Origin of the sequence: Rothia sp. HMSC065C12 (assembly GCF_001812085.1) — a bacterium.
GTDB classification, from domain to species: domain Bacteria; phylum Actinomycetota; class Actinomycetes; order Actinomycetales; family Micrococcaceae; genus Rothia; species Rothia mucilaginosa.
The window spans coordinates 1-48,987 of record NZ_KV807679.1 but is presented as its reverse complement, the minus strand read 5'-3'; the positions used below and the strand labels follow the sequence as shown (position 1 = coordinate 48,987).

The window sequence follows — 48,987 nt, the reverse complement described above, 5'->3', positions numbered from 1 at the left end:
GGGGTTGGAGTGATGGGAATTTCCATTACGATGCCCCCGCGAATGAAACGACGACAGTAATCATGGCATACCGCCTAGCTGGTAGTCCGGCGGTCAAGCTACCCGATATGAATCCTCCGAATGAGGAAGAGCCCTGGACCAAGCGGAACCCCAACCTTCCTTACGGCTCAGAGTTGCATCGGGCCTATGTTTGGTTGAAATACACTGGAGCTGGCTCTGATAAGAAGTACACTGGCTTCCACGAATCGGTTAGGTACCATGACGTCGCGAGCATGGACTCTGAAGGTCGACGAGTGAGTCAATGGACTTTCCAAGCAACATATGAACAGGCTTTTGAAGTATTGCGCATGGCGGATACTCGAGGCGTATTTTAAAAGATTATAAAAATAGTTTGGTCCCCTGCTCTTCTATGCAGGGGACCAAACTATTTTCTAGTTTTCTGTGGACTCATTCTCAGCTTTAGGGATTCTCGGCGCTACAAGCTTTCCCTCAAATTTAAAATTATTAATTTCGATCCTTAATAGCTCATAAAGCTCAGAGTTAATTTTAAGAACCCATTTATCCCCCATAATTTTCTTTTGGGCCGCAGTTCTGGTCTTATCACTCATCTGACAAGCATCGAAAGCATTTGCGCCAATAATACTAAGACGCTTTGCACCACCTTCAAGATAGAACCCCCATCGTGCTGCGAGAGCCGTATCAAGTGAAAATTTATCCTCTGGCTTGTCACTATCTTCGTAAGGATTATCAGAGCGCACTCCTGTAAAGGTGCAGTCACTAGCCCACTTGCTGATATACCAGTTTGCTGCCTCGTGGTTATGTGCTTTATCTGAGACTGCGTCATGCCAGCTGGAGGATTCACCGATACAGCCTACATAGTTATTCCGTGGCATTAGGGCGAACCATCCGTGGCCGCCGTTCTCTTGAGCCGTGCATCCTTGAAAGAGGTTACGTGTTCCGGCGACATACCATCCAGCACCGGTCTTGGCAGTATATTGATCGTCGGACTGGTCCTTTTTCCGCGTTACGTAGATAGAATTTTGTAGCACGGATCGGCGGTTGTACCAGCTGGTTGACCCAAAGAATTTACATTGGGAGGCGTAGATTTCAATTCCGGCGTAGTTTTTCCCTGAAAGGTTGGCATCAGAGATATCTACTGTAAGGAACTTATTATCTGCGCCACCAGGATTATTGCCATCTTTGCGGCGTAACGGATGACCGACAGGTTTGCCAACCAGCAAGCCTTGGCGCAAAGACTTGCGGACACGGATTTTATCGACTTTCATACCTCGGTCATGAAGCCCCAAAATCGCAACGCCCATATCTACATCCCAAATTTCTAGGTTAGAGAGGGAAGGGACAGCTTCAGGGTCATTAGGCTTACCCGTAAACTCAGTATGCAGAATAACCCCTGCAACATGAGCTAGTGGCGCCCCAGCATGCATATTATCCCTAAGCTGATCTACGTTGATATCCCCTTTCTTGGTACTTGTGCGAATCCACATGTCACGTACTCCGAAGCGCATCGGACGATTATTTGTCGCATTAGATATCGGATTTTGATAAGTTCCCGTATGAAAAACGCCGAAACATTCATCAGAGGTACCCGCTGCCTTGGTAAGCGCATCTGTGGACGTCGCAATAATTCGGGTAGACATTCCATGGCCGAAAAACTCCACCTTATCGAGCAAGTGAATGAAGGGGTGCGACACCTTGTAAATACCGGCAGACAGCTCAATTGATCCTCCACCGAGCCAATACAGGCGCTCTGCCAGCTTATTCAGCTGATCGGTGCAGTCCACTACACCCGTGGGGTCTACGCAGTAATCCAGAACATTAACGTGAAGGCCGTTCTTTGCAAGATTGTGGACTGTGCGCGGCCTCGCTTTGGTATTGTACTCGAAGTATTGTAGGCGCGTACGGAACTCGTCTAGCCGCTTCTGGGGATTCTCTACCCATTCTGGGGCAGGAGTCATAAACTCCTCAGGCTTATTTGCTTGCTCAGCATGGGCTGGGGAGAAAGCTGAGACTCCTGCAGTGGTTGCGGCAAGAGCTCCTCCTGCCAAAAGGGCACGCCGTGATGGCGCATGATATTCAGACATCGATGTCTCCTAGAGGTGAGTGAATTATTTGCCCTTCATCACGACGAAGTGACGTTAGTGGGCGGATACTTTCTGCACGTAGCACAGTGCTGCGCTGCAGAAGGTATCTCTAGTGTGTATCGCTTTTTCTTCTCTTTGCAAGAAAATTTATGATTTTTACATAAATTCGTTTCAAGTTTCATGTAAATATTTTAATTTTCTTCAACATATTAATGAGGCGTATGAAATTTATTACTTTAAAGATTTTTTAACATTGCACTGAAGCTGAAGGAGAGAATGAAACTGTGTCGGTTTGCTCTGTATCTTGGCGACAGAAAGGGGTGTGCGGTTCAAGAGAACGGCGGCCACGGATGGTTCGCCCTAATGCCACGGAATAACTATGTAGGCTGTATCGGTGAATCCTCCAGCTGGCATGACGCAGTCTCAGGTACAGCGGGTAATCATGAGGCAGCGAACTGGTATATCAGCTCATGGGCTAGCGACTGCACCTTTACAGGAGTACGCTCTGATAATCCCTACGGACCAAGCCAAGAAGTACCCCTAGAAAGAATCCTTGCTTCACTGTGGGGCTTCTATTTTGAAGGTAGTGTTAGGCGTTTGAATATTATTGGAGCAAACGCATACGACCAATGCCACATGGACTACGAAGACAATAACAAACCTAAACCCAAGGCGCTGGAAGGTGCATGGAAGTTCTCTATTGAGAATCCCCTGAAACAAGCCTGCAAGATTGAAATTATTCAGTATGCCTATACATCTAATGAAACTGCAGAGAAGAAATTAAATCCAGAAGATTATCCACTCAAGAAATAAAAATTACTGAAGAATACCCCTCACCTGTCAACGGGTGAGGGGTAAATCCTATTTAAAATTAAAAGATTTATCTGCCAAACGAATCACTTCGATAGCCTGCTCATACGTAGCGTAAGTCAACCATTCAAATTTATCATTAGGTGATACGATACCGTACTGTCGATACGATACGTTCTCAATAGAATCTTTATTATTTGGATTCTGAAGACCATAGTATAGCCAGGTGTATGCTTTATGAAGCTCCGAATTATATGGCATATTCGGCCATTTTTCTTTCCAAGGAGTATATAGAAAATAGGCATTAGGATCGTCTACTTCTACCGTTACGTTTGGACTACCCGCCAATCGATACACCATCAAGGCAGTAGCAGCCTCACTAGCAGGGGTATCGTAATGGAAATTCCCATCACTCCAACCCCAGGTAATGCCCCGCTGACGAGCCCACATCACCACAGGAAAACGCGGATCATCAGTCTTGATATCACCATACGGAGACTGAGCCGGAAGATTCTTCACCTCAGGAGAACCTGACAGACGGTATAGATACTCCACAAACTGGCCGCGAGAAATAACACTATCTTTCTTGACCATTTGGTACTTCTGGCGCTCAGAAATCAGACCAACACATTGTGCCCAACTAAAGATAACGCGACGCCCCAACTCACCATCTTGCCGATAATACTCATACTCTGCGCGGTCGTTACAGGTCACTGCCGGCTCATCAGGCTGCACAATAGGGGTCACCTCGTGAGGCTTCAAATGCCCGGTGGCATACGCCGGAACACTGCCGCACACCATGGCACCAGCCAGCAGTACCGTGCCGCCAGCCTGGATAGCCCGCTTCGTAGGACGGGCGAATAATTGTCGAAGCATCATAGCTCCTTCATGACCAGAGGGACACAACCTTTGTGCACCCCAATGAGTAGAACGTTCTCAGCGTATCAAAAATCCTAACCTTCAGGTAGAGATTTAAAGAATATGCAATGAGATGAAAACAAAAGAACGGGGCGGGTTCCTCATCAAGGAACCCGCCCCACACTCTTAACACGTGCTCTCACGAATACGTGGAAAAGACCGCCTAGACGCTCTCACGCGACGCATGATGCTGCAACACCGCACCCGCAGCCGCCGCATCCATCTGAGCAGCCGCACGCGCCGCACGAGCCTTAGCCCGCGCCTGATGCTGACGCTGACGACGCAACTCATCACGCCCATCAATACGCATCTTCTTATCCACCGCATCCATTGACCGGTGACGCACAAACCGGCAGGACGCGCCCTCAACCGGCTGCGTAGTCTCCGTGAGCGTATCCAACACAGCCTTCAATGCATGACGGCTCGCTGCCGTCAACGCATCACGACTCGTACCGCCACGAACACCCACCGTACGCTTCGGCGTGAACAACACACTCGCCCCACGCGGAACACCGCGATACTCAGCGAACGACACCGGATCCACGCCCAGACGCTTAGCCATCACCTCAATAGCCGGCGGATTCTGATCCACGCACACGAACTTACGACCCAGCTGAGCTGCCGCCGCACCCGTAGAACCAGAACCAGCGAAGAAATCCAACACCCAATCACCCGGGCGGGAACTCGCCGCAATCATACGACGCAACAAACCCGTAGGCTTCTGCGTAGGATACCCCGTCTTCTCCTTACCCGTCGGCGACACAATAGTATGCCACCACACATCAGTAGGGAGCTTACCGCGAGAAGCCTTCTCCTCAGTCACCAAACCGGGAGCCATATACGGTTCACGATCAACCTCCGCAGTATTGAAGTAATAGCTACGGTGATCCTTCGCGTACACCAAAATATTGTCGTGCTTCGTCGGCCAGCGGCGCGTAGACTTCGCACCGTAGTCATAAGCCCAAATCAGCTCATTAATGAAGTTCTCACGACCAAAAATCATGTCGCACATAATCTTCACATAATGAACCTCACGCCAATCCAGGTGCAGGTACAGGGTGCCGTCCTGCGCGAGCAGACGATGCGCCTGCTCAATACGCGGCGCTAGGAACGCCCAATAATCCTCGAACGAGTCGTTATAGCTCGCCAGAGTCTGCAGGGTGCTCGAATAGCTCTTGCCCTTAAAACCGGTGCGGTCACCCTTCTCAGAAGCTTCCGCGCTCAACGTGCGGCGCGTCTGCTTCTTACCCGTATTGAACGGCGGGTCAATGTAAATCACGGTGAACGCACCATCGGGCAGCTCACGCAGATACTCCAGGTTATCTGCCTGTACCAGCAGCGAGGGGCCCTGCGGATCGAAAACCGTCGAATCCGTGCGGGGCGACTCAGCGGCAGGGGAGGGCGCGGCGGGCGCCGGGGATGCTGAAATACCCAACCCCGGCCCTAGCCTTCAGAACCAGCACGGTCAGCGCCACGGCCCTTACCGCGAGAACCCTCAGCACGAGAACCCCCATCACGAGAACCTTCAGGGCGGCGGCGGGTACGGCGGCGACCCTCACCCTCCACGGGCTGACCCTCAACACGGCGGGTACGGCGACGCTGACGAGGCGCACGCTCAGAACGCTCCGAAGAACGTTCGGATGCGCCCTGCTCGTTACGCTCCGCACGCTCAGAAGAACGCTCAGCGCGCTTGCGGCCCTCGGAGCGGCTACGGCGCTCGCCGCGGCCCTCACCGGAACGACCCTCACGGCCACCGTCACGGCCACCGTCACGACCGCCGCGAGAACGGCGCGAACCCTTCTCACCGTCACGACCTCCAGAACGGCCACCCTCACGGGAACCGTCGCGGCCACCGCGAGAACGAGCCGGGCGGCCATCACGCGAGTCACGGGCGCTCTCAAAGAACTCATCGCCCATGCCCTCAGCCACACGCTCCTCGCGCGGCAGGCGGCCCTTAGTGCCAGCCGGAATGTTCAGGTCATGGAACAGGTGCTCAGAGGAAGAGTAGGTCTCAACCGGCTCAGGAACACCCAGCTCCAGGGCATCGTTAATGACCTTCCAGCGCGGCAGGTCATCCCAGTCAACCAGGGTCACGGCGGTACCCTCATTGCCGGCACGACCGGTACGGCCGGTACGGTGCAGGTAGGTCTTCTCATCCTCGGGCACGCGGTGGTTAATCACGTGGGTCACGTCTTCAACGTCAATACCGCGAGCCGCCACGTCGGTCGCAACCAGAATGTCGACCTTGCCGGTGCGGAACGCCTTCAGCGCCTGCTCACGCGCAACCTGGTTCAGGTCACCGTGCAGGGGAGCGGCAGCGAAGCCACGGTTCACCAGCTCCTCCGCCACGCGGGCAGCGTCACGCTTGGTCTTGGTGAAGATGACGGTGCGGCCGCGGCCGGTAGCGCGCAGAATGCGGCCAATCATCTCGTCCTTGTCCAGGTGGTGCGCACGGTAGACGACCTGGCGGATCGACGCCTTAGTCTTCGAGGCGTCCTCGGGGTCAGCGGCGCTAATGCGCATGGGCTTGGTCATGTACTGGCGTGCCATCGCAATGACCGGGCCGGGCATGGTTGCGGAGAACAGCATGCTCTGGCGGTCCTCCGGTAGGTAGCTGAGGATCTTCTCAACCGACGGCTGGAAACCCAAATCCAGCATCTCGTCAGCCTCATCGAGGACCACAATCTTAACCTGCTTCAGGTTCAGGAAGCCCTGCTGGTACAGGTCGATAATGCGGCCCGGGGTGCCCACCGCAACCTCCAGGCCGCGGCGCAGTAGCTCAGCCTGAGGCTCAATCGGCACACCACCGTACAGGGTTGCGACGCGGGCGTTGCGCAGCTTCGCAGCAATCGCCAGGTCCTCGCCCACCTGAATAGCAAGCTCACGGGTCGGAACCAGAATCAGCGCCTGAGGTGCGCCGGGGTGCTCCAAATCAGCCCAACCCTCATCGTCGCGGCCGACCACACGCTGAATGGTGGGCAGACCGAAGCCGAGGGTCTTACCGGTACCGGTCTCCGCCTGACCAATGATGTCCTGGCCAGACAGAGCTACGGGAAGAGTCAGCTCCTGGATGGGGAAGGGGGAGGTAATGCCAACCGCCGCGAGGGCGTCGCTAATATCCTGGCGAACGCCGAAGTCGGCGAAGGACTTTGCAGTCTGAGTGGTTTCCTGCGTGTTCGTTTCAGTCACTGGACCGTATCTTTCTACCCCTGCTCGGGGTGTGTTTCTCCCCGTAACGGGGTGTACCAGCCAGCGCCTCAAAGGTGGAGGCGGTGACGGGCGGGCGTCGAAAGCCGGCCGCGGGAAATTCTTACACGGGAAATTCTTACCGAGACGCCGCCTGCACGCATGGTTAGTACTCAAGGTTCATTCATGATGAGAAGGCGGTGCAGCCTCGGGGTCTTGAAAGGGGTACGACCGGTCATTCACTTAACCCCTCAATATTAACCTGGATTTGCTTTCGGCGCACCCCCGACCGGTTGTGGTGTGCGCCCTGATGGGCGATATACCGCCTCAAAACCGGGTACTGCGAGGTTTTTGTGCGGGCGGTTTAAAACGCAAAACCCCGCATTCGGCACGGCGTAACCACGTGGCACATAAAGCGCACGCACACAGCGCATAAAGCGCGGTTACGCATCGTGACGGATGCGGGGAAAGCTCAAGCTAAAGGGTAAACAGCTACCGAACTATTTAGGCGCCGATACCGAAACCAACGTGACGCTTAGCGTCGGAACCCAGCTCGACGTAGCCAATCTGAGCGCCAGAAATCAGGGTGGTGTTGCCCTTATCATCCATAATCTGCAGCAGCGAGCCATCCTCAATAGCCTTCGAGACCTTCTCCATGAGGATTTCCTTAGCCTCACTGGTCTCAACAATAATTTCACGAGCAATGTGGCGAATGCCAATCTTGATTTCCATGAGTCTCCTCGCAGAATAGTCCGGCGCAGCCAAACGTGCGCCGGGTATGGGAACTATCTTATCTAGCATCTACTCTAGCGTGAATACGCCCATCGGCACCGTGAACAGGCGGTACTTCGCCGGGGGCTAATAAAATACTCGCCGCCGGATGCGTGAAAATGCGCGTGAAAAATGCCGGGAAGAGGGGAGGGGAGACTCCTAAGACTCCTCCACCTGAATGCCGTAGAGGGTCTCCAGCGCCTGCACGTAATCCTCTGCGCGGCCCTCCGACGCCAGCTTCTTGGCGCGCACCGTCGGGGTGTGCAGCAGGGACTTCACCATGCGGCGCATCGCCAGCTCGAACTGCTCCGTCGCCGCACCGCAACCAAACTGGTTACGTACCTTCTCCAGCTCAGAATCCAGCACATCCATAGTGTGCGAACGCAGCGCAACAATCGCGGAGTCAATCGTGCGGGAACGCTGACGAGACACAAACGCCGCCAGCTCAGACTCCACAATGCGCGTAGCCGTCGCCACGGATTCCTCGGTCTCCTCGGGGGCGGCAAGGCGCACCGACTCGAGGGTAATCAGCTCAACATTCGGCAGGTCAGCGACCGAGGGGTCAAAGTCACGCGAAAGCGCCAGGTCGAGGATCGTGTGGTGGCCGCCCGGAATCTGCTCGGGAAGCAGCGGGTCGGATCCGCCGGAGCAGCCAATAATGACATCGGCAGAAGCCATGGCCTGCTCCATGCCGTCCACCGGCACCGCAGAAACCTCGCGCTTTGCCGCGAACTCGGCGGCACGACCCGAACGGGAATTGACCCAAATATCGGTGCAACCGCGCTCGCGCAGCGCCGCAATGGTTGCACCCGCGTAAGCGCCCGTACCAAAAATCAGGGCGCGTCGGGTCGACCAGTCCTTCTCGGCAACCTCATCCGCAAGATCCAGGGCAACAGACACAATCGAGCGGCCCTGGGCGCCAAGCGCCGTGTGCTGACCTACCTGACGAGCCGTATGCGCCGCATGCTCAAACAGCTGCACCAGCTCACCGGGAAGAGCCACGCCCTCCTCCTGAGCCTTCGCCTGCGCGGCAGCCAGGGCGCGGCGTACCTGACCGGCGATTTCACGCTCGCCAACCACGGCAGACTCCAGGCCGGAGGCGACCGTCAGCAGGTGGCGCGCCGCCTCCTCGTCTGCGTACACATCGAAGCTGGAATTGACCAGTTCCTTGTCCAGGCCGGAGGTTTGCGCAATCGAATTAACAATCAGCTCACGAACCATGTGCACATGCGCAGAGACGTGCAGCTGAACATACATTTCAAGACGGTTACAGGTGGCAAGAACTACTGCACCCTTAACACCGAGTTGACGTGCGATATCCGCCGCCAGAACATCGGGTACGCCAGAGGCACCGGCGCTCAACGCAGCGACGGTGGTCAAATCAACGGTGTGGTGCGATGCCACAAATGCATAAGTACTCACTAGAGACTAATCATAACCACGCCGACTAAGCCCCTGTAAAGCTCATAGAACCTAAGTTCCATCATCGTAGGGGGCAAGAAAATCTGCGCGGTGGGGGATGCGGGCACGAAGAGTAGGCACGAACTAAGGCGTCCCTCACTGCTAAGAAAGCCATCATTAGGTAAGAGTCACCATGACATAGTGTCGCAAAAACGCCCACATAAACCTGTCACACTAGAGACTATGAGCGAAAACCAGCACACCACCCCCGCGTCGGCACAGGGCACCGCACAGGCACCCGCCCTGCCCGCACACCCCACCGACGCCCAGCGACCCCTGCTCACCGACGAACAGCTCGCACACCTACCCGCCAACCACCCCCTGCGCGCAGGCGCCGCCGCCGACTCGCCCATGCTCCGCGCCCTCACCGGCCGCCCCTCCAGCCACCGACCCGTCTGGTTCATGCGCCAGGCAGGCCGCTCCCTGCCCGAATACCGCCAGGTACGCGAAGGCATCCCCATGCTGGACGCATGCCTCACCCCCGACCTCGCCGCAGAAATCACCGTGCAGCCCGTCCGTCGCCACAAGGTCGACGCCGGCATCTTCTTCTCCGACATCGTCATCCCCATGAAGCTCGCGGGCGTCAACGTCGACATCGTGCCCGGTAAGGGCCCCGTACTCGACCAGCCCGTACGCACCCTCGACGAGGTGCGCGCCCTGCCCGAACTCAAAGACAGCGACCTCGACCCCATCCGCGAAGCCGTCGCCGCCACCGTAGAAATGCTCGGCGACACCCCGCTCATCGGCTTCGCCGGTGCCCCCTTCACCGTTGCCGCCTACATGGTCGAAGGCGGCCCCTCCCGCGACCACCTGCGCCCGCGCACCATGATGCACGCCGACCCCGACGCCTGGCACGAACTCGCCGAATGGGCAGCCCGCACCGCAGGCCAGTTCCTGCGCGCACAGATCGAGGCGGGCGCATCCGCCGTGCAGCTCTTTGACTCCTGGGCAGGATCCCTCGGCGAAAGCGACTACCGCCGCTACGTGCAGGCACACTCCGCAACCGCTCTCGATATGGTGCGCGAATACGGTGTGCCGCGCATCCACTTCGGCACCGGCACCACCGCCCTGCTGCCCGCCATGCACGAAGCCGGCGCAGACGTCATCGGCGTGGACTACCGCCTGCCGCTCTCGGCAGCGAACACCCTGCTCAACGGCGCCGTACCCCTGCAGGGCAACATCGACCCGGCACTGCTCGCCGCAGGCACCGAAAACCTCTACGCACACGTAGACGAGGTCCTCGCAGAAGGCAACGCCGCCCCCTCGCACGTGGTCAACCTCGGCCACGGCGTACCCCCGACCACCGACCCGCAGGTGCTCACCGACCTCGTGGCATATATCCACGAACGCACCGCGCAGGCATAGGATAAATAACGATAAATAGACAGCGCAGATGCTGGACACCCTCCGGCATCTGCACCGAACATCTGCACCCCGAACCAACCACCACACCCGTTACCGCAATGGGCAACTCCACTGCACGCAGACCAAAGGAGAACCACCATGGGCCACACCAACCAGGCACCGCACCGCACCGCACAGGTCAGTTCCTCCGCCGCGCCCCAGAACGCACGAGCTTTCACCCGCAACGAGAAGGCACCCACCGCCATCGTCATCGGCGGCGGCCCCTCCGGCCTGATCTCCGCACGCCGCCTCGCCGCAGCCGGTATGCGCGTCACCCTGCTCGAACAGCGCCACCACCTTGGCGGTGCCGTTGGTGCCCACGAAGTTGGCGGCCTTCTGCTGGACTCCGGCGCAGAATCCTTCGCAACCCGCAGCCCCATTGTCAGCGACCTCGTCAAGGAACTCGGCCTGGGCGACCAGATCGTCACCCCCAACTCCTACGGCTCCTGGCTGTACCTGCCGCAGGGCGCCCGTCGCACCCCCAGCACCGGCATCATGGGCATCCCCGGCAATGTGAACGATAAGTCGCTGATCCCCGTCATCGGTAAGAACGGTCTGCGCCGCGCCCAGGTGGACAAGTTCCTCCCCGTCTCCGCAGGCGAGAACGCGAAGACCCTCGGTGAGCTCGTGCGCATCCGCATGGGCCAGAAAGTGCTCGACAACCTCGTCGCACCCGTAGTCTCCGGCGTGTACTCCACCCACCCCGACAAGCTCGACGTCGATGCGACCATCCCCGGTCTGCGCGAAGCCTTCCGCAAGCACCGCTCCCTCGCCGCCGCAGCGCACGCTTTCCGCTCGGCAGCCCCCGCAGGCTCACAGGTCGCCGGCATCGTGGGCGGCATGAACCAGCTGTCCGAACGTCTCGTCGAAGACCTGTACGCCTCCGGTGTTCGCATCGTCACCGGATTCGACGTCATCGCCGTTGACCGCGACGAATCCACCGGCCAGTGGTTCATCATCCAGCGCCACACCACCGACGGCGAAAACACCCCCCTCTACGCCGACTACCTGGTGCTCGCCACCGACGGCCCGACCGTGGCACGACTCATCGGCCCGCACGTCTCCACCGCACTACCCGCCCTGGAACCCGGCCCCGAAGTCGCCCTCGTCACGCTCGTCGTCGACGCCCCTGCCCTGGACAAGCACCCCCGCGGCACCGGCCTGCTTGTCTCCGAAGAAGCCACCGCCGTACGCGCCAAGGCACTCACCCACGCCACCGCCAAATGGCAGTGGGTCGCCGAGGCCGCAGGCCCCGGACGCCACGTGGTACGCCTGTCCTACGGCCGAGGCGGCGAAGACTCCCGCTTCTCCGAAGTCGCCCTCGCAGACGAGCAGCTCATCACCCTCGCCCTGCGCGACGCAAGCCGCATGATGGACGTAGCCCTCACCCACAACAACCTCGTCGACGCGGACGTCGTACGCTGGCGCGGTGTACTACCCGCCTCCACCCCCGGCCACCGCGACCGAGTCAAGGAATTCCGTGAACGCGCCAGCGAACTCGGAACCCTCAGCACCGTTGGCTCCTGGGCGGCAGGCTCCGGCCTGGTCTTAACCGTCAAAGACACCTACGAGCAGATGGACCGCCTCATCTACCACGCGGCACAGGACTGGGAGGGCGTCACCGCATCCAAGGCCGCAACCGCCAAGTAGACGGCGCAGCGGCGGCAGAAGCTCAGCCAATAACTCAGCTCAGCCAGTAACTAGACCAAAAAATTGAGAAAACGCGCAGCTACGGAAGCCGCGCCTCCAGCACAGCGAACCCTCGCTGAAGAAAGGAACACACAATGTCTCACGATCACGCAGCACACGGCCACGGCGGCGCACACGGCGCAGGTCAGGGCGGCTACACCCACGCAGGCCACGGCTACGGCGGCGCACCCAAGGGCTACGCAGTCCAGCACTCCGCAGCTGACGAGAACCGCCGCGGCCGCGAAGAAGGCGAAACCCTGCACTACGCCCTCTACACCGTGTTCGCACGCTCCGGCGCACGCCCGGCAGAGGCTAACACCGACGAGGCTCGTGCCGAATTCGAGAAGGTTGTTGAGCAGCTGGCCGCCGAGGGTGTGACCCTGCGCGGCATCTACGACGTCTCCGCAATGCGCGACAACGCAGACGTCATGATTTGGACCCACGGCCAGAACCCCGAAAAGCTGCAGGCAGCAGTCCGCAAGATTCGCCGCACCGCACTGTTCGCAGGCACCACCATCGTCTGGTCCACCATGGGCGTACACCGCGAAGCAGAGTTCACCCGCAACCACGCCCCCGCCTACGCACGCGGCAAGGCACCTGAAACCTGGGTCTGCGTCTACCCCTTCGTACGCTCCTACGACTGGTACTACATGAACCCCGAACGACGTGCAGAAATGCTCAAGAACCACGGTATGAAGGCCATCGACTTCCCGCAGGTTCTGGCAAACACCGTCGCATCGTTCGGCCTGAACGACTACGAATGGGTCCTCGCCCTCGAAGCACCCGAACTCGTGGACCTCGTCGACCTGATGCGTCACTTCCGCAACACTGAAGCACGCCTGCACGTTCGCGAAGACACCCCCTTCTACACCGGCCGCCGCATCGGCGCAGACGAAGTAGCAGAGGTTCTGGCGTGAGCCATCAGCCGAACAACGGCGTAACCCTCAACGGCACGCTCCTGCCGGACGACGTGGTACCCAACCGCACCGACCCGGCGAACACCGCCTCCAACGGCCCCGCCGCGCTCAACGAGCAGACCCTCGGCGACTACCGAAGCGAACGCAGCATCACCCGTGAACGTGCCGAAGAGGCGCGCCCCTACGATCTGGTGATCCTCTCCTCCTTCGGTGGCCCCGAGGGGCAGGAGGACGTCATCCCGTTCTTGCGCAACGTGACCGCTGGCCGCGGCATCCCGGATGAGCGCCTCGAAGAGGTCGCCACCCACTACCGCGCCAACGGCGGCGTCTCGCCCATTAACGAGCAGAACCGTGCCCTGCTCGCCGCACTGCAGCAGGCGCTCGCCGAACGCGGCCCGCACATCCCGATCACCTGGGCGAACCGCAACTGGAAGCCCTACGTGAAGGACGTGCTCGCCGAAGCCTACGAGAACGGCCACCGCAACGTGCTCGTGCTGGCGACCAGCGCCTACCCCGGCTACTCGAGCTGCCGCCAGTACCGTGAAGACTACGGCATGGCGATCGAGCAGCTCGGCCTGGAAGGTCGCGTGCACGTGGGTAAGATTCGTCAGTTCTTTGACGTGCCCGGCTTCTCCCGCGCTTTCGCTGACGGGCTGAAGGACGGCCTCGCCACGGTGCGTGAGCAGCTTGCCGCACGCGATAACGGTTCGCTGAACCCGCGCCTGCGCATCATGTTCTGCACCCACTCGGTGCCGACCTCCGCGGCGAACGAGGCAGGCCCGCGCGGTGTGAACTACGAGGGCGGCTCCGCCTACGTGGAGAAGCACCTGCAGGTCGCTCGCGCCGTGCTTTCGCTGGTGCGTGATGAGGCCCCGCAGCTTCTGCAGAACGTCGAATGGGAGCTGGTGTACCAGTCCCGTTCCGGCCCGCCGTCCATGCCGTGGCTGGAACCGGACGTCAACGACGCCCTGGAGGCGCTACCCACCCCCGCCAACCCGGCGGAGGACGGCGAAGCCCCCGTGGAAGGCGTCGTGCTGGTGCCCCTCGGCTTCGTCTCCGACCACATGGAGGTGAAGTGGGACCTGGATACCGAGGCGCTGGACACCTGCGAACGCCTGGGTGTGGTCGCCGTGCGCACCCCCACCCCCGGCACGCATCCGGCGTACGTGGAGTCCCTGCGCCGCCTCATCGAGGAGCGCGTGGAGAACGGTGTTTCAGCCGACCTGCGCCCCGAACGTGAGAGCGTCCTCGCCCCGAGCGCGAGCGGTCAGTACGGCTGGTTCGACGAGTGCGAACCGGGCTGTTGCAAGCCCGGTCGTGGCGCGCCGAAGCCGGTCATCGCAGAGTACGCAGCCGCTGCTGACGGCGCTGAGGACAGCACTTCTGAGAACGCACCCGCTAGCCGCTCCGGCGGGTGCGGCTCCGGCGGATGCTGCTCCCACTAACACCACCCCTGTAGCTCCGGCTCGCCCCAGCACCCCCTGACCGGGGTGTGCGGGCGGGTCGGAGCGCACGTGCCTACGGGCTATCCCCCCCCAGAAGTTAGACACACACAGCGTCGCAAACACACAGCCTCTGGGGAAAACACACACGCCTACGGGCTATCACACACATCACCGAAAAGGAGAGATATGAGCCATCACGAGTACATCTTGGGCACCCGCGGATCTGCTCTCGCCCTGACCCAAAGCCGTATTGCCGCTGAAACCGTCACCTCCCTCTACACCGAACACCAGGCACACCACGGCGCCGCAGATGCCGAGGTCGTGGACTTCACCCTGCGCACCGTCAAAACTGAAGGTGACGTGCTCACCGGACCCCTGGCAACCCTCGGCGGTACCGGCGTATTCGCCGCGGCACTGCGCCAGCGCCTGCTCGACGGCGAGAACGCCTCCGAAGAAAACCGCGTGGACATGGCAGTACACTCCCTCAAGGACCTGCCCTCCGCGCCCTGCCCCGGCCTGGTGGTCGCCGCAACCCTCAAGCGTGGAGACCCCCGCGACGCCCTTGTGGCACGCGACGGCTTGACCGTGGACACCCTGCCCGAAGGCTCCCGCGTGGGCACCGGCTCACCCCGCCGCGCCGCCCAGCTGCGTGCACTGCGCCCCGACCTTGAAATCGTGGACATTCGCGGTAACGTGGGCACCCGCATCGGCCGCGTGAAGGGCCTTGAAGAGCACGCCGGTAAGCAGGTCGTACTCCGCCAGAACACCGAAACTTCCGAACGCGCCGACCACGGTGTAGGCACCGAACGCAGCGGCGACTGCGACGCCGTGGTGCTCGCCGTCTCCGGCCTCAAGCGCTTGGGCAAGGAAGAACTCATCACCGAGTACCTTGACCCCACCCGCATGCTGCCCGCCCCCGGTCAGGGCGCGCTCGCCCTGGAAGTGCGCGAAAGCGAATTCGAGAACCCGGACCCCGCCGTGCTCGCCGACCCCGAGGTGGCGCGCCCGGTGCGTGCCCTCGGCCGTGCCCTGCTCGCCGCAAACCACCACGAAACCCGCCTCGCCGTCAGCGCCGAACGTGCCCTGCTACGCCGCCTCGAAGCCGGATGCGCCGCGCCCATCGGCGCGTACGCGCACGTGGTTGAAGGCGACCTGGTGCTTAACGTTGTGGTGGCGTCCCCGGACGGCACCGACATGCTGCGCCACACCTCGGCAACCGCCGAACTGGATGTGCCCGGCGCCGAACGCCTGGGCGTGCGCGTGGCAGAAGACCTGCTGCAGATGGGTGCCGCCGCCCTTGCCGGTTTGGACCTGAAGTAGGGGTCATGTCTGCCTCGTGTTCTGAATCCCGGCAGGCTGATGCCCCGCAGGCTGATGTCCCGCGCACGGTTCTGCTGACCCGCTCCGCCACCCAGGGCGCCGCCTTTGCACGAGCCCTCGCCGAAGAAAGCGCACAGAACGGATTGGGGGAGTGCCGGGTCCTCTTCGCACCCCTGCAACAGACACGCACCGTCGAGCCGGGCGAAGACCACGCCGCCGCGCTGGAGGCGCTCGCCTCCGGCCACTATGCGTGGGTGAGCTTCACGAGCGCCAACACGGTTCGCGCCTGCGCCGAGCTGTGGGGTGACAAGTTCGCCCGCGCCTGCGCGAGCGGTGGAGTGTGTATCGCTTGCGTGGGTACGGCAACCGCCCGTGCCGTACACGCCCAGCTCGGGCTGGATGCAGATTTTCAGCCGCAGGTGCAGAGCGCCGCGGGAATGCTCGCGGAGTTCGAGCAGCCCGTAGCTGAAGCCCCCGCTGTGCTGGTTTTGGAGGGCTCCAACGCCCGCCCGACCCTGCGGGAAGGCCTCAAGGACCTGGGCTGGGACAGCCGCCGCTGCGTGCTCTACGACATGGTGCCCGCCGAGCAGGTGGCGCCCGGCGAGCTGAGCCTCAGCACCGCCCGCGCGCTCGTACAGGGGAATGCCGTAGATGCCGCCGCCCCGGAAACCCCCTCGCCGGATGTGCTGGTGGTGACCGCCCCCTCCCGCCTGCACGCCCTACTCGACGGCGCACCCGCGCTACCGCCCGAATCCGTGCCGCCGGTGGTGGCAATTGGGGCGAGTACCGCCTCCGCATGCTGTGCCCTGAACCTGCGCTACGTGCAGGCTGATTCGCCGTCACCGCAGGATTTGGCGCGCGCCGCTGCATCCCTCATCTACTAAGACCACATATTTTTATCGAGTTTTCAGGAGAGATCATGAACCTCACCCGCCGCCCGCGCCGCCTGCGCACCACCGCAGCCATGCGCTCCCTCGTCGCCGAGACCACCCTGCGCCCCGCGCAGCTGATTCAGGTGTTCTTCGTTCGCGACGGCATCGACGAGCCGCAGCCGATTCGTTCGATGCCCGGTCAGTACCAGCACACCCTGGAGAGCATCATCCCCGCCGTGCGTGAGGCGTACGAGGCGGGCATCCGTTGCATTGACCTGTTCGGCATTCCTCGCGATGAGGATAAGGACGAGGTCGGCTCGACCGCCTGGGATCCGCAGGGCATCCTGAACCGTGCCATTGCGGTGTGCCGTGAGGAGTTCGGCGATGACCTGGTGGTTATGGCTGATACCTGCCTGGATGAGTTCACGAGCCACGGCCACTGCGGCGTGCTGGTCGATGACGGCCACGGCACGCTCGTGGTGGATAATGACGAGACCGTGGAGCTGTACTGCAAGATGGCGGTTTCGCAGGCTCGTGCGGGTGCCCACACGGTGTCCCCGTCGGGCATGATGGACGGCCAGATCGCGGCGATGCGCGCTGCCCTGGACGAGGCCGGTTTTGAGGATGTGTCGATTCTGGCGTATTCGGCGAAGTACGCTTCTGCGTTCTTCGGCCCGTTCCGTGACGCGGTAGAGTCGACCTTCAAGGGCGACCGTAAGACCTACCAGCAGGATCCGGCGAACCGCCGCGAGTCGCTGCTGGAGGTGCGTGCTGACCTGGAGGAGGGCGCGGATATGGTGATGGTGAAGCCTGCCGGCAGCTACCTGGATATTGTGCGTGAGGTGGCGGAGTTCTCGCCGGTGCCGGTGGCGGCGTATCAGGTGTCGGGTGAGTACGCGATGATTGAGGCGGCTGCGGCGAACGGCTGGATTGACCGTAAGGCTGTGGTGTTGGAGTCGCTGCGTTCGATTCACCGTGCCGGTGCGGACGTTATTCTGACCTATTACGGTACGGAGGCGGCAGGCTGGCTCCGCGAGCTGGACGCCTAACCCCTTCCCTCTTTGGATGCCGAGAAGCCACATGCTGTTCGTACAGCATGTGGCTTCTTGCCGTATTGCTATTTTTCAGGTTCCTCGTTGACTGGCTTGTACCCGAGGGAGGTACACACAATGTTGCCGTTGGTGAAGTATTCCGCGAGCTTCTCCCGGTCGGCGGGGGAGCGCAGGTCCGCCCAGCGTTCCTGCTCAAGGTAGAACGCAACCTGGGAGGTCAGGCAGACGACCCGCTCATCGTGCACCGCCACAATGTGCCTGCGCAGCCACGGCATACGCTTGGCAAGGTTCGGCGGGATTCTGGACGGCACCTTGATTTCTATCTGCCATTGCGACGGTTCGTAGAAGGTCGTCTTGATCTGTTCGGGGTTCTTCGGGAAGACGCAGAACTCCTCAATATCGGGGTAACTGTACTTCTTCGCGGGCAGGAAAAGCCGCCCGACGTAGAACGAATCGGGGTTGAACAGCAAGTACCGCCTCATATGAACCCACCGAGTTACTGCAGTTACGGTGGTAACAATTGCCAGCGTTATGGAAGCTCCTCCAATGGGCATTGGCTGGACACCTAGAACTGTCCAACCGACAAGCGAATAGAAGAAGACGATGAGAGCCAAAACCAGCACAAAGTGGGTTTCAATGTAGAAATCATTCTTTGCCCGAACCGGTTTAGCTTGGGGATGAGCTTCCTTGGGTGCCGCAAAAAGGTTGAGACGCATCAATGCTGCGCTATAGATTTGAGGCAACCCGGCTGTCATGTCATCCGTATCGATGCTTCGGGCTTTGCGCCAGGTGCGGCGACCTGAACGTGCACCCACGAACACCATGTAGAACGGCAACAACAGAGCCGGTAGCAGAATGCCATTATGGGCAATATCTGTGTACAGACGAAAGATGGACCGTGCGACAAGGCATGCCCACACATACATGAGCACGTGGAACCAAGCCTCAATCGAGGAGATACCGTATACGCTATCGATTTCTTTGCGGGCACGGGTGAGGTTAGAGCGCAGTTTATGTTTTGGTAGCGGGTTACCCTCCAGGGAACGACGTTCGGCATACCTCATTGCATTGTTGATGGGGGAGCCGTAACGGGCGATGTAGAGCTCCTTCGCCTTTTCCCTGCTGATAGTTGCCGGATGGGTGATAGCGGGTACTATGCATAACCCTATGTAAACGATAAAGGCGATGAGCCATATGTAGCGCAACGGCTCTAGGGGTATCCCCAAAGCGCTCAGCTCCATGAGTTGTCCTCTCTACGGGGGTATCGGTGATGATGTGTGGCTTCGTACCGGGCGCTAGTTCACTGCACGGAAGGACGCGATACGCGCCGCCTTCTTCGTCAGCTCATTCACCGGCTTGTAACCCAGCGTCAGGCAGATAGCGCGCCCCTCCACAAAATACAGGGGCAGCTTCTCGCGGTCCGCCGGGGAATCCACATCTGCCCAGCGTTCCTGCTCCAGCTTGAACGCAATATGCGCCACCAAACAATCGATACGGTAATCCCCGAAGCCAAAAGTCTCTAGAGAACCGTTAGAGAAAGTGACGGCAAGACGCCAATCACTGGGCATCTGCTGATCAGGGTCTATATCCTCGGGATCGCCTGTGTACCACGGGTAAACCTTGAACCGCTCAATATCGGAGTACTGGTAGACCTTAGGCGAACGGAAAAACCGCCCACGCTTCACCACGGTCGGCGTGAACTGGTAGTACGAACGCACCGTACACCACAGGTACGGAATGGCTAGCGCGTAGACAACAAGAAACGCTATTGAGGTCTTACCGATGTAGGTGGGTACATACTCGAGCAGCTCGGTGTTCGCGAGCGAATGAAGGTAGCAGAGCAGGAAGAAACCACCGACAGGAAGAGCCACAAAGAGGAAGATTCCCTGCCCCTTCCAATCAACTTGAATGGGTTCACTACTGGGCATGGCGACCGTGCCGCGGAACGGGGCACTGAGCCGACCCAGCGTCCTGGTGTAAATAGTGGGCATGCCCAGATGACGTTCATTGGGGCTGAAACCACGTGCGACGCGCCAGCCGCGGCGACCCCAGCGCACCGCCCAATACACCATGAGGAACGGCAGAAGCAGTCCCGGAATCAGGATCCCGTCGTACGCCATATCCCAGTACAGAACGAACGTCGAATAGACGATGACACACGCCCAGCCGTACACGAGGATATGCCCGAAATCCATAATGATATTCGAGCCCTTAATGCTTTCCAGTTGGGCTTCAGCCCTGCGGAATGCCGATTCTTCCTGCTCGGGCGTGAGGTGAGTGCCAGCATCCGCGAGCTCTGTAATTGCCTCCTTCACATCCTTGACGGGGGAACCCATCACCGAGGTGTAGACCTCGCGCGCTCGCGAGGCGCCAATGAGCGTCGGGTAGGCGACTTCCACCAGCAGGCAGCACGCCAGGTAGATGAAGAACGCCACCAGCCATACGTTGCGCACCTGCTCTAGGGGCAGGCCGAGGGCGGCAAGGTCCATGATTGTCCTCTCTACGGTGTCTCTCTACGGGGTATCGGTGATGGTGTGTCTGTGATGCTCAGAAGCCACATGTGTTTCGAAAAGCCACGTTGTATGTGGCTTCTCGAAACACATGTGGCTTCTCGCGGTATAAGAGCGGTTAAGAGCAGTCCGCCTACTTGTACTGCGCCTTCTGGAAGGACGCGCGGCGTGCCGCCTCCTCCGCATGCTTACCGGCAGGCTTGTACCCCATGGTCGTGCAGATGACGCGGCCGTCCACGAAGTACTTCGCCAACATTTCACGGTCCGCCGGCGAGTCCAGCTGCGCCCAGCGTCCCTGCTCAATGTTGAACGCAATCTGCGCCACCAAACAATCAATCTGGTGATCATTCAGCGAATAGTTGTGCTTGCGGCCGCCCGGAAGCAGAATCTCCAGCCTCCACTGGCTCGCATCCTTCGGGTTCAGATTAATCGCGTCCGGGTTCTTCGGGTACACGCGGAACGCGCGAACATCCGAGTAGGGGCGGGACTTCGCCGGAAGGAGCAGACGCCCAGCCTGGAACGAATCCGGGTTGAACAGCACGTAATCGCGGTTATACATCAGCAACATAATCATCAGCGGAATGTACGCCGCCGCCAAGAACCAAGAAGCATGACCGATATAAATCGCTTCCCAATCCTCGTCGATGCTCCAGCCCGCCAGCGAAGTCAGGAAGACCGCGGCGAGCAGGAACGCAATGCCGTTGAGTACCCAGTAGACGGTGCGGTCGTCACGAATCGGCTCCACACCCGGCACGGTGCTACGCACACGGAACGGGGCGCTCAGCTTACCCAGCGTCGCCGAGTAGATGCGCGGCATGCCCAGCGCACGGTCGTTTTCACTGTAGCCGCGCGCGGTACGCCAGTGACGGCGACCAAAGCGCGCACCCAGGTACACCATGAGGAACGGCAGAAGCAGCGCCGGCAGCACAACGCCGTCGTACACGATATCCCAGTACAGGGTGAAAATTGAGACCGCCACAATCCAGCCCCACAGGTACATGACCGTGTGGAACCAGCCGCTAAACACGCCGGCGCCCTCAATAGAATCCAGCTTCTTCTTCGCCTTCTTCGTGGCGCTACCCTTGCGGGAGGAGCTCAGCGGTGCACCCATCGCGGTGCGTTCCGCGGTGGCGCGGCGCGCCTCATCAACGGGCGAGCCGGATACCTCAAGGTACAGTTCGGCTGCCTTCTCCTTCTTGATCGGCACCGGGTAGGCGATATCCACCAGCAGGCACAAGCCCAGGTACACCATGAAGGCGATCAGCCACACGTCGCGTAGCTGCTCCATAGGCAGTCCCAGAGCGCTCAGATCCATGAGCGGCTCACCTCCTTACGTCTCTCGAACCCCTAAGCGGATGCAACAGCAGCTGCGGCAGCCGGAAGAGCCGAGATGATACGGTCCATCACCTCATCGTCGTGGGCGGCAGAAACGAACCACGCCTCGAACGCGCTCGGCGGCAGGTACACGCCGGATTCGAGCATGGAGTGGAAGAACGCGTTGTAGCGGCTGGTTGCCGACGCCTTGATGTCGGCGTAGTTGTGCACGCCCGCCTCGGAGGTGCCGAACGCGACCGAGAAGAGGTTGCCGGCGCTCTGGATGGAGTGGTCCACACCGGCGGCGTTGAACGCCTCGGTCAGCGCCTGCTGCAGCTGGGCGCTACGCGAATCCAGGTGCGCGTAGACGGCGGCATCAGCCAGGGTCAGGGTCGTAATGCCCGCCGCAACCGACAGCGGGTTACCGGAGAGGGTACCCGCCTGATAGACCGGGCCGACCGGCGCCAGGTGCTCCATGACCTCACGCTTACCGGCCAGCGCCGCGATGGGCATACCGCCACCAATGACCTTGCCGAACGTGAAAATATCGGGAACCCAACCGCCATCCTCGGGAGCAGCGTAACCCCAGTAACCAGCCGAAGACACACGGAAACCGGTCAGCACCTCATCAAAAATGACGAGCGCACCGTTCGCGTGAGCAATCTCGTGCAGGCCACGGTTGAAACCGGGCTCGGGGGTCACCACACCCATGTTGCAGGGCGCCGCCTCAGTAATAATTGCGGCAATCTGACCCTCGTGGTTCGCGAACGCCTCACGTACAGCGTCCAGGTCGTTATAGGGCAGAACGATGGTCTCCGCGGCGGTTGCGGCAGTCACGCCAGCAGAACCCGGCAGCGCCAGGGTCGCCACACCCGAACCAGCCTCGGAAAGCAGCGCATCCACGTGACCGTGGTAGCAGCCCGCAAACTTAATAATCTTGTCGCGACCGGTCACACCACGCGCCAGACGAATCGCAGTCATGGTCGCCTCAGTACCGGTGGACACCATACGCACCTGATCAATAGCGCCAGGAATCACCGCGTTAATACGGTTGACCACCAGCTCAGCCAGCTCAGCCTCCGGTGCGCTCGCCGCACCAAAGGACAGGCCGCGCTCAGCCGCCTGCTGAACCGCCTCAACAACCTGAGGATGCGCATGACCCAGAATCGACGGGCCCCACGAGCAGACCAGGTCAACGTACTCGTTGCCGTCCGCATCGTACAGGTACGCGCCCTTAGCCTTCGCCGCAAACGCGGGAGTGCCGCCCACAGAATTGAAGGCGCGCACCGGGGAATTCACACCACCGGGAATCACCGCGCGAGAACGCTCAAAAAGCTTCTCACTGGTTTCATGATGCAGCGGGTGAGTAGAGGAAGGAGTCATCGTATCGGTGCCTTTCAAACGAGACGGCGAACTAAAGAATTACAAGGGACGACGTGCAACGGGCAACGGAGCCCGCACGCTATTAGCATCCCGTACCTAACCATCATAGGCGCTACAGATGAACCGCAGGTGACAAGCACCTGAACGTACCGAAAGGTGACGATAAAACACAACAAACAAGTTAGGGAACAGAGGGGATGCGCAACGCGCTAACGCAGGTGCCGGTCAGTGTCCAGACGGTTGAGCACCTGAGTGTCCTGATCGAACAGCCAGTTCTTATCAAAGAGCAGACGCACAAACGCCAGGCCCATACCCAACGCCATGAAAATCAGCAGGGACTGAACGAAACCGCTCGCCGCCGAGTACATGTCACCGCTAGCAAAATGCGACATCGAACGGTAGAACGGAACACCCGGAACCATCGTCACCACCGCCGGAACCGACAGGGAAATACGGGTGTACTTACGCTGATGCAGCGGCGCCACAATCTCAGCCAAAATACCCACACCAAACACGGCAATCGTCGCTGCCATATGCGCGGGCATACCAGCCTCAACCATGTGAATACGGATGGGGTTCGCCACCGCAGCAATCACGCCACCCCACACGCACGCCACCGGGGATGCGGCGAAGAGCATCGCGAAGCCGGCCGCCGCAACACCCGAAGAAAGCACCTGCAGAAGCAAATACAGGGTCGGGTCAAGGTTAAGAGGCGCCGGGGCAGCCAGCGGCAAATGGAACAGCGAACCCAAAACCCACACCGCAAACGACGCACTCAGCAACAACAAACCCACATAGGTTAGACGCGAAATACCCGCCAAAAAGTCCATGCGGGAAATATCGAGCATGCCCGTCACCATGGGGAAACCGGGCACCAAGAACAGTACCGACGAAATAAAACCAATCATATGGTTCGGGCTAATCCAACCCGCCGCGACCAGCACATTAACAAGCGCAATGTACAGGCCCGCCGCCAGGAAGCCGCACGCCATCCACGTTGCCAAATGGCTCACCCCGCGCTTGAGCAGAGTCGAACGCAAAAACTGGCCGGCACCCGCCGCGAAGAACACCACCGTGCACTCCACCAGACCGCCACGGTTCAAGAACGCGAACCCGGCACACGCCACCGCCGACGCCAGCGCCAACATCCAGCGGGTGTACAGAGGCTTCGCCGAATCGATACGGTCCAGCTCGGCGTTCGCCTCCGCCGGAGTAATCTTTTCAGGAAGCTCAGAAATGAACTTACCCAACTGATCCAGCTTATGAGCGTTAATGCCCATCGTGCGCTGCTCAGCCACCTCAGTACGGAAATTACCGTCAGTGTACGAAGAAGTCGAAATTTCGGTGAAGGTCACCTGCGCGTGATGCTCCTTCAACCCCACAGCCTTCGCCAAACGCGCCATCGACGCCTTAATACGGTATGCGCTCGCACCCGACTTCATCAGGATGCGGCCCAGGCGGAGCACCACCTGCGACTGCGCCACCAGGTGCTCATGAGCCAGACGGGTAGACCCCAGATAAATACTGCGCGTATTAGTGTCAGGGTACGGCTCGGTAGTGCGGGGCTGATCATCCATGAGAGGCCTTCCGGGTCGTGCTATTCACGTGCTATTCGTGTAGGTATGGTTCCATATCTAGCATAGGGGAGAAGCCCAAACGGGGATAGTGTCAGCCCGTCAGTAAAAGAGAGGTGTTTGGGGATGCTGCCTAGGTTTTTAGCGGCGCAGGTTTAGCGGTGCAGTTTTATCGGCGCACAGGCCAGCGGCCGTCAATGACTTCAGATTCTTTACCCGGCTGCGTACGCAACCACGCCTGGAAGCTCGCCGCCTGCTCCGCCGCCCACTGAATTTGCTGCTCGTGCAGCTGGCGCGCATCCACGTTGAGAACCTCGGGGAACTGCTCGGTCAGCTTCACCAGCAGACGCTCCGCCGCCAGGGCATCATCAGCGGAGGTGTGGGCGTTCTCCAGGGAGACACCGTACTCGGCGGCAAGAACCTCAAGGGTGCGCTTGCCGCGCTTACGCGGAATCACGTGCTTATGCAGAACGTACGGGTCGAGCACCACACCCGGCGGCAGCTCACCATTGGCAATATTGTGGCGCAGCATCTCGTGGTGCAGCACCGAGAAATCGTAGGCGGCATTGAACGCAATAATCGGCACACCGTCAAGGTTCAGCGCACCAATCGCGCCGGCTAGCTCCCACACGACCTCGCGGGCGGGACGGCCGTGCTCACGCGCGTACTCGGTGGTGATGCCGTGCACGGCGGCGGCACCGGCGGGGATCTCAACGCCGGGGTCGGCCAGCCACTCGCCACGGCGCACCACATTACCCTGAGGGTCCAGCAGGATCAGGGAAGCAGTCACGATGCGGGCGGTGGTGACGTCCACACCGGTGGTTTCAAGGTCAAAAGTGGCGCGCAGGCCGTTCATCCAGGTCATGCTATAAGACTAACCCAGCAGAGAAGGAGGCGCGCGCCCGGTGGTCACGCGGCTGTGGATAAGCGAGAAACGGTTCTTTCTCCTGCTATATAACCTGTTCGGAAGCAACGCTAATATCCGTACGTAAGTCATGGACGATGGCCATCAATTAGCTCAGGTGACCCCTAGCTGGGCTATGGAATCTCTGTCTAGGCTCTGGCACCGCTATTTATTCATCGTGGGACGCTAGATTCGGCCTGACTAGTATCGAAGAGCACTCCAAGAGCTTATAATTATCAAGGATGACCATCTCAACGAGGAAGTCGTTCAAAATGTACGAGGATTCCTGAAATATTCTCGTGAACAGCGTTGTTACTTTGAAGATATTGGATAGGATTTAAGATGTCTTTTAAAGAAGATCTCAAAAATGCTTTTGAAGGGCAAAACCCTCCGTACCTTTTCGTGGGTTCTGGTTTTTCAAAACGATATCTAGCTTCCCCTTCCTGGGGTGAGCTGTTAGAGAAGATTCGGGCAACTTTAGGGGATTCATATCCGCAAGAGAAATATATTGACCCCAAGGTAACTCCACCAGATTTGCCGGGTTACGCTGAAAAAATGGCAGATGATATTAAAAATTTATGGTGGAATTCTGATAGGTATTCGTATATCTACGGGGATAATGAAAACCGAAAAATTGCAGCTGGAGACTATGGCCCATTAAAACAAGTTGCATGTCATGTCCTTAGTCAGGATTTGTCCTTTCCTGATATTTTGAATGGAGATTTTCCTGAAACTGCCTTAGGGTATGAGACGCAAAAAGTTTTGTCTGATGAGCTTGAATTATTCCAGAAAATTAATTCTCCGTGCCTAATTACAACTAACTATGATTCTTTGATTGAAAAACTTCTGGAATATGATGTTTTTGTGGGGCAGGATGACCTTATTCTGTCCCACACTCAGGGTGTCGGTGAAATTTATAAAATTCATGGAGATATAAATGTTCCGAATTCAATTGTTTTGACTAAAAGTGACTACGATAGATTTAAAGCGCATGATAAATACTTGCATGCAAAAATTCTTACAATTTTTGCTGAAAACCCGATTGTATTCCTAGGGTACAGCCTTAGTGATAAAAATATTCAAGAGATTATCCGAGGCATTGTTGATTGCATTGGGGGAAATCAAGAAAAGTATAATTCATTTTCTAGCCGTATGTATATTGTTGATAGGCCTCGGGGTGACTCGTATCCAAGGATTGAACCGTGTGAAATCTCTCTTGATGGAATTATATTTAAAGCACAGAAGGTTTATCTAAATAATTATCTTGATCTATTTGATGTTTTGGCAAATGATGTGAAATTGCAGGTTCCAGCTAAAACTATGAAATTCTTTGTGGAACATCTGTACGACACTTTTAGTGATCCTCAAAAAATAAGTAGTATTCTTTTGAGGCCTATAGATGAAATTGTGGAGGAAGTTAATAAAGGAAACGGCGAAAAGCTTATTGCTGGGTTGACTTTTAGTGATCCACAGAATATAGGCTTGGGGCCTGGCTTCCAGACAATGCGTGCGGATGTTGTCCGAGATAAATTTATGTTGGGTCAGGACTCTAGCTGGAATGTCTATGGATATATAAGGCATTTTTTAACACCGAACAGTGGTAAGTGGTTGCCGATACATCGTTATCTTAAAAAGATTTCGTTGCAGGATTTTAAATCTAATATATCGACCGAAGAGGCTAACATGCTGTCTGTGGAAGTTAAAAAGGTAACAGTAGAGAAGATTAAATCTTCGCATATTCACGTTCCTGCTCTGTTGAATGGAGAATATCAGAGTATCAATCAAGTTGTAAATCTTGGCGCTCATAAATATAAAGATAATTCTGGCAAAGAGAAGAGCGTGACGGTTGGGCATATGGGAAGTATAATTCTCAAGATGGATGAATCAAAGATTTCCGAAGCTGATTTATTTAAATTTATATCAGAAAATAAGGATAAATTGGAGAAGTATGGGTCGGTCTATTCGAAAATTATTTGCTTATATGATTATATTAAATATGCAGACAATCCTGTGTCTCAACATGTATTGAAACTGTAAAGTATTTAATTAGGTTTTATTGCGCTCCCTTAAATTTTGTTCACAGTTATATCATGCGGCGCATGATTGTGGATAAAGTTGTTATATTTCAAATGGGTGTTCTTTTTGGGGGGGTGTTGAAATTAGATACATTTATTCTTTGATATTTGTAGATATTATTGAAATATTTTATGACGGGCGGCGGGGCGTACCCGCCGCCCACCCGATAGACTGAAACCATGACAACCCAACTTCTCACCGGCATCCCCGGAACCGGTAAAACCCACCACCTCACCCAACGCGCCCTGCGCTACCTCGCCGACGGGAACGACCCCGCCCGACTACTCATCCTCGCACCCACCCGCACCGCCGCAACCCGCATGCGAGACACCATCGCCGCATCCAGCGACCGAAGCCTCTCCGTAGCACCCACCCGCGCCTGGGCAGCATACGCCTTCGACCTGCTCAAACGAGCCCAAACCCGCGGGCTGCTCAGCGGCGTAGAAGGCAACCTCAAACTCCTCTCCGGCCCCGAGCAGGACGTCATCATCGGCGAACTGCTCGCCAACCACGCCCAAGGCATCGCACCCGGCCCCACCTGGCCCGACGTACTCCGCGACGCCCTGCCCACCCGCGGATTCCGCCACGAAATCCGCGACTTCTTCGACCGCATGGCAGAATACGACCTCACCGCCGAAGACGTACACGCCCTCGCCACCGAACACAACCAGCCCGCCTGGCACGCCCTCGCCCAACTGCACACCGAATACCGTGCCGTGCGAGCCCTCCGCGCCAAAAACGCCTACGACCCGGCAGTACTCATCAACGACGCCTGCCGGCTACTGCTGCGCGCCCCCGAATTCCTCGCTGAAGAACGCCGCCGCTACGACCTGATCCTCATCGACGACGTGCAGGAACTCAGCCCCTCCATCTACCGGCTGTTGCGCCTCATCGCCGCAGAAATTGCCCCCGCAGACGCCGCGCACCTGACCGAAACCCACCCCGACCTCTTCGCTGAAGGCCCCCAAGTTGTCATGACCTACAGCGACGAAGCCGTCGTCCAGGGCTTCCGAGGCGCCCGCCCCGACCTCGTCACCACCCTGCAGGCAAGCTTCCCGAGCATGCGCACCCGCACGCTCACCACCTCGTACCGCCTGCCCGCACTCATGATGCCGCTTGTGGCGGACATTCGCCGCCGCCTGCCGCGCTACACCCGATTCGTGCCGCTCACCGCTGAGCAGGAGGGGGCGAAGGACAGCACAAAGAACAGTGCGCCTGCAACCTTTGGACGCATCAACACCACCCCCGCCGACGAAGCCCTCACCTGGGGCGCCGCCGACGAACCGCTGCTGCACCTGGGCGCCGACGGCAAAATCCTCGACCCCGCGCACTACCGCACCGCACCCGCAGGCGTGTATAAGTATGCGCTCTCCAGCTCTCAGGACGAGGCGAACCTCATCGCCCAAATGCTGCTCGAAGAACGCATCTACGGCAACCACCCCTACCGCGAGTCCGCCATCATCGTGCGTAACGGCGCGGACGTGGCGCGCATCCGCCGCGTGCTCTCCTCGAACGGTATTCCCTCGCGTACCTCCGCGGCGCTCGTGCCGGTGCGCGACGAGCCCGCCGTACGCCCCTTCCTCGACGCGCTCAGCCTGCTCGTCTACGCCCGTAAGCGCGGCGAGAAGGCGCTCAACCCCGCCGTGCACATGCCCGCCGCAGAAGGTGCAGAAGGTGCGGAGGCGGCGGAGCGTGGCGGCTACGAAACCCTCAGCGCCACCGAAGCTGAAGAGCTCATGCGCCGAAGCCTCGACGACGTCATCGCCGAAGAAAGCCGCGCCAATCCCCTCGGTGGCGCGCAGAGCGCCATCACCCTGCTCACCTCCCGGCTCGGTGGCGCATCCAGCATGGACGTGCGACGACTCCGCCAGCAGTTGCGATCCATCGAACTGCAAAGCGGCGGCCACCGCCCCAGCGACGACCTGCTCCTCGGCGCCCTGCTACACCCCGAAACCCTCCCCGAAGAGGGCGTAGGACGCGCCGTGCACCGCATCGCAGCCGTGCTCTCCGCCGGACGTAAAGCACTCGCGCGGCCCGAATCCACCAGCACCGAAGTGCTCTGGGCACTCTGGGAAGCCAGCGGCCTCGAAAAAACCTGGGTCGCCCAGTCGCGCGGCGCAGGCCCCGACGCCGACGCAGCCCACCGAAACCTCGACGCCATGATCGGCCTCTTCGAAGCCGCCGACCGATTTGACGAGCAGATGCGCGGCGCCGGTGCCGAGCAGTTCCTCGACTTCATCGACGCGCAGGACCTACCCATGGACACCCTCGCCGCCCGCGGCGTACGCCAAGACGCGGTCGAGATTCTCACCCCCGCACTCGCCGCAGGCCAGTCCTGGCGCACCGTATATGTATGCGGTCTGCAGGAAGGCACCTGGCCCAACACCACCGTGCGCGGCTCCCTGCTGAGCACCGGCGACCTTACGGACCTGTGCGATGCGCGCCTCCGCCAGCGCGCACAGCAGGCAGAACAACAGGCGGGGGAGAGCGAGCAGCCGGTGCCGCCCGCCCGCATCCGTAGCTATCCCGAACGCGTGCGCGACACCCGCCACGACGAGCTGCGCATGTTCGCAGTCGCCGCCACCCGAGCCAGCACCCGCCTCGTGCTCACCGCCGTGCGCAACGACGATCAGGCACCCGGTGAGTTCTTCGACTTCGTGCTACCCACCGACGCGGTCGGCGACTCCACGGACGTGCCCATCACCCGCGTGCGCCGCCCCGCCACTCTGCGTTCCCTTGTGGCGGAGCTTCGCCGCACCCTCGTTGAGGAATCGATGAACGCGATGCGTGCCGAAGACGCTCAGGACGGCGCGCAGATGCACAACGCACCGGAGGAAGAAGCACTCCCCCCGGAGGCTTCCGCGTACCGACTCGATGCCGCCTCCCGCACTCTGGCGCGCCTGGCGAATGCGCAGGCGCCCGGTGCCGCACCCGACGAGTGGTGGGGCCTGCTGCCGCTTTCTAGCACGGAGCTGCTCTTTGCGCACCGCCTGACAGACCACGCTGAGCTGGACGAAAACCACGGTGAAGACGGCGAAGAGCAGACTGAAACCCCCGGTCGCCGCACGATTACGCTTTCGCCCTCGCGCCTGGAAACCATTCACAGCTCCCCGCTGGACTGGCTGGTTTCCGCCGCCCGCGCGGAAGCCCAAACCGACCTGTCCCGCTCGCTCGGAACGCTCGTTCACGCCATCGCCGAAGAGTACCCGACCGGCACCCTCGAAGAGCTCCAAACCGCCCTCGACGAGCGCATTAGCTCCCTCGGCGTGCCCGCCCGCAAGGAGGACGAAACCGACGAAGAGTACCGCGAGCGCGTGCCCTGGGAATCCTACGCCCTCTACGAGCGCGCCAAGCGCATGATTCTGCGCCTGAGCTACTACTACCGTCAGCACATGGGCGACACCGGCTGGCAGAACCTCGGCGTTGAAGGCTCCTTCGCGGTGCGTGTGCCCGTGCCCTTCGACCCCGCCGGTGAAGTCGGCGAGCTGGATGCGCTGCTCACCGGTCGTGTGGACCGCCTCGAAGGTACCGCCCCGGCGGAGGACGGCACCCGCCGCTACGCCATTGTCGACCTGAAAACCGGCAAGTCTAAGCCGAGCGGGTCGGAGATGGAGACGCATCCGCAGCTTGCCGCCTATCAGATTGCGGTGGAGGCTGGCGCGGGTGAGCAGCTGGAGGAGCGTTACCGCGCCGAAGCCGCCGCCCTGGAGATGGGCGAACCGCTACCGGATGCCCGCCCCCAGGAGCTGGAGTACACCGGCTACACGGGTCATTCCGCAGGCGCGGCGCTCGTGCAGTTGGGCGCCTCGGGTGTGAACGATGAGAGCAAGACTCGCCTGCAGGTTCAGCCGGCTCTGACGGAGCACGATTCGTGGGCGGCTGAGCTGGTGCAGCACGCCGCGGAGCTGATTGCTGGCTCGCAGGTGCAGGCTCGTCACCGTGAGGGCGGCTATGGGTGCCGTCTGCCGGAGATCTGCCCGATTTGTACGCGCGGCCGTCAGGTGACGCAGCCCTAGTAGCCGCGTACCCTACGTTTACTTTTGATATCACTCACCCCGAACCTCCCATGAGAATGATCCATGAGGAAGAGGAATCATGACTGACTCTGGCGCATACGGCGCTGATATGCACGGCGCTACTACCCCCGGCGCTCACCCCGGTTCTGGCACCGGCGCGGCTTCCGGCATGCTCACCCCCGCCCAGTGGTGCGAGCACAATAGCTGGCAGCTGCCCAACGGCGTGCTCTTCTCGGCAGAAGCCGCCGCGAATGACCCCGCGCTGAAGCCAGCCGACTACCGCAGCGCCCTCGACATTGCCGAGATGCTCAACGGCGCTGACGGTAAGAAGCCGACCCCCGAGCAGGTCCGCATGATTGAGGCGGGCCCCGCCCCGACCCTCGTCATTGCCGGTGCCGGTTCGGGTAAGACCGCGACCATGGTTGACCGTGTGATTTGGCTGGTCGATAACGGTTTTGTGCGCCCTGAAGAGGTGCTTGGCGTAACCTTTACCCGCAAGGCGGCAACCGAGTTGCGAAGCCGTATGCGTGCGGGTTTGAACACGCTGCGCCGTAGCCGCCGCGTCGCCCCGAGCGATGAGGAGCTGCGCGAGGGCATCGCTGACCCGACCGTGCTCACTTACCACTCTTACGCGAATAACCTCGTCAAGGAGTACGGTCTGCGCCTGGGCGTGGAGCAGGACGCGCAGATGCTTGGCGATGCGCAGAAGTGGCAGCTTGCCGCGCAGATTGTGCAGTACTGGGAGGGGGAGCTTCCCCTCGATAAGGACGGCGTGCCGGTGTCTGCGGCGACCATGATTAACCAGATGCTGCAGCTTTCTGACGAGTGCGCGGAGCACCTGGTGGAGCCGCAACAGGTTATTGACTTCTGCACCGAGCAGTTGGCGGCGTATGCGGCAGTGCCCGAGCCTCGCCGTGCGACGAAGACTGAGAGGGACATCCTGAAGGTTCAGCGTCTGCTGCGTAACCGCCGAGTGTACGCGCGCATGGCGATGAGCTACGCCCGCGTGAAGGCGCGCATGCAGGTGCTGGATTTTGGTGACCTGATGCGTTTTGCCGCCCGCATTGCGGAGGCTGACCCGGCGATCCGCGAGGGTGAGCGTGCCCGCTTCAAGGTGGTTCTGCTGGACGAGTTCCAGGACACTTCGCACGCGCAGATGAGCTTGTTCTCCTCGATTTACGGTGCCGATGAGGCAGCGGGTATTCCGGCGCATCCGGTGATGGCTGTGGGTGACCCGAAGCAGTCGATTTACGGTTTCCGTGGTGCTTCGGACGGCCAGATGTTCAGCTTCTACCGTCATTTCCCGACCAAGCATGTGCGGCCGCTGTTCCTGTCCATCGCGTGGCGTAACGACATTTCGGTGCTGAACGCGGCGAACCATGTGGCGGAGAAGCTGAAGGAGGTTCCCGAGTGGGTGCGTGCCGCCGACGGCGATATTACCGCCGCTCAGGTTCCTGACCTGCGCCCGCGCTGCGCCCTGGTGGGGGAGCCTGGTTCACCCGCTTTTGAGCAGGCTGCCGCAGGCATGGTGGGGCGCGTTGATTTGACGTACCACGACTCTGACCGCGAGGAGGCTGTGGCTATTGCCGAGCGTATCGCGGCGATGCGTACGCAGGCGGTACGCGAGTATGAGCGCGCCTACGCGGCGCATCGTTCCGGTGATGGTTCGGTGCGTCCGCGCTTGAAGATGCCTGAGATTGCGGTGTTGGCGCGTGTGCACGGTCAGCTGGACCCGATTCGTGTGGAGTGCGAGCGTCTGGGTATTCCGGTGCAGCAGGTGGGTTTGGGCGGTTTGCTCTCCCAGCCGGAGGTTGTGGATTTGGTGTCGGCGCTACGTGTGCTGGCTGATCCGAACCGTTCGGATGCCCTGGCGCGCCTGCTGACGGGTGCGCGTTGGCGTTTGGGCGCGGCGGATATGTTGGCGCTGGGCGATTGGGCGCAGTCGCTGGTGCGCGAGCGTGAGCGTGCCCTGCGTGAGCAGCTGGCGTTGCGTATGCTCGCCGAGGCTGAAGACGCCGACGACGCTGCTGCTATCAACCTGCAGGCGGAGCACCTGCGTGCCGCCCAGGAACGCCTGGACGAAACCCTCAAGGGTGCGGTGGAGGATTCTTCCGGCTACGCCTCCCTGATTGAGGCGGTGGAGAACCTGCCGCAGGACGGCGCGGACGGCGAACCTCTCTACGGTGAGCAGTACCGCGGCCGCCGTTTCTCCCCGGCTGCGCTGGAGCGTCTGCGTGCTTTTGCTGAGCAGATGCGCGTGTTGCGTGCCGGTTTGAGCGAGGACTTGGGCACGCTGCTGTACGAGATTGAGCGGACCATGCTGCTGGATATTGAGCTGGCGGTCCGCCCGGGTACCGACCCGCTGGGTTCACGCGCGAACCTGGACGCTTTCCACGAGGTGGCCGCCGCCTACGGCATGTCGGCGCCGCGTATTAACGCGATGATTTACGCCGGTTCTGACGGCGTGAGCGCGGAGGAGGGCGACCCGGGTGCGCGCCGCTTCCTGCTGTCTTCGGGCGGCGTGAGCTACGTGATGGGCTTCCTCGCGTGGCTTGAGCGTGCCGATGATGAGGAGAAGGGCCTGGCGCTGGGCACTGTGGAACCTGACCCGAATGCGGTGCAGCTGATGACCATGCACGCCGCGAAGGGCCTGGAGTGGGATCATGTGCTTCTGCCGGGCCTGTGCGGTAGCGCGACCGGCGGGCAGACCCCGAACCTGTGGCAGATGTCGGCTAATACGGCTCTGCCCTGGCCGCTGCGTGGCGACCGCGAGTACCTTCCCTCGATCCTTGAGACCCCGGAGGAGATTACCGCCTTCGAGAAGGCGAAGGACCTGGAAGACTACCTGGGCGAGCACAAGGATGATGCCGCCGAGCATGCCGGCATGGAGGACCGCCGCCTCATGTACGTGGCGATGACCCGTGCCCGTAACCTGCTGGCATTGAGCGCCTACCGCTGGAAGAGCGCCGCTATGCTCCCTCTGCCGGTGCAGCCCTTCTGGGAGGAGCTGATGGAGATGCTTTTCAAGTCGCTCTTCGGCATGGGCACCCCCACGGTAGATGCGCCCTCTGTGCGCTTCGAAGAGACGATGGATACCCCCTGGGCGGCGCCGCAGCTGGTGGGTATGGGCCTGTCGTACACGATGCCGAACCCCGCCGATAAGCGCAAAAAGGTGCACCTGAACCATGTGCGCCGCTGGGCTGAGCAGCTGGCTGAGTCGAAGTACCGCCTGACTGAGCCGGTAACCCTGGTACACGGTACGGTCGTGGACCCCTCGAACCTGCCGCCCGCCCCCGATGAAGCGGCGCTGCTGGAGGCTCTGGAACTCTACCCCGTAGACGCTGACGAGCTCACCCCCGTACAGGCGGAGGCGAGCGCGAACGCTCAGGCACAATACGCCGAGCAGGTGCAACGCTACGCGTGGGCGCTGGTTGAGGCCATGGCTCCCGCCCTCGCGCAGGATTGGCAGCTGGCGGCTCCTTCCGTACGAGCACGCACGGTGGCGGAGAACTGTACCCGCCTGAACCTGCCGGTTCCCGAATGGATTATCGAAGCCACCGAGCGGGAGAAATGGCGTGGGGCGCAACCGCCTCAGCCCGGTTTCTCGCCGACGGTGGCGGCGGCGCTGCCGATTGAGGTGCGCGGCCAGTTCGCCCAGAAGAACTACGAGGACAGGAACCCGAACCTGGGTGCGGTGCTGACCGCCATGTGGCCTTTCGACCCGCTGGAGCGCCCCGTGATTTGGCGTTGGGCTTCTGACGATGCTCTCAACCGGGGCACGGAGGCGATGCTTCGCCGCGGCCAGCATGAGCAGCTGGAACGTGAGATTGCGATTAACTCCTCGAGCCGTCGCGAGGCGGTGGAGCGTGCCGCCCTGGCGGTGGAGCGTGCCGTCGGCGCGGGTGAGGATGACCTGCACCAGAGCGGGGATGTAGCGGGGGAGAGCACAAGCCATCCTGCACCCGCCGTACCCGCTGTACACGGCGAGCCCGCCATTCCCGAATCCCTGCGCCAGCAGGCGGTGGACTGGGAACGCGAAGCCGACCTGCTGCTACTCATGATGGGGCAGACCGACCCGGTGCTGAGCGATCAGCTGCCGGGGCACCTGTCCGCATCCGCGTTCATTCGCCTGAGCGAGGACCCGCAGGGCACGGTGCATCAGCTGATGCGCCCGGTGCCTCAGCGTCCCTCACGCGCGGCAACGATTGGTACGGCGGTGCACGCGCTAATTGAGGAGCACTTCGGAGTGGCGCCGACCGCCGACCCGCTGGAGGCGCCCGACGCGGAGGACACGGAGGGCGTTGACCTGCCTGGTTCCGCTGCCGCCTCTACCTCGCCCGCTGAGCCTGCAGATTCCTCTGAGCTTGCAAATCCCGCTGATTCTGCAGATCCGGCTGATCTACAGGGACAAGACGAGTTCACCTTCGAGGACAACTTCGAGGAGTCCGAGAGCGAACTGGATGCCTCCGTTCAGCGCCTCTGGGAGCGCTTCGCCACCAGCGAGTGGGGTAGCGACGAGTGGAAGGACCGCATCTGGGCGGTCGAATACCCGGTCGAAACCCATATTGAGGGCGTAAGCCTGCGCGGCCGTATCGACGCGGTGTTCCGCACCGAGGATGAAGACGGCGAACGCTGGGTTCTGGTGGATTGGAAGAGCGGTTCCCGCCCGAAGATGGCGACCATGCAGTCTCGACGCTTCCAGCTGGGCCTGTACCGCATCGCGTTCTCCCGCATTATTGGCGTAGACCCGGAGCGTATCAGCACCGTGTTCGTGTACCTGGGCGGCAAGGGCGTTGCGGAGGTGTGGGACCACCAGATCCGCGGCGGCCTGCCCACGGAGGCGCAGCTGGCGAAGGTGATTCGTGAGGCGCGCAAGGGCTAAGCAACAAGGCTAAGCGGCAAGGCTAGGCGGCGGAGACATGCGCTCGCGCGTTAGCTTGAGCCAATAACCGAATACAGAAAAGCAGCTCACGGAGGCATTGCGCCTCGTGAGCTGCTTTTCTGTATGGACTTCTGCGGTTAATGGCAGAGAACGCCTCTTCACCCCACTGCATTAGGGTGATGAGGCGTCCTCAGCCGCTGAAGAACTATAGAGGTACTTCGTGCCCTCGCACGCTCCGGGAAAGAATCGCGCCGAACGACTGCCGCTCTCGCGGCCTCACTCGCGCCGCCGGCGCCCCGTGGGGTTTGCGTGCGTCTTTACTCTCAAACACAACCTCGAAAGTAACTCTATAGATTTCTGCCATCGGTGATTGGTTGCGCGGTGCATGAATCCGGCTCGGGTCTGACATGACCGGTCAGGGTCCCGTCCAATCTGTCTCCCCAATTTATCGCTGCCACGATATCAGCGCTGGTCAGTGCGCTATGGGGAGTGTGTCCGCTGGTTTTCTCGCGGCACAGCAAAAGTATTCCAGGAGTTTTTGAAAAAATCTACAGGGTAAGTTTTTACCCTAAAATGCACTATTTTGAGCATGGTTCAAGGTGAAGTTGATGCTCTGTGGACTCTTGAAATCAAAAGTTGGTTTATGTGAGTTTATGGCGTATTTGCGTCCGGGAAATATTGTGAATGACACCTTTAGCGCACCTTCAAGTCTCAGCCTTAATCTGAGTCATTCATGCACAAAAATGCAAAACTAGTGCTCAAAAGGTGAGGGGAAACACTTAAAGAAATTTTGTCAAAAAGGCCACTAAAGCCCTTCCACTAACCCTTATAGGCATCATCCCGTCGGTTTGGCAGACAGTCAGTGACAGACAGTCAGGAGAGCAGGTTTTACCGGGCGCGAGTCAGCGGATATACAGCCCAGTAGATACAGTTCAGCCCCGCAGTACAAGTACTGCGGGGCTGAACTGAAAAACCTATGCGGTAACCTGGCGGGCAACACCCTGGCGACTACTTACCTTATGAGCTACTCGGCGGGACCGACCAATATCTATTCGGCGGGGCCGACCAGCGGGCCGACCTCCTCCTGTCCGAGCAGTTCGCCGGAGGCACGCAGGTCGTCCTGAATGTCCAGGAGCATGGACACCGCGTGGGTTGCGCCGTCGCGGTCGCCAACCTCCACGGTGTGGGTGAGCCACTGGGCGATCGCGAACTCTGCGTAGAAGTTCGCGCGTTGCGCCAGGTAGGCGTCGGGCAACTGAGGCATCTGCTGGCGGTACACCTCGATGGCCTCGTCGGTGAAGTCGATGTCCTGGCAGGAGTACAGCCACGCGAAGTCCTGCGCGGGGTCGCCCACGTGCACATCGGACCAACCGGTGACCTCCACGATGCGCGCCTCCGTAGGAGTCACGTGCAGTACGAGGTTCTCTGCGCCCATGTCGCCGTGGACCACACGCGGGCGGAACTGCCACATTGGTCCGGGGGAGAGCACAGCACGCCAGTGCGCGAGCAGGTCGGCGGGCACCTTACCGGTTGCGGCGGCACGCTCCAGCTCGGCGTTCTTGCGCAGACGAATCTGCTCCGAAGAGTAGGAGGGCAGATCGGCTTCGTAAATAATGTCTTCGGGCATCACGTGCAGGGTCGCGATGTCCTTGGCGATGATGGATGCCAGGGAGGGGCGGTTCGCCGCAACTTCGCGGCGGCTCAGCTCGGCGAGCTGGTCTACGTCGTAGATGGTGCCGGGGATGTGCGTGTACACGAACACGTTGCCGCCCGCGTAGGGTACGGTGCCGGCGACGGTGGGTACGGCGAAGGGCAGTCGTGCGCGCAGGCCGGGGCTGAACGACTGCAGGATGAGGTGTTCAGCTTCCAGGCGCATGCTGGCGTCGGGGCGGCGCGGGGCGCAGACTCGCCAGCGGCGACCGGTGGAGTCGGCGATGATTGCCGAGTCGAAGTCGTCGCTGTCTTCGCGGACCGGTTCGGCGCCGACGGGGTAAATCCCGGGCACTCCGGCGGAGACGATGGCTGCTAGCTGAAGGGGAGATAAAGTCACGGGTTAAGGTTACCAAACCAATGTGTGCCGTTTAGTAGTTTTTGGGATCTTTATGCCAAGTGGTGAAGATACTTGTGGACAAGCCTAAACGTGCTCGCCTGCGCTGCCTGTTGAGCTTCTACATGCCCACTCCACAAGAGGCGGGTTCCTCACGCTCTGAATGAAAGCAACAGCTAAGAAGCCGCGGCAGGTCTGGAGAACACAGTCTGGGAGAATACAATGGAAGACCGGCTATCACCGCCTCGCGCACCCGCATACACGTATGCCCGTGCGAGCGCATGCCGTCTGCCCGTACCGCCCGCCTTACTGATGGAGCATTATGACCGCCACACCTCAGCAGCCTCAGCATATGATCTCCGCAGACGATATCCTCGCCGGGCTTGACCCGGATCAGCGTGCGGTCGCCACCGAGCTGGACGGCCCCATGCGCGTGCTGGCGGGTGCCGGTACCGGTAAGACCCGCGCGATTACGCACCGCATCGCCTACGGTATTGCAATCGGTCGCTACCAGGGTCCGCGCGTGCTCGCCCTGACCTTCACCCTGCGCGCGGCGGAGGAGATGCGTACCCGTCTGCACCAGCTGGGTGCGCACGGCGTGCAGGCGCGTACCTTCCACTCGGCGGCGCTACGTCAGCTGGCGTATTTCTGGCCGCAGGTTGTGGGCGGTACGTTCCCGTCCATTGTGCAGAATAAGGCAGCGCTCATTACGGAGGCGGCGAACCGTCTGCGCATCAGCACGGATCGTTCCCTGCTGCGTGATTTGGCGTCGCTGATTGAGTGGGCGAAGGTTCAGCTGCTCACCCCGGACACCATCATGCAGCGTCTGAGTGAGAAGCAGCTGCCCTCGGCGATTACCCCGCAGAATATGCAGCGTATTTTCCAGGCGTATGAGGATTTGAAGGATGAGCGTAACCTCATCGACTTTGAGGACGTGCTGCTGCTGACCATCGCCATGTTGGAGGAGGACGAGAAGCTCGCCGCGACCGTCCGCAACCAGTACCGCCATTTTGTGGTGGACGAGTACCAGGACGTGTCCCCGCTGCAGCAACGTCTGCTGGATGTGTGGCTGGGCGGCCGCGACGATATTTGCGTGGTGGGCGATGCCTCCCAGACGATTTACTCTTTTACCGGCGCAACCAGCCGTTACCTGCTGGATTTTGCGCGCCGGTACCGTGGCGCGCACACGGTGAAGCTGACCCGCGACTACCGTTCCCATTCGCAGGTGGTGGAGTTGGCGAACCGCCTATTGGCGGCGCGTCGTCCGCATCCGGATTCGAGCCCGCATTCGTGGGCGCCGCCGCTGGAGTTGATGTCTCAGCGCGGCCCCGGCGTGGATGTGGAGTGGTTCGGCTATGCCGACGATGAGCAGGAGGCGGCCGGCATTGCCGAGGATATCCGCGACCTGATTGAGAAGGACGGCGTGCCGCCTGCGGAGATTGCGGTGCTGTTCCGCACGAACGCGCAGTCGGCGGCGATTGAGTCTGCGCTGGCTGCCGTCCACATTCCGTACCAGCTGCGTGGCGCGGAGCGTTTCTTTGAGCGCCCCGAGGTCAAGCAGGCGATGCTCGCTCTGCGCGGTTCGGCGAAGTCCACGGACGGTACCGAGGACGTCACCCGCTACACCCGCGATGTTCTCGGCGGCCTCGGGTATAAGGAGGAAGGCCCCCTTTCGGGAGGCGCCACCCGCCAGAAGTGGGAGTCCCTCGCCGCCCTGGTGCACATGGTGGACATGATGGCGCAGCACCGCCAAGAGCAGCTTCAGGAGCACCGAGCGACCCCGCGCCCGGGCGTGCCCGAGCCGCTACCTTTGACCATGCACGAGGTCGTGGCGACCCTGAACCACCGCAGCGAATTCAACGACGCACCGCAGGTCAACGGTGTAACCCTCGCCTCCCTGCATGCGGCTAAGGGCCTGGAGTGGGACGCCGTGTTCCTGTGCGGCCTGAACGAGGGCCTCATGCCCATCACTTTTGCGACCACCCCGGACGAGGTGGATGAGGAGCGCCGCCTGCTGTACGTGGGCATTACGCGCGCCCGCAAGTACCTGTGGCTAACCTGGACGATGACCCGCACCGTGGGCGGTCGCGGTCAGCGTAAGCGCTCGCGTTTCCTGGACGATATTGATCCGGCGAAGCGCCGCCGCAGGGCTGAGAGCGCCGGCTCGTCGTATAGCCAGGCTCGTTCGGCTCAGCCCTGCTCGGCTCAGACTCGCCGTTCGTCGAAGGGAAGAGGAGACTATGGCTCAGCGTTTTAAACGTGAAATTCTGCCCGCCACCGAGGACCGCCCGCAGATTGAGCTAGTCCGCTCGGCGCGCCGCACCCGCACCATCAGCATGCAACGCGACGGTGTGGATGAGCACGGCAACCCCGCCTACCGCCTGCTCATTCCCGCCGCGAGCACGAGCGAGGAGATTGACGAGCATATTGCCCGCCTGCTGCCGCGCATTCAGCGTCGTGCCGCGCGCCGTGAGCGTGCCACGCAGCTGACGGTCACGGACGAGTACCTGCGCTCCCGCGCCCTGCACCTGGCGCAGAAGAACCTGCCGGAGCTGGTTGCCTCGGGCAGGCTCGAGAAGCTGTCGATTCGCTGGGTGAGCAACCAACGTCAGCGCTGGGGCTCGGCAACCTACGCGAACACACAGATCCGCATCTCCTCGGAGCTGCAGGGCGTGCCCGAGTACGTGCTGGATTCGGTGATTCACCACGAGCTCTGCCACCTGTTGCAGCCGAATCATTCGGCGGCGTTCCGTGCCCTGGAGGCGCGCTACCCGCAGCTGCTGCGGGCGCAGGCCTACCTGGAGGGGTACGCGCTGGGGCGCTCGCGTGCGGAGGGCGAAGGTGCTGAGAGCGAGCGCGACGAAAACAGCGCCGACTAAAGCAGACCCAAAAACCTACCAACCCACCGAAACATTCGAGCGGGGGTGGCTTGTACATTCACAAGCCACCCCCGCTCGACTGTCAGCTATTTACTTTCGCCGCTCAGTTTTACTTTGCTCTACTTTTCTTCGGGTGCGTCGCCGAAGCCGCCGTCCAGCAGCTTCTGCAGCTCCGAGTCGAAGTCCACGTCGTCCAGGCTGATTTCGTTCATACGCGCATCGTATGCGGTGAAGTCTTCCAGCTCGGCGGGGGTGGGCAGGGTCTCCGGGGTGTCCCAGAGGCCGTCGCGCGCCTCAATGCCGTGGGAGTTTTCGTACCAGCGCCAGAACTGCTGTGCCTCACGCACCAGGCGGGGGCGCAGTTCCAGGCCGACCAGGTTCTCGAAGACCTGCTCGCTGGGGCCGCCGTCGATGCGACGGCGCGCCATGATTTCGGTCAGCTGCGGTGCCTTGGGCAGGTTGCGGGTCGCGTCCTCGGTGACGACGGATACCCAGCCTTCGATGAGGGCGAGCAGACCCTCCAGGCGCTGTACCGCCAGTTCCTGGTCTTCGGTGCGCTGGGGGCTGAACATGCCGCCTTCGAATGCTTCCTGTACGGCGTCGGGGTTGCTCATGTCTACCTGGGATGCGGCGTCCTGCATTCGGTTCATGTCCACGCGGATGCCGCGGGCGTAGCGCGCCACGAGCTGAACCAGGTCTTCACGCAGCCAGGGGTTTGCCTTGTGCAGACGGATCAGCGCGGATTCACGCACGGCAAGGTAGAGCAGGATCTCCTGCGGGGGCACCTCGATGCTCTCGGCGAGCTGCTGGTAGCCGTTGGGCAACAGCGCGGAGGAGCCGGGTGCGAGGGGGAAGCCCACGTCGGTGGATGAGTACACTTCACCGGCGAGCTGCGCGAGCGCCTGAGCCATCTGCGCACCAAAAATTACGGAACCAATGTTGTTCAAGAAGCCGCTGTTGAGGATCTGAGAAATCTCTTCGGGCACGTCTTCGGGTGCGCCGGGCATGACCATGGACTGGGTGACTTCGGCTGCGACCGGCTCGACCATTTCGCGCCAGGAGTCGAAGGAATGCTCAACCCATTCCGCCTTGGACCATGCCTGCACCGGGTGGTTGTGGCGCTCAATGGTGGTTACGGCATCCAGCCAGAGGTCTGCGAGGTTCGCCGCGTCTTCTACGGCACGCTTGAGGTTTTCGGGTACGGAGGGGTCTTCACCCTTGGCGGCGAGCATCTGGCGGGTCTGGTTCTTCACGCTGTCCCAGTTCACGCCGCTGGGGCTGTCGGATGCACCCGCGCCGGAGAACATTGCCTGCACCTGCGCAAACATGCTCTGCATCATGGCGGGGTCGAAGCCCATGCCCATGTTCTTCAGGTCTTCGGGGTCGATGCTGATGCCGAAGGGGTTCTGGCCGCCTTCGCCGAAGAGCGCGCTGAAGGGGTTCTGCGCGTTGGAGGCATCCTTGCCGCCCTGGCCGGTTGCCCCTGCGGAGGGGTCGAAGCCCTGCTCCTGCATCTTCTTAATGAATTCTTCGAGGGGGTCGCGCTCGTTGGAGGCGCCGCCGGTGGGGTTCTCAGACATGTGAAGCCTTTCGTAATCCGGGGGTGGGCGTAGCTGGCCCGCTCGCTGTCCAGCCTACCGATTTTTGCTGAGAATTTCCCGCGCCACCGCTGTGGATGCGGCTTAATCAGCTGAGGGCTCACAAGCTTGTCTCTGTCGCCGGGGTTTGGGAGCTTTTTCGTGCCGCTGTCACCGTCGGGTGCTGACACAGCGCGGCGTGGGCAAGAGCGGGGGCAAGAGAGTAAACGCCCCGTGGTTGCTCTACTTTTAGCGGGGTGACGGTGCCCGCGCGCGTGTTGAAAAGCAGGTTTATCCGGTACTGTAGAAACCATGACTAAGTCCACCCCCGATGCTGAGCAGCAGTCGAACGCCGCCTCCGCGAGCGTGAAGAGTAATGAGAAGGCGGCTAAGCGCCGTTCGCGTTTTGCGCCGCGCCGCGTGAACTTGCGTTCGGTCAGTGCTGTGGCGACGTGCGCCCTGCTGGCTGGTGCTTTTGTTCTGCCCAGCTCCTATGTGAAGGAGGGCCCCGGCCCGCTCTTTGACGTGCTCGGAACCTACCAGGAGAAGGACGTCATTGAGGTTTCTGGCGCGCCCAGCTATAAGACGTTCGGCAAGATGAACATGACCACGGTGTCGGTTTCGGGCGGCCCGTACACGGAGCTGTCCGGTGCGGAGGCGTTCTACGGCTGGTTGGCGTTTGACGGTAACCGCAGCCTCGTGGTGCCGACCGATGCCCTGTACCCGCATGTGAGCCATGAGCAGGCGACGGCAGCGACCGGTGCGCAGATGGCTGATTCGCAGACTCAGGCGAAGGTCGCGGCAATGCGCCAGCTGAAGATGCCGGTGACCGAGAAGGTTCAGGTGCTTTCCACGGTGGAGGGTTCCCCGGCGGCGAGCGCGCTGAAGGCTGATGACCGCATCGTGAAGGTGGGGGAGAAGCAGATTGAGACCCTCACCGACGTTCCGAAGGCTGTGAATGCGTCGAACGGTTCGGCGATTGACGTGACCGTGGAGCGTGACGGCAAGCAGCAGACGTTTAAGCTGAACCCGGTTCGTGCCAGTGACGATAGCCGCTGGATTCTGGGCGCGGGTTTGAAGCAGAGCTATGACCTGCCGGCGCACGTGCAATACAACCTGGACGGTGTGGGCGGCCCGAGCGCCGGTCTGATGCTGGCGCTGGGCACGGTCGATAAGCTCAGCGAGGGTACTCTGCTCGCTGATGAGGATGCCGGAGGCGACCCGTACCGCAGCTACATTTCGGGTACCGGAACGATTGATGCGAACGGTAAGGTCGGCGCAATTGGCGGTATCAAGTACAAGATTTTGGCGACGGGTCGCTACGGTGCGCGCTACTTCTTGGCGCCTAAGGAGAACTGCGATTCGATTGTGAAGATGCAGGCGCAGGACCCCGACCTGTTCAACTACTATCACGCCGGTCAGGTGCGCGGCACGATGGTGGTTGTGCCGGTGTCGACCCTGGATGAGGCGGTGAAGACGGTGGAGGCGATTAAGTCCGGCACCCCGGATGATTCCCTGCCCCGCTGCGGTTCCTAACATAACGTTTCTCTCCGCGAGATTCTCACCCGTATAGCGCAGAATAGCCCCGGTACTTTACGGTACCGGGGCTGTTCTGCACCCTATTCTCTGTCCTCGTCTGCGTCTCCGTAATCCTCGCCAGCACCTCTCACCTCAGCATTTCGCATCCCAAAACCTCTCAACCCGGTCATATTTCGCCCCGAGCTTCTACGAGGTTCTGCCCTTCCGCGTTACCTCTGAGATACTTAAAGGCAGTTATTTTCTCTGAACGTATGATGAGCGAGGAATTGTGTCTGAGTCGACCAATAACACCGCGCATCCCAAGCCGAAGAAGTCAACGCCTAAGCGTCGTAGCCCCCTGCGGGTGACGATTGCTGTGGTGGCGGTGCTCATTGCTGCTTTTGTGGGTGCGTCCCAGGTGTACACGGACTGGCTGTGGTTTGATCAGCTGGGTTATAGCACCGTGTTCACTACCCAGATTTTGTTGAAGGCAGCCGTGTTTGTGGTGGCTGCCGTGGTGATTGCTGTGCCGCTGTGGGCTTCGATGTCCTACGCGGTCCGTCATGCTGATGTGGCGCCGGCGTCCGAGAAGAAGCCGCAGGAGGCGCCGAACCCGAATCAGAGCGTGCCGACGAGCGGCACGGATGCTGCCGAGCAGATGCTGCGTGACGTGTTTGGTCAGCAGCGTGCTGAGGAGAGCATGCGCCGCTACCACGAGAGCGTGGATAAGGCGCGTAAGGTTCTGCTGATTGTGGTTCCGCTGCTGTTGGGTCTGTTCATTGCTTCGGCGACGATGACTCAGTGGAGCACCGTCGCGCTGTTCTTCAACCAGCAGTCCTTCGGTAAGACTGACCCTGAGTTTGGTCTGGATTACGGTTTCTTCCTGTTTGCGTTGCCGTTCTTCCGTATGGTGGTGACTCTGGTGACTTCCGCTGTGGTGCTGTCGGCGCTCGCGGGTCTGTTCATGCACTACTTCTACGGCGGTATTAAGGTTCAGCCCGGTGGTGTGAGTACCACGTCGGCATTCCGCCGTCACGCTGCGATTGTGGTGGCTGTGTTCTTGCTGACTCGTGCGGTGAGCTTCTGGCTGGATCGTTATTCCTCGACTCAGCAGCAGGTGGGTCGCTGGGCTGGCGCAATGTACACGGATGTGAACTCGTCGATTCCGGTGAACGCTATTTTGGCGATTTCTGCTTTGCTGGTGGCGATCATGTTTGTGGTGGCTGCTTCGATGAATCGTTGGCGTCTGCCGCTGATTAGCACCGCGATGCTGGTGATTGTTGCTGTGGTTGCTGGCGGCCTGTACCCGTGGATTGTTCAGCGTTTCCAGGTGGTTCCGAATGAGCAGGGCGCTCAGTCAAAGTTCATTCAGCGCAATATTGATGCGACCCGTTACGCGTACGGTCTGGACAAGATTGAGACCACTCCGTATGACGCGACGATTGATACCCGTGCCGGTGCGTTGAGCTCTTCGAGCGCGACCATTGCGAATATCCGTCTGTTGGATCCGAATGTTGTGTCCTCGGCGTTTGCGCAGATGCAGCAGTTCCGCCCGTACTACCGTTTTGATTCGCAGCTGTCGGTGGATCGCTATTCGGTGGGCAACACCACGCAGGATACGGTGCTGGCGGCTCGTGAGCTGAACCCGGCGCAGACCAGCGGTGATTCTTGGTATAACCGCCACGTGGTGTACACCCACGGTTACGGCGTGATTGCCGCCTACGGTAATCAGGTGGATTCTGCGGGTAACCCGAAGTTCCTGCAGTCCGGTATTAAGGCGACCGGTACCCTGAGCGAGGATTACGAGCCGCGTATTTACTTTGGCACGAGCTCGCCGGAGTATTCGATTGTGGGCGGTAAGGGCGACACCCTGGAGCTGGACCGTCCGCTTTCTGCTGAGGAAACCAACGCCTCCGATGCGAAGTACACCTTCACCGGTTACGGTGGTCCTCGCGTTGATTCGCTGCTGGCTCGCCTGTCCTATGCGATTAAGTTCCAGTCCTCTGACATTCTGCTGTCGGATGCGGTGCGTGAGGGGTCGCAGATTCTGTACGAACGTAACCCGCTGGACCGTGTGCGTAAGGTGGCGCCGTACCTGAGCGTGGATTCTAAGCCGTACCCGGCGATTGTGAATAACCGCGTGCAGTGGATCGTGGATGCATACACCACGAGCGATCAGTTCCCCTACGCGCAGGGTAGCTCCCAGGACGCGGCAACCGCTGCGGGTGCTCAGCGTTCTAACTCGGTGAACTACATCCGTAACTCGGTGAAGGCTACCGTGGACGCGTACGACGGTTCGGTGACCCTGTACGCGTGGGATGAGGAGGATCCGGTGCTGAAGGCGTGGCAGGGTGTTTTCCCTGGCACGGTGAAGAGCTACCGTGAGATGAACGCTTCGCTGATGAGCCACGTGCGTTACCCGACTGACATGTTCAATATTCAGCGCACCATGCTGAATAAGTACCACGTGACGAACGCGAATAGCTTCTATGCCGGTGACGACGTCTGGTCGATTCCGAACGACCCGACCAATGATCGTAACCAGCCGATTTCGCCCTACTACCTGTCCCTGCAGATGCCCGGCGATTCTCGTGCGCACTTCTCGTTGACGACCACGTTCATTCCTCAGCAGAGCGATTCGAACTCTCGTAACGTGATGTACGGCTTCCTTGCCGCTAATGGTGATGCCGGTACCGGTAAGGACGGCGAGCGTAGCCCCGATTACGGCAAGCTGCGTCTGCTGGAGTTGCCGCGTTCTTCGGTGGTTCCGGGCCCGGGCCAGGCTCAGAACATTTTCAACTCTGATGCTGAGGTGTCGAACCAGCTGAACCTGCTGCGCCGCGGTTCGTCTGAGGTTATTAACGGCAATATGCTGACCCTGCCGGTGGGCGGCGGCATGCTGTACGTTCAGCCGGTGTACGTGCAGTCGAGCGGTGACGCCAAGTACCCGCGTCTGCAGCGTGTGCTGGTGAGCTTCGGCGATAAGGTCGGTTTCGCTCCGACTCTGGAGGAGGCGCTGAACCAGGTGTTCGGTGGCTCTTCGGGCGCGAAGCTGGACGGTTCGGCGGCTAGCCCCTCGGCTTCGGCGTCTGGTTCTTCGGGTACCTCGGGTGCTTCGACCGGAGGTTCTTCGGCTTCGCAGTCTTCGGAGCTGAAGCAGGCTCTGACGGATGCTTCGAAGGCGATGACCGATGCTGATGCGGCGATGAAGAAGGGCGACTGGGCTGCATACGGTGAGGCTCAGAAGCGTCTGGAGGCAGCCGTGAAGAAGGCTCTGGAGGCCGAGGAGGCGCAGAGCGCGGCGTCCGCTAAGGCTTCTGCATCGGCAACGCCCAGTGCCTCGGCGGCTCCGAGCGCAGCGGCTAGCGCTAAGCCCAGCGCCTCGGCTTCTCGCTAAGCCTAAGAGACAGCGGGGGAGTAGCGCATACCGGATGCTCAGGGATCGGATGTCCACGGGTCTAGCGTCCTCGCTCTAGATCCGGGGCCTGCACTGGATACGGCTCCTACCGACTAGCTCTAGCGGTCTCTGCGGGAACATCTCTGCGGGAACGGGGTGGAAGTGATTCACTTCCACCCCGTTCCTGTATGTTCTACCCCTGGCACTGCCCCGTAGCCCCTATTCCTACCCAACTGCTTTCTACCCAACAGCCCCTATTTTTGTGTGCTTGGTTACAAATCGCGTTTTTGGCTTGCATGCCCGGTTTGGGGTCTGTATAGTTGTATGAGTCGCCGCGGGGTGGAGCAGTTCGGTAGCTCGCCGGGCTCATAACCCGGAGGTCGCAGGTTCAAATCCTGTCCCCGCAACCAGAAAAACCCGGTATCTCAACGAAAAGTCGCTGAGATACCGGGTTTTGTTTTGCCCTGACGAGACCGAATCCCTATGTTATTCCCTACCTTTCAGCCAAACTCAGGCCCGTCGTCGAGGTGGGGGGAGGGGGGACTATCACCCAACATCGAGGACTATCATCCAACGCCCCTTCGGGGCGTATGACTATCTTCGCTCGTGCATGATCTCGTGGGAGGGAGGTTGCAGAGGAGGATTTTCACCGCCTAATCGGCGTTGATACCGGCTGTTTACCGCCTGAAAATGCAAAAGCGGTATAGCATTTTCCCTCGTATCTCAACCGAATCCCAACCCTTTACCGCCTTCACCGCCTAAAACCGAAAACTTTTATATATACACACGCATATGTAGGAAGATGAACACTCGCGTGTACACTTTTTAGAAATTAGGCGGTAGAGGCGGCAACACACCATGTTTTGACTGATATACCAACGTTTTCGATATACCGCTTAGCCTCAAACAGGCGGTAACTAAGCGGTGAAAGAGTAGCGTCCCGCATAGTGGTGTAACCGTGTG

At 60.3% G+C, this 48,987-nt stretch carries 29 protein-coding genes, 1 tRNA gene and 1 pseudogene; 17 read left to right on the top strand and 14 right to left on the bottom strand.

The genetic code is table 11. The features are described 5' to 3' along the window. Positions 1-374, top strand: a pseudogene (locus HMPREF2836_RS09365) (heme peroxidase); the annotation flags it as partial. Between the two features lie 57 nt (positions 375-431). Here the strand turns inward: HMPREF2836_RS09365 and HMPREF2836_RS06190 are convergent. Continuing rightward, the gene (locus HMPREF2836_RS06190) at positions 432-2,102 is read right to left on the bottom strand and encodes a transcriptional initiation protein Tat (protein WP_070629885.1); all 1,671 of its coding nucleotides are present in this window, start codon (positions 2,100-2,102) and stop codon (positions 432-434) included. Between the two features lie 363 nt (positions 2,103-2,465). Here HMPREF2836_RS06190 and HMPREF2836_RS09440 point away from each other — a divergent pair, with 363 nt between their 5' ends. Then, on the top strand, positions 2,466-2,915 hold the full coding sequence (locus HMPREF2836_RS09440) for a hypothetical protein (protein ID WP_245534284.1): 450 nt from the start codon (positions 2,466-2,468) through the stop codon (positions 2,913-2,915). Positions 2,916-2,963: 48 nt separating this feature from the next. Here the strand turns inward: HMPREF2836_RS09440 and HMPREF2836_RS06185 are convergent, their stop codons facing one another. The 5 genes from HMPREF2836_RS06185 to HMPREF2836_RS06165 form a co-directional block, all read right to left on the bottom strand. After that, complete coding sequence (locus HMPREF2836_RS06185) at positions 2,964-3,791, bottom strand: S-layer homology domain-containing protein (RefSeq protein ID WP_246822835.1); 828 nt, start codon at positions 3,789-3,791, stop codon at positions 2,964-2,966. A 202-nt stretch (positions 3,792-3,993) separates the two neighbouring features. After that, positions 3,994-5,265 (bottom strand): DNA-methyltransferase, encoded by a 1,272-nt coding sequence (locus HMPREF2836_RS06180; protein WP_049337888.1) that lies wholly within the window; start codon positions 5,263-5,265, stop codon positions 3,994-3,996. Between the two features lie 8 nt (positions 5,266-5,273). Then, a complete protein-coding gene (locus HMPREF2836_RS06175; RefSeq protein ID WP_070629883.1) occupies positions 5,274-7,019 on the bottom strand; it encodes a DEAD/DEAH box helicase in 1,746 nt (581 codons plus the stop codon). A 501-nt stretch (positions 7,020-7,520) separates the two neighbouring features. Continuing rightward, a complete protein-coding gene (locus tag HMPREF2836_RS06170; RefSeq protein WP_070507618.1) occupies positions 7,521-7,748 on the bottom strand; it encodes a DUF3107 domain-containing protein in 228 nt (75 codons plus the stop codon). Between the two features lie 198 nt (positions 7,749-7,946). Then, positions 7,947-9,209, bottom strand: a complete 1,263-nt coding sequence (locus tag HMPREF2836_RS06165; protein WP_070629882.1) for a glutamyl-tRNA reductase — start codon at positions 9,207-9,209, stop codon at positions 7,947-7,949. Between the two features lie 222 nt (positions 9,210-9,431). On the opposite strand from HMPREF2836_RS06165, the gene hemE reads away from it, so the two are divergent. From hemE to hemB, 7 genes are all read left to right on the top strand, one after another. Next, entirely contained in the window at positions 9,432-10,613 is a 1,182-nt protein-coding gene (hemE, locus tag HMPREF2836_RS06160) for a uroporphyrinogen decarboxylase (RefSeq protein ID WP_070629881.1), read from the top strand. A gap of 138 nt (positions 10,614-10,751) precedes the next feature. After that, positions 10,752-12,302: a protoporphyrinogen oxidase gene (gene hemG / locus HMPREF2836_RS06155; RefSeq protein ID WP_070629880.1), complete on the top strand. Its 1,551-nt coding sequence runs from the start codon at positions 10,752-10,754 to the stop codon at positions 12,300-12,302. 134 nt (positions 12,303-12,436) lie between these two features. Further along, positions 12,437-13,258 (top strand): hydrogen peroxide-dependent heme synthase, encoded by an 822-nt coding sequence (gene hemQ / locus HMPREF2836_RS06150; protein ID WP_070629879.1) that lies wholly within the window; start codon positions 12,437-12,439, stop codon positions 13,256-13,258. Beyond that, positions 13,255-14,703: a ferrochelatase gene (locus HMPREF2836_RS06145; protein ID WP_070629878.1), complete on the top strand. Its 1,449-nt coding sequence runs from the start codon at positions 13,255-13,257 to the stop codon at positions 14,701-14,703. The genes hemQ and HMPREF2836_RS06145 overlap by 4 nt, the downstream gene beginning before the upstream one ends. A 186-nt stretch (positions 14,704-14,889) precedes the next feature. Then, a complete protein-coding gene (locus HMPREF2836_RS06140) occupies positions 14,890-16,023 on the top strand; it encodes a hydroxymethylbilane synthase (protein WP_070629877.1) in 1,134 nt (377 codons plus the stop codon). 5 nt (positions 16,024-16,028) lie between these two features. After that, positions 16,029-16,907, top strand: a complete 879-nt coding sequence (locus HMPREF2836_RS06135) for a uroporphyrinogen-III synthase (protein ID WP_083309178.1) — start codon at positions 16,029-16,031, stop codon at positions 16,905-16,907. Positions 16,908-16,942: 35 nt separating this feature from the next. After that, positions 16,943-17,944: a porphobilinogen synthase gene (gene hemB / locus HMPREF2836_RS06130; protein ID WP_070629876.1), complete on the top strand. Its 1,002-nt coding sequence runs from the start codon at positions 16,943-16,945 to the stop codon at positions 17,942-17,944. Between the two features lie 68 nt (positions 17,945-18,012). Here the strand turns inward: hemB and HMPREF2836_RS06125 are convergent, their stop codons facing one another. The 6 genes from HMPREF2836_RS06125 to HMPREF2836_RS06100 all read right to left on the bottom strand — a co-directional run bounded on the left by HMPREF2836_RS06125 (position 18,013) and on the right by HMPREF2836_RS06100 (position 25,593). Continuing rightward, positions 18,013-19,188: a transcriptional regulator gene (locus HMPREF2836_RS06125; protein WP_070629875.1), complete on the bottom strand. Its 1,176-nt coding sequence runs from the start codon at positions 19,186-19,188 to the stop codon at positions 18,013-18,015. 54 nt (positions 19,189-19,242) lie between these two features. Further along, positions 19,243-20,436, bottom strand: coding sequence for a carboxylate transporter (locus tag HMPREF2836_RS06120; RefSeq protein WP_070629874.1), 1,194 nt, complete (start codon positions 20,434-20,436; stop codon positions 19,243-19,245). 154 nt (positions 20,437-20,590) lie between these two features. Further along, positions 20,591-21,772, bottom strand: coding sequence for a sugar dehydrogenase (locus tag HMPREF2836_RS06115; protein ID WP_070629873.1), 1,182 nt, complete (start codon positions 21,770-21,772; stop codon positions 20,591-20,593). A 32-nt stretch (positions 21,773-21,804) separates the two neighbouring features. Next, a complete protein-coding gene (gene hemL / locus HMPREF2836_RS06110; RefSeq protein WP_070629872.1) occupies positions 21,805-23,154 on the bottom strand; it encodes a glutamate-1-semialdehyde 2,1-aminomutase in 1,350 nt (449 codons plus the stop codon). Positions 23,155-23,363: 209 nt separating this feature from the next. Next, positions 23,364-24,731, bottom strand: a complete 1,368-nt coding sequence (locus HMPREF2836_RS06105; protein WP_070629871.1) for a threonine/serine exporter family protein — start codon at positions 24,729-24,731, stop codon at positions 23,364-23,366. Between the two features lie 166 nt (positions 24,732-24,897). Beyond that, the gene (locus HMPREF2836_RS06100; RefSeq protein WP_012903182.1) at positions 24,898-25,593 is read right to left on the bottom strand and encodes a 3'-5' exonuclease; all 696 of its coding nucleotides are present in this window, start codon (positions 25,591-25,593) and stop codon (positions 24,898-24,900) included. Positions 25,594-25,974: 381 nt separating this feature from the next. Here HMPREF2836_RS06100 and HMPREF2836_RS06095 point away from each other — a divergent pair, with 381 nt between their 5' ends. The 3 genes from HMPREF2836_RS06095 to HMPREF2836_RS06085 all read left to right on the top strand — a co-directional run bounded on the left by HMPREF2836_RS06095 (position 25,975) and on the right by HMPREF2836_RS06085 (position 36,606). Then, positions 25,975-27,669, top strand: coding sequence for an SIR2 family NAD-dependent protein deacylase (locus HMPREF2836_RS06095; protein ID WP_070616108.1), 1,695 nt, complete (start codon positions 25,975-25,977; stop codon positions 27,667-27,669). Positions 27,670-27,887: 218 nt separating this feature from the next. Beyond that, entirely contained in the window at positions 27,888-31,724 is a 3,837-nt protein-coding gene (locus HMPREF2836_RS06090) for a UrvD/REP family ATP-dependent DNA helicase (RefSeq protein WP_070629869.1), read from the top strand. A gap of 79 nt (positions 31,725-31,803) precedes the next feature. After that, on the top strand, positions 31,804-36,606 hold the full coding sequence (locus tag HMPREF2836_RS06085; protein ID WP_070629868.1) for an ATP-dependent DNA helicase: 4,803 nt from the start codon (positions 31,804-31,806) through the stop codon (positions 36,604-36,606). 1,048 nt (positions 36,607-37,654) lie between these two features. Here the strand turns inward: HMPREF2836_RS06085 and HMPREF2836_RS06080 are convergent. Further along, complete coding sequence (locus tag HMPREF2836_RS06080; RefSeq protein ID WP_070629867.1) at positions 37,655-38,656, bottom strand: phosphotransferase; 1,002 nt, start codon at positions 38,654-38,656, stop codon at positions 37,655-37,657. A gap of 319 nt (positions 38,657-38,975) precedes the next feature. Between HMPREF2836_RS06080 and HMPREF2836_RS06075 the strand changes: the two genes are divergently transcribed. Both HMPREF2836_RS06075 and HMPREF2836_RS06070 read left to right on the top strand, forming a co-directional pair. Next, on the top strand, positions 38,976-40,910 hold the full coding sequence (locus tag HMPREF2836_RS06075) for an ATP-dependent helicase (protein ID WP_070629866.1): 1,935 nt from the start codon (positions 38,976-38,978) through the stop codon (positions 40,908-40,910). Further along, the gene (locus HMPREF2836_RS06070; protein ID WP_070616100.1) at positions 40,894-41,532 is read left to right on the top strand and encodes a M48 metallopeptidase family protein; all 639 of its coding nucleotides are present in this window, start codon (positions 40,894-40,896) and stop codon (positions 41,530-41,532) included. The genes HMPREF2836_RS06075 and HMPREF2836_RS06070 overlap by 17 nt, the downstream gene beginning before the upstream one ends. Positions 41,533-41,651: 119 nt before the next feature. Here HMPREF2836_RS06070 and HMPREF2836_RS06065 read toward each other — a convergent pair whose 3' ends face one another. Next, the gene (locus HMPREF2836_RS06065; RefSeq protein WP_070629865.1) at positions 41,652-43,112 is read right to left on the bottom strand and encodes a zinc-dependent metalloprotease; all 1,461 of its coding nucleotides are present in this window, start codon (positions 43,110-43,112) and stop codon (positions 41,652-41,654) included. A 309-nt stretch (positions 43,113-43,421) separates the two neighbouring features. Between HMPREF2836_RS06065 and HMPREF2836_RS06060 the strand changes: the two genes are divergently transcribed. The 3 genes from HMPREF2836_RS06060 to HMPREF2836_RS06050 all read left to right on the top strand — a co-directional run bounded on the left by HMPREF2836_RS06060 (position 43,422) and on the right by HMPREF2836_RS06050 (position 48,434). Further along, entirely contained in the window at positions 43,422-44,645 is a 1,224-nt protein-coding gene (locus HMPREF2836_RS06060; RefSeq protein ID WP_070629864.1) for a YlbL family protein, read from the top strand. A 271-nt stretch (positions 44,646-44,916) separates the two neighbouring features. Then, the gene (locus HMPREF2836_RS06055) at positions 44,917-48,024 is read left to right on the top strand and encodes a UPF0182 family membrane protein (RefSeq protein WP_070629863.1); all 3,108 of its coding nucleotides are present in this window, start codon (positions 44,917-44,919) and stop codon (positions 48,022-48,024) included. Between the two features lie 333 nt (positions 48,025-48,357). Continuing rightward, positions 48,358-48,434, top strand: a tRNA-Met gene (locus HMPREF2836_RS06050). The last annotated feature ends 553 nt before the right edge of the window (positions 48,435-48,987 follow it).

Bases quoted from the DNA above. Each gene is read 5' to 3' on its own strand.
- HMPREF2836_RS06190 (WP_070629885.1), bottom strand. From the start codon at position 2,102: ATGTCTGAATATCATGCGCCATCACGGCGTGCCCTTTTGGCAGGAGGA.
- HMPREF2836_RS09440 (WP_245534284.1), top strand. From the start codon at position 2,466: ATGCCACGGAATAACTATGTAGGCTGTATCGGTGAATCCTCCAGCTGG.
- HMPREF2836_RS06185 (WP_246822835.1), bottom strand. From the start codon at position 3,791: ATGATGCTTCGACAATTATTCGCCCGTCCTACGAAGCGGGCTATCCAG.
- HMPREF2836_RS06170 (WP_070507618.1), bottom strand. From the start codon at position 7,748: ATGGAAATCAAGATTGGCATTCGCCACATTGCTCGTGAAATTATTGTT.
- hemE (WP_070629881.1), top strand. From the start codon at position 9,432: ATGAGCGAAAACCAGCACACCACCCCCGCGTCGGCACAGGGCACCGCA.
- hemG (WP_070629880.1), top strand. From the start codon at position 10,752: ATGGGCCACACCAACCAGGCACCGCACCGCACCGCACAGGTCAGTTCC.
- hemQ (WP_070629879.1), top strand. From the start codon at position 12,437: ATGTCTCACGATCACGCAGCACACGGCCACGGCGGCGCACACGGCGCA.
- HMPREF2836_RS06140 (WP_070629877.1), top strand. From the start codon at position 14,890: ATGAGCCATCACGAGTACATCTTGGGCACCCGCGGATCTGCTCTCGCC.
- HMPREF2836_RS06135 (WP_083309178.1), top strand. From the start codon at position 16,029: ATGTCTGCCTCGTGTTCTGAATCCCGGCAGGCTGATGCCCCGCAGGCT.
- hemB (WP_070629876.1), top strand. From the start codon at position 16,943: ATGAACCTCACCCGCCGCCCGCGCCGCCTGCGCACCACCGCAGCCATG.
- HMPREF2836_RS06125 (WP_070629875.1), bottom strand. From the start codon at position 19,188: ATGGAGCTGAGCGCTTTGGGGATACCCCTAGAGCCGTTGCGCTACATA.
- HMPREF2836_RS06120 (WP_070629874.1), bottom strand. From the start codon at position 20,436: ATGGACCTTGCCGCCCTCGGCCTGCCCCTAGAGCAGGTGCGCAACGTA.
- HMPREF2836_RS06115 (WP_070629873.1), bottom strand. From the start codon at position 21,772: ATGGATCTGAGCGCTCTGGGACTGCCTATGGAGCAGCTACGCGACGTG.
- hemL (WP_070629872.1), bottom strand. From the start codon at position 23,154: ATGACTCCTTCCTCTACTCACCCGCTGCATCATGAAACCAGTGAGAAG.
- HMPREF2836_RS06105 (WP_070629871.1), bottom strand. From the start codon at position 24,731: ATGGATGATCAGCCCCGCACTACCGAGCCGTACCCTGACACTAATACG.
- HMPREF2836_RS06100 (WP_012903182.1), bottom strand. From the start codon at position 25,593: ATGACCTGGATGAACGGCCTGCGCGCCACTTTTGACCTTGAAACCACC.
- HMPREF2836_RS06095 (WP_070616108.1), top strand. From the start codon at position 25,975: ATGTCTTTTAAAGAAGATCTCAAAAATGCTTTTGAAGGGCAAAACCCT.
- HMPREF2836_RS06090 (WP_070629869.1), top strand. From the start codon at position 27,888: ATGACAACCCAACTTCTCACCGGCATCCCCGGAACCGGTAAAACCCAC.
- HMPREF2836_RS06085 (WP_070629868.1), top strand. From the start codon at position 31,804: ATGACTGACTCTGGCGCATACGGCGCTGATATGCACGGCGCTACTACC.
- HMPREF2836_RS06075 (WP_070629866.1), top strand. From the start codon at position 38,976: ATGACCGCCACACCTCAGCAGCCTCAGCATATGATCTCCGCAGACGAT.
- HMPREF2836_RS06070 (WP_070616100.1), top strand. From the start codon at position 40,894: ATGGCTCAGCGTTTTAAACGTGAAATTCTGCCCGCCACCGAGGACCGC.
- HMPREF2836_RS06065 (WP_070629865.1), bottom strand. From the start codon at position 43,112: ATGTCTGAGAACCCCACCGGCGGCGCCTCCAACGAGCGCGACCCCCTC.
- HMPREF2836_RS06060 (WP_070629864.1), top strand. From the start codon at position 43,422: ATGACTAAGTCCACCCCCGATGCTGAGCAGCAGTCGAACGCCGCCTCC.